Below are 54,102 nucleotides of genomic sequence, written 5' to 3' on the forward strand. Positions count from 1 at the left end.
GGCGGTCCCGACGACGATGTGGTCGTCGTCGACGTCGAGGACGGCTCCCTCCGTGACCGTCGCGACGCCGACGAGCCCCCGGTCGCCGTCGTCGCCGACGCCCCAGGTCTCGACGTCGTCGATGTGCGCGCCCGCCTCCTCGGCCAGGATCGAGAGGACGTCCATCGACTCGGAGAACTCCTCCGGCGTGATGCCGGCGATACCGCCGTCGTCGGTGACACCGACGACGTAGGTCGCCGTGCCGTCGCCGGAGAGCACGCGGTGGCGCAGTTGCGCCGCGAGGCTTTCCAGCCGACCGTCGGCGAGGTGGAGCTCTCGCGAGAGCCGCTCTTTGAACTCGACGCTGCCGCCCTCCTCCTCGCCGCGCTCGAGGGCCGATTCCAGTACGGCCCGGTCAGCGCTCATGGCCGCGGATAGGGAATCACTTGATAAAACCCTTTTCGTGGTGTGAGTTCCCGTGTCACAGTAGCGCTACGGAGACCCGATACTCGGGTTGCAGCGTCACGACGTCGTATCGACCCTACTCTTTGAGCCGTTCGTAGGCGCGGTTGACGCGCTTGAACTGCTCCTCGTCGCCGTCGTCGGTGTCGGGGTGGACGGCCTTCACCCGCTCGCGATAGGCGGCCTTCACCGCCGTCTGGTCCGCGTCGGCGTCCAGGCCCAGCGTTCGATACGCCTCCGCCCGCGTGGGCCGGTCCGAGTCGCGTTGCTGCCGTCGCCGACGATCTCCCCACTGCTGGCTACCGGCCGCTCCGCGGCCGTCCGCACGACGCTCCCACCCGGTGTCCGACCGCCGCTCGCGCCCGGAGCCGGCCGCTCGGCGTCCGGGGCCGAACCCGTCGAAGTCTCCCGGTCCCCGTGAGGCCGCGTTCGCCCGGCGTCGTCGCCGCTCGCGTGCGCTCCCGGCAGTTCTCCTGACTCGCTCGCCGAGGCGGCCGCTCGCGTGGTACCACAGGAGGTACGTCGCGATCGCGAAGATCGTCGCGAAGAGGAACAGCAGCGGCTGATAGACGAAACCGAGGACGGCGAACAGCACCGTCGTCCCGGCGAACACCGCGGCGATGCCGATGACGAGTCCGTCTTCGTCCACGTCCGGGTGGAGGGCGTCGATAACCGTAAGCCTCCCGGCACGTTGGCCGACTGGTCACCCGGGCGTTCGGCGGACAGACCGACCCGACCGCCGGTGGAACCGAGACGACAGAACGATTATCCGCGTGGAGAGATAGCCAGCTGTGATCGCGCTCGAAGACACGTACATCGAGAACCGGGTACTGGTCCAGCCGAACGACACCAACAACAACGACACGGCCCACGGCGGCAACGTCGTCAAGTGGATGGACGAGGTCGGCGCGATGTCGGCGATGCGGTTCGCCGGCGAGACCGTCGTCACCGCCCAGATGGAGGGCGTCGACTTCCACCGGCCGATCCCCCGCGGCAACACCGCGCTCATCGAGTCCTACGTCTACGACGCCGGGACGACGAGCGTGAGCGTCTACCTCCGCGTGTTCAGCGAGGACCCGCTCTCGGGCGAGACCGAACTCACGACCGAATCGCACTTCGTCTACGTCGCCATCGACGAGGACAACGCGCCGACGCCCGTCCCCGACCTCGACGTCTCCTCCGAGCGGGCGATCGAACTCAGAGACGCCGCCAACGGCGACGTCACAGACGAGCGCGTCGACGAGCAGTGAACCGAGCAATCCGTTGGGCGGAACGCCCCGTAACGGACCCCGACGGTCACCGACTCAGATAGCCGCCCTCGACGCCGAGCGCTTCGCCCGTGACGAACGACGCCTCGTCCGAGCAGAGCCAGCAGACCGCGTCGGCGACCTCCTGGGGCGTACCGAGTCGATTCATCGCGTGCAGGCTCTCGATCTGCGAACGCATCTCGGGGTCGGACGTGATGCCGCCCGCTTCCAAGAGCGGCGTCTCGATGAACCCCGGGCAGACGGCGTTGACGCGCACGCCCGTCTCGCCGTTCTCCAGTGCGGCCGTCTTCGTCAACCCCAACAGCCCGTGCTTCGCGGCGACGTATCCCGAGGACGTCTCGAACCCGACCTTCCCGAGGATCGAGGAGTTGTTGACGACCGCGCCCCCGCCGTCTTGGGCCTGCATCTGTTCGATCTCGGGTTGCAGGCAATTGAACACCCCGATCAGGTTCACGTCGATGACGGCGCGCCAGTCCTCGGGATCGTAGTCGGTGACCGGGGTCTGCTCGCCGCCGATTCCGGCGTTGTTGAACGCGTAGTCCAGTCGACCGTACGCGTCGACGGCGACGTCGACCATCGCCCGCGTCGCCGCCGGATCGGTGACGTCGGTCTCGACGAACCGCGCCCGTCCGCCGGCGTCTTCGATCTCCGCGACGGTCTCCTCGCCGCCCGCCACGTCGACGTCGGCGACGACGACGTTCGCCCCTCGATCCGCGAACTCCAAGGCGGTCGTCTGTCCGATACCCGATCCGCCGCCGGTGACCACCGCGACCGCGTCTGTGAACGAACCCATACACGGACTTCACAACGAGCTATCAAAAGCGCAGCGTCGGAACGAGGGGGACGAGATCGTTCAGCGTGGCGTTCTCTGTCTCGAAATCACATAGTTAACTCGAATAATCACAATTTCATTCGGCGTGAATTTGTCCACACGTTAGGATGCTGTGGCACCACGACGACGTATGAGCGAGCAGATTTCTGTGGCGTCTTTCGATTCGCAACTGGAGGCGATATCAGATCCCGAACGTCGGCGACTGCTCCTTGCGCTGCTGGAGACGACGAGAACCGGTGAGATCCCGATCGACGCCGGTGCGATCGAATCCGACGGCGACGAGCGGGCACTCGATATCCGGATGGCCCACGTCCACCTCCCGAAGTTGGAGGCGCTCGGCTACGTCGATTCGTATGTGGAGGACGACTCGAACCGCGGCCGACGTCTCGTGGCTGACGGCCCCCAGTTCGACGGCATCAGGCCGCTCTTGGAACTGCTCGAAGACAACGAGGCGCTGCTGCCGGACGACCTGCGGTGACGAGGGTCCGTTACTCCTCGCGCGGATCGCGACCGGGAAACAGCCCCTGCGACAGCAGTCGCCGCGCGATCACGATGAGCCCGTTCCGGAAGCCGCCGCCGAAGATCGCCTGCTCTTCGAGCGTCCCGGCGACGATCGTGCTCACGAGGATGTTCGACCGGTCCACGAGCAGGAGTCGGCCGATCGACAACTCGTCACCGGACCCCTCCTGGGGGCGGAACCATTCGAGGCCGGAGACGAACGTCGTGGCTCTCGGGAGCGACGCCTGAATCTGTGCTTCCAGTGACTCGCTAACCGCGCCGACGAGCACGTCCACCTCATCGTCGAGACCACCGATTGTGGCGGTCAGCTCGTCGGTCAGTAGCGAATCGTCGCCGAGCACCAGGACGACCTCCTCGGCGGCGTTCGTGAGAAGTTGATTCGCCCGGTTCGCGATCGCCTCGCCCCCGGAGAGGGCCCACATCTCCTGTACCGGGCCCTCGTCTTTGGGTTCCATCTCGCCGGCGGCCCGAAGCGCGTTGCTCAGACGGTCCACGCGCGTCTCGTACTGGTCCCGAAGCGTCTCGGTCGCCTCTTCCAGCGGGACCGCCCGGAACCGCTGTGGGCTCGAGTGCTGGATCTCGACGAGTCCCTGTGCTTCCAGCACCCGAACGGCGTCGTACACGCGCGTCCGTGGAACGTCGGTGATCTCGCTGAGCTGTTTCGCCGTACCCGTCGACAGCCGCGAGAGGCCGACGAAACACTGTGCCTCGTACTCCTTCAGCCCCAGTTGCTGGAGCACCTCCGTTGCCTCCTCCAACGCGTTGTCCGTGCTCATATGTCCCAACTCACAGCCCGGGGTATCCCCAGGTCGTCAGCACATCTCGTCGCTGGACTGATAGGCGTTGTTACTGTGCGAGCGGCCGTGTTTCGTTAGTCAGTTGCCCCCCAGAGAGGGACGTCGTCGGGCGGCTTCAGGTCTTCTCCGCCGCCCCGGGAGGCTGCGAGTGTCGCGATTCTTCCGTTGTTACTGAGAGATTCACGAGCGGTGCAAAATCTTTCCAGTGGAGAGAGACCGGATACTGATCGTCGCTGGTGAGTCACTCGGTTAATCACAAAATGGTTATACGGGAGGGGAGGTACCCTACAGTTGGCGCGCCCAGGATTTGTGTCCCAACCACAACCCGCGCGCCGACTCAGTCATCTCTATGGCTGAGTTTCGAAGCGTCAGAGGCACATACGATGGACACTGATTCGCGCGACATACCTCGGTCTGTAGTGGCGGATCACACCGGGGAGGCTTTCCTCGCGGAAGGTCGGACCGTCCTGAGCGGATGCCCGGGTAATCGTTCGAGAGGCGGGTCCCGACCACCGACCTGATACGGGGAACAGTCGGTACTGATATCTGCACACCGTCGCCCACTCGATCGCACGACGGCATCGGTCGGATGCACAATCCGTTGCGGGCGGTACGTACTATCCCGTCGCAATAGCACTTGAAGGACTGCAACTGCACCGTAACACCAACCAACAGCAATGGATCGAAGCGAAACATCACCGAAGAGGACGAAATGAGCGAAAACCGAAGCGGGGCACCGACTGACTCGGATCCGGATCGTACCGACGAACCGGTCCGCGCCCACTACGAGTGGGAGTCGACGCCGCCGTCGACGGCGGTCGTCGAGACCGTTGCCAAAGCGACCGGCAGCGAGCCGACGTCGCTCGGACCGCTGTACGACTCGCTGGACCCCGACGCGTTGAACGCGCTCGTGGCGTCGATTCCGCCGTCGGCCGTCGGGCGGGACATCTGTATCTCTCTGGCTCTCGACGGACACCGGGTCACGATTTACGGAGACGGCGAGGTCGTCGTTCGCACCGGTGCGACGAGGGTGTGACCGCGCCCCCCAACAGACCCGATTTATATATCGTGAAATGCGGTGTATAACCGGGGATGGGCGACCGAATCAGTATCTTCAACACCAGCGGTGCCGAACCGGTGGGTATGAGCCTCGAACGCGAGTACGAGTGCCCCGAGTGCGGACATAACGGATTCTGGAAGACGGCGTCGATGACACTCCACCTCGGGACGAAGACGAAGTGGAGCTGCAACGAGTGCGGCTACGGCTTCATCGAAATCAACGGCATCAGCACCGCGAAAGCGTAGGCGGCCGACGAATAACTACTCCTCTTCGCCGAGTGCGCGCCAGGAGAGTTGCGGGTTCCGCGCCGCGTCTGCCTGATCGATCCGCCGCGCCGTCGTCTTCGACGGCGCGGCTTCGAGTTCTTCCTCGGAGTCGGCCATCGCGGCGTCGAAGGCGTTCGCGAGGTCGTCCAGCGAGGCTTTGCTCTCGGCTTCAGTCGGCTCTGTGAGCATCGCCTCCGGGACGAACTCGGGCCACTTCGTCGTCGGCGGGTGAACCCCGTAATCAAGCATCCCCTTCGCGACGTCGGCGGCGTCGCGCTCGCCCGCCGTCGCGGCGAACTCGTGGTGGAACGGGCTGTACGGGATGTCGTAGTCGATCCGCTCGGCGAGGTAGTTCGCGTTCAACACGGCCTTCGCCGAGGTGTCTTTCAGTCCCGAATCCCCGAGTCGAGCGATGTAGGCGTACGCTTTCACGAGGACGAGCCAGTTCCCCTGGTAGCCGTGGACCTTTCCGATGCTCCGCTCGGGATCGTACAGTTCGTAGCGGCCGTCGCGCTCGCGGACGTGGGGTCGGGGAAGGAACTCGGCGAGTTCCTCGGTGACGCCGACCGGACCCGCGCCGGGACCGCCGCCGCCGTGCGGCGTCGCGAACGTCTTGTGCACGTTGTAGTGCATCACGTCGAAGCCCATGTCGCCGGGGCGGGCCCGCCCGAGCAACGCGTTGAGATTCGCGCCGTCGTAGTACAGCAGGCCGCCCGCGTCGTGGACGATGTCGGCGATCTCGGCGATGTCGCGCTCGAAGAGCCCGACGGTGTTGGGGTTCGTCAGCATCAGCGCCGCCGTCTCCTCGGAGACGGCCGCTTCGAGGGCGTCGAGGTCGACGCGGCCGTCCTCGCCGGAGGGCAGCTCGACGACGTCGTAGCCGGCCATCGCCGCGCTCGCGAAGTTCGTTCCGTGCGCCGACGCGGGCACGATCACCTCCGATCGGGGATCGCCGCGGGCCTCGTGACACGCCTTCGCGATCATAATCCCGGTGAACTCACCGGCCGCGCCCGCGGGCGGCTGCAGCGTCACCGCGTCCATCCCGCCGATCCGCGCGAGGTAGTCCTGGAGGCCGTAGAGGAGTTCGAGCGTCCCCTGGACGCTCTCCTCGGAGCGGTCGGGGTGGACGCTCCCGTTCGGGTCGGCCGCGACGTCCTCGGTGAACGAGGGGTTGTACTTCATCGTGCACGACCCGAGCGGGTACGGCCCGGTCTCGACGCTCCAGTTCATCTGCGAGAGCCGGGTGTAGTGCCTCGACAGCTCCGGCTCGGAGAGCCCGGGCAGTTCGAGACTGTCTCGGGTCAGATCGTCGGGCAGCGGCGACTTCCCGTCGACCTCGACGGTCGTCGTGTCCTTCTCGGAGAGCAGCGATTCGTACCGGTCGTCGTCGCCGTAGCGTGCCTGATCGTGGTTCATCATAGTGCCTCCTCGAACGCCGCGACGAGCGCGTCCGCCGCCTCGGCGTTCACGTCGGTGACACAGACCTGCAGCCGGTGGTCGCCGACGACGTGGACCGCGAAGCCGTCCGCTTCGAGGTCCCGCGCGATCGCCGGGGCCGGCTGGTCGGTCCGGACGAGGAACTCCCGGAAGTGGTGTCGGTCGTGGACCGGCGCCTTGAGTCCCGGGAGTTCGTTCAACCGCGTCGCGAGCGACGCCGCCTCGCGAACGCACTGGCTCGCGAGGTCGACGAGGCCGTCCGGACCGAGCCAGGCGAGGTGCATCGCGGTCCGCAGCGCCACCCACGCCTGGTTCGTGCAGATGTTCGAGGTGGCGCGCTCCTTGCGGATGTGCTGCTCTCTGGTCTGCAGCGTGAGCGTGTACGCGCGCTTGCCGCCGGCGTCCTCGCCGGCCCCGACGAGCCGTCCGGGGACCTGTCTGAGGAAGTCCTCCCGCGTCGCAAAGAGCCCTAGCCCCATCCCGTAGGCCGTCGGCAGCCCCAGCGCGTCGGCCTCGCCGACGACGACGTCGGCACCGACGCTCGCCGGCTCTTCGAGCAGGCCGAGCGCGACGGTGTCGGTTCCGAGACAGAACAGCGCGCCCGCCTCGTCGGCGACGTCGCCGATGTCGGAGAGGTTGGCTTCGATCGTCCCGTGAACCGTCGGGTTCTCGGCGTAGATCATCGCCGCGTCCCCGTCTGCGAGTTCCGAAAGCGCGTCGACGTCGACGGTCCCGTCGGCCATCGGATACGTCTCGACCGCCAGATCGGTGCCGTCGACGTAGTTTTCGAGCACCGCGCGCTTGTTCTCGTGGAGGATTTCGGGAATCCACACGACGGATCCGGACACCTTCCGGACCCGATCGGCGAGCCTGGCCGCCTCACCCAGCGCCGTCGCGGCGTCGTACATCGAGCAGTTCGCGACCGGGAGCCCGGTCAGCTCGACGACGAGCGACTGGTACTCGAAGAGCGCCTGCAGGAACCCCTGGGCGATCTCCGGCTGGTACTGCGTGTACGAGGTCAGGAACTCGGCTCGCTGAGAGAGGTCGTCGACGACCGACGGGACGTAGTGTGAGTGGTGATCGCGTCCGAGGAACTCGGTCAGGTCGTCGTTCTTCGCGAGCGCCGACGTCAGCTCCGCGCGGAGTTCGCGCTCGCTCCGGGGCTCGATTCCGAGGTCGCCGTCGAACCGAACTTCGGATGGAACGTCGAAGAGATCCGCCTCGCTGTCGACGCCGACCGCCGCGAGCATCTCGGCGGTCTGCTCGGGCGTGTGCGGCGTGTACGGGCTGCCGGCGACCCGCTCGTGACGTCCACCCTCGCTCATCCGTCGCACCTCCCGCTGACCGAGAGGGCAGTTCGCGTCCGCGTCGAACGCACGTTCGGGTGCATCGTGATCACTCGGTCTGCTCGCGGTAGTCGTCCGCGGAGAGCAACTCGTCGAACTCGGCGTCGTCGCCGACCTCGACTTCGAGCATCCAGCCGTCGCCGTAGGGTTCCTCGTTCACCAGTTCGGGGCGGTCGAACAGGTCCTCGTTGACGGCGGTCACGGTCCCCGAGACAGGCGCGTAGAGGTCCGAAACGGCCTTGATCGACTCGACGACGCCGAACTCTTCGCCCTGCGAGATCTCGTCGCCGACAGCCGGCAGTTCGACGAAGACGACGTCGCCCAGTTCGTCTTGAGCGAAGTCGGTGATGCCGACCGTCGCGGTCTCTCCGTCGGTCGTTGCGTACTCGTGCGATTCCTGGTACTTGCGGTCTGTGGGTACTTCGAACATTAGTTGTCCTCGATGAATGGTGTGGTAACGATTTCGGCGCGCTTCTCCTGTCCGCGAACGACGACCGAGAGTTCCGTCCCGGGCTCAGAGAGCGACGTCGGGACGTAGCCGAGCGCGATCGGCTCCCCCAGCGTGGGGCTCATCGTCCCGCTCGTCACGTGGCCGACGACGTCGCCGTCGTCGACGATCTCGTGGCCGTGCCGGGCGATCCCGCGTTCCCGCAGGAGCAGGCCGACGAACGTCTCCTCGACTCCCTCCTCGGCGACGGTGGCAAGCGCGTCGCGACCGACGAAGTCGGTATCGAGCGCGACGGTCCAGCCGATCCCCGCCTCGTAGGGGGTGCGCGGCTCCGAGTCGGGATCGAAGTCCTGCCCCGAGAGGAGAAAGCCCATCTCCGTCCGGAGCGTATCGCGGGAGCCGAGCCCGCAGGGGGTGCAGTCCGCCGCGAAGTCGGACCAGACGGGCTCGACCTCGTCGGTCGGACAGATGATCTCGAACCCGTCCTCGCCGGTGTAGCCCGTCCGCGAGACGAGCGATCCAACGCCGGCGACGTCGGCCCTAATCACGTCACCCCACGATAGCGGGGCGACGTCGGCGTCCGTCGCGTGGTCGACCGCCTCGGCTGCGTCCGGCCCTTGCACCGCCACCATCGCCCACGCGTCGGTCTCGTTTCGGACCTCGCTGTCGAGGTCCCACTCGTCCCTGTGGTCGACCCACCGGCGGTACGCCGCCTCGTCGTGGCCGGCGTTCGGCACGAAGAGGTACCGGTCTTCCGCCTCGGGCAACCGGTAGACGATCGTGTCGTCGACGATGACCCCCGATTCGTCGGTGATCGCCGAGTACTGCGACTCCCCGGGCGAGAGCGCCTCGACGTCGTTCGACGTGAGCCGCTGCATCAGGAGCGTCGCGTCCGGGCCGCTCACGACTATTTCGCCCATATGTGAGACGTCGAAGATCCCGACCGAGTCGCGCACGGCCTCGTGCTCGGCTCGGATCGATTCGAACTCGACGGGCATATCCCACCCGCCGAACCCGGTGAACGTCGCGTCTGTGGCGTAGACGTCGTACAGCGGCGGCTTCCGAAGGGCCATAGTGGACGGAGGGTTCGCGGCAAGAAATGTTTTGGTATGTCGGCCGCCCTCTGCGGGTGGTAAATCGTATACTGCAATAACAAACGTGGGTTTCCGAGGGAGCTCATTCGCGTGGAGCGAGGTACGAAAAGAGCGGAGCGGCTTCGTTATCAAATGGCGACGCCTTCACGAGACGCGGTTTTGAGTAATTCGATGACCCGTCTCCCCGTCCCAAATACGGACCGGCGGTCGTCGCTGTCGGAGCCGACACCTCGAGAACAACGGGGCGACACGACGGAAGGAGTCCGAGCGAGTGCGAAGAAGGCCCCGAAGGAGATGGGGCCCACCGAGAGCGGTTCGGGTGAGTCTACAGAATGAACGTGACAATAGCGAGGACGACGAAGATGATGACGAGCCATTTTGCGATTTCCATACTGATTCCCGCGACCCCCCGAGCACCGAGCACCGCTGCGACGATCGCGAGTATCAAAAAGAGGACTGCAAGCTCGATGAAGCCTCCGCCGAACTGCAACGGCACGGCCTGGACTGAGACAGCACTATCCAGAACTCCGTGTGGGAGTACCATAGCGGACCTACGTTTCCCGAGTATTTCAACCCGCGACGTATTCACTCCGCATCGTATTTTTGAGTAACCGGATAACTCCGTTCGAGTAGCAGTGATCCATCCGGACAATCAGGCCGTTATCCCATTGGGAAATTCGGAGTTGCTATTCACTCCGTCGATTCTCGGTTCCGTCGTTCCGTCCGGTAACGGAATTCTCCCTGACCAATTCTCACCGGACAGTGACCCGTTGCGGGGGGACGTGCTGTCGTTTGCGCCGGCTTCACCCAGTCGATGACTGGTTTTATGCAGCCACCTGTGGACATCTCTCACGACACGCGATGGTGAGCGGCGGACCCGCCGTCCAGGTCGGTCTTCTCGTTGCGACAGTCGCGGGGCTCTGGGTCGGGGCCCGTTTCCTCGTCGATTCCGTGGTCCGACTGGCCCGCCGGCTCGGGGTGTCGGAGCTGACTATCGGCCTCACTATCGTCGCCGCCGGCACCTCCACTCCGGAGCTGGTGGTCACCGCCGACGCGGCACTGGCCGGCCTGGGGGCGATCGCGGTCGGCAACGTCGTCGGGTCGAACATCTACAATCTCGCGTTCATACTCGGCGTCGTCTCGCTGGTTCGGGTCGTTCCGATCGAGCGGTCGCTGATCCACCGCGACGGTGTGGTTCTGGTCGTGAGCACGCTCGTCGGTGCCGCAGTTATGCTCGACCGCACGGTGTTCCGTGTCGAAGGGGCCGTGCTCGTCGTCTCGTTCGTCGCCTACACGGCGTACCTGCTCCGAACCGGAGCGGACCCCTCGACCGCGGATCTCGGTCCCGAAAAAGCGGGGATACCGACGGCACTGACCGAACGTGTGACGTTCCGTGGGCGGGATGCGGTCCTGTTGGTGCTGGGGCTCGCCGTGGTCCTGGTGAGCGGCGACCTGATGGTGGGGGCGGCCACCGCGCTGGCGCGAGGAGCGGGCATCCCCGACTCGGTCATCGGCGGCACCATCGTCGCTGCGGGCACCGCGACCCCGGAGTTCGCCGTCTCACTGGTGGCGATGCGGCAACGACGGCTCGGCGTGTCCGTGGGGAACATCGTCGGAAGCAACGTCTTCAACGTGCTCGGCGTGTTAGGGGTTGCCGCGGTCATCCGACCGCTGTCGTTCGGATCCGTCGCGCTCGAGTCCGTCGCGTGGCTCGTCGTCGTCACCGTGGTCATAGTCGCGGCGCTGTGGACGGGCCGACAGCTCTCGCGGCCGGAGGGAGCGCTGTTCGCTGCCTCGGAGGTCGGACGGTGGATCCTGGGACTGCTGGGGCTGGTCGGCTGAGAGACGCCCGAGACGAGGGCAATAACGGACACCACCCCCGATTGAAACACAGAGGGGGCCAGTTCAAGCGTCGCTCTGTCCGTAGGCGTCGAACCAGCCAGTAACGGTCTGCTCGAGCGCCCCGGTCGTGCTCCCGAGGTTCAGCATCTGGTAGCCGTTCGTCGCTTTTTCGTTGACGTCGTCCATCCCGAACCCGAGACCTGCGACGGGGACACCCGCATCGAGGGCCGTCGATCGGACCGTCTCGACGGCTTCCTGCACGTCCGGATGGTCGATTTCGCCGGGGCAGCCGAGCGACACCGAGAGATCGAGCGGGCCGATGAAGACGAATCCCAACTCCGGGACGGCGAGGATGTCGTCGAGGTTCTCGATGGACGCCTCGGTCTCGATGGTCACACCGACGAGGGTCTCTCTGTCTTCGGTGGCGATGTAATCGTCAGCGAGACCCCAGCGGCGAGCCCGCGGCGACGCCAGTCCGCGGTCACCGGGGCCATCGTCGTAGCGGAACCGGGCGGAGCGAACCGCCTCTCGGACTTCCTCGGCGGTTTCCACGCGGGAGAGGAACACGTTTCTCACACCGAGATCCAGCGCTTTCCGGACGAGCGTTGGATCCGTATCGGGAAGCCGAACGAGTAATTCGATATCCGTCCGTTCGGCGGCGCGGAGCAGGTCTTCTAACCGACTCGCGTCCCACGGGTCCGGTCCGCCGTGTTCGAGATCCAGCCAGACGAAATCCAAGTCGAGCTCACCGTAGAACTCTACGAGCGTCGGACTGTACGTGTTGTCGAGTATCCCGAGCGCGATCTCTCCGTCGTCCAGGGTCGCGGCGAGGTCGTTAGCGGGCTGGGTGGAATTCATAAACAATCTGATGTGGTATTACTCGTCGGGGCGGTTTCGGAGTCTGTCGATCCGGGCTTCGACGTCGTCGATCGCCTCTCGCACGTCCTCGCGGGCCTCACTACCTGCTTCTCTCGACTCGTCGATGACCTCGTCGAACTCCTTGCGCACCTGAGCGATCGCTCTATCAACTCGCTTGAACCGGTCTTTCTCTTGGTTGCTCATCGCAGGTAGAAAGTTCGGGACACTCGAAAGAAAACACGCTGTATTTTCATCATACAAGTATATGTGATTAATCGAGAGACAGGTACCGGTCGGCCGATCGCCGGTGGTTTTTTTGCGGTAATTTCGTGAGGAGCAGACTCGTTAAACACGCGCGAGCGCCGTGGTTATCTGGTTTCGGGGCGAACACCGACTATGGGACGGTTAGTAGAACTCGACGCGACCGCGCCGCTGAAACTCGACGAGTCCGACTTGGACTCCGAAAAGGGAGACGTCGCCGTCTGTCGCTGCGGTCTCTCCGGGGAGTTCCCGTTCTGCGACGGTACCCACCGGAAGACCAGGGCCGAAGACGGCGACACCCTGTACCGGTACGTCGAGGTGGATGAGACCGTTCGTCGCCGCGCGGTCGATCACGTCGCCTACGTCGCCGACGAAACGACGGACGACGACAGCGAATCCACCACCCGTCAGGAGTGACGTCGCGACGGGCGGTTTCGACGCGAAACTGTATTCGGTTTCGTTATTCTTAATTAGATACTTAATATGGTTTCTACTATGTCGACGGGGAGGGGAATTTCGAGACGGGCGTACCTGGCGGCGGTCGGAACCGCTGCCGCCGGTGGATATGCCGGCTGTACCGGAGCGGCCGCCGAATCGGTCTCCGTTCTGTCGGCCGGAAGCCTCGCAACCACCTTCGACGACTACGTCGCACCCGCATTCGAAGCGGAGACGGGGACCGCGGTTCACGGCGAGTACTACGGAACCAACGCCGTGATGCGGATGGTCGAGGATCGAACGAAACACCCCGACGTGATCGTGAGCGCAGACGCGACGCTCCTCCGAGACCGACTCTACGGCGAGTTCACGGACTGGGACGTCGAGTTCGCGACGAACAGCCTGGGTCTCGGCTACCATAAGTCCACGTCGGTCGGGCGGGCCCTCGACGCCGGACGTCCCTGGTACGAGGTGGCGCGCGAGGTCGACGACGGTGAGGTCGCCATCAGCGACCCGGACCTGGACCCGCTCGGCTATCGCGCGCTCCAGGCGTTCGAACTCGCAGAGCGCGAACACGGCCTCGACGGCTTCCGGGAAGAGATGTCCCGACGCGTGTATCTAGAACCGGAAGAACCGCAGCTGATGGCCGGTGTCGAGAGCGGCTCTCGCGCCGCAGCGGTCGTCTATCGGAATATGGCCGTCGATCACGGAATGCCGTTCGTCGAGTTCCCCGACGCGTACAACTTCTCCGACCCGTCACTGTCAGATCACTACTCGACGGCCGCGTATACCACAGAAGAGGGATACACGGCGGAGGGCCGTCCGATCATCTACAACGCCACGACGAAGCAGGGTGCCGACAACCCGGACGCGGGCCGGCGGCTGGTGCAGTTTCTCGCCGATAACCCTGGCCTCCTCGACGAGGCGGGACTGACCGTCACAGCCGATCTGCCGCGCGGTCACGGCGACCTCCCGGAGGACGTCGAGGGATGAACCGCACTGACACCGTCGGTTCCGGGCGATCGTTTCGGGTTCCGGGACGGCTCGTTCCGGCGGTTCTCGGCGGGTTCCTGCTCGTTTACTTCGCGTTTCCGTTTCTGTCGTTTCTCTCGCGCACCGGGACGGCGAACGTCGCCGCCAGGCTGTCGACGCCGGAGGCACAGGCGGCGATCCGTAACTCGCTTCTCACCGCGCCCGTCTCGACGGCGGTCGCGACGGTGTTCGGCGTGCCTCTGGCGTATCTCCTCGCGCGGGCGTCGTTCGTCGGCAAGCGGCTGGTCGAAGGGATCGTGGTGCTGCCGCTGGTCCTCCCGCCGGTGGTCGGGGGGGCGATGCTCCTGACGGCCGTCGGACGGTTCACTCCGGTCGGGCGCGTCGCGGCCGCCGCGGGCGTTCCGCTCACGGGGAGCCTCCTCGGCGTCGTCCTCGCCCAGACGTTCGTCGCCGCGCCGTTCGTCGTCATCACGGCACGCGCGGGCTTCGGCAGCGTCGACGAGCGACTGGAACAGGCCTCTCGGTCCCTCGGATACGGACCGCTCGCGACGTTCTGGAACGTCTCGCTCCCGCTGGCCCGCGGGGCGATCCTCGCCGGAATCACCCTGACGTTCGCCCGGGCGATCGGTGAGTTCGGGGCGACGATGATGGTCGCGTACAACCCTCGGACGATTCCGACGCGGATCTGGATCGACTTTATTTCTGGTGGCATCGACACGGTCGTCCCACTCGCGCTCGCACTGCTCGCTATCACGCTCGCCGTTATCACCGCGGTACAGCGATTCGGCCGGATTCCGACGGTGGTCGACGGATGAGAGTAGGATCGACGGACGAATCTGGATACCGACGAAGGACACTAGTGACCGGCGAATGATGCAGGTGAGTGACGAATGAGACGGGTGAGAGTCGAGTGAGACTGGCAATCGACGCCCTCTCGCACCGCTACGGCGACGAACTCGCCGTCGACGACGTGTCGTTCGGGATCGAGGCGGGCGAACTGGTCGCGCTGGTCGGCCCGAGCGGGTGTGGGAAGACGACCGTCGTCCAGTCGATCGCGGGCCACGTCCGCCCGACGGCCGGCCGGATCGCGCTCCACGGCGAGGACGTGACCGGGGTACCGCCGGAGGATCGAGGGGTGAGCATCGTCTTCCAGCGGTCGACGCTGTATCCGCACATGACCGTCGGCGAGAACGTCGCCTACGGGCTCGACGCCCGGGGCGTCGCCCCCGCTCGCCGGGAGGCGTTAGTGTCGAAACACCTCGAGTTGGTCGCGCTCGACGACCAGCGCGAGGCGCGCCCGACCGAGCTGAGCGGCGGGCAGCGCCGACGGGCGGAACTGGCGCGGGCGCTGGCACCGTCGCCGGACGTGCTGTTGCTCGACGAGCCGCTATCGGCGCTCGATCGGACGCTGCGTATCCGGTTGCGCGAGGAGATCGCGCGAATCCAGCGGGAGACCGGCGTGACGACGCTGTTCGTCACGCACGACCAGGAGGACGCGATGGCGCTGGCCGACCGCCTAGTCGTGATGAACGAGGGCCGAATCGTCGGCAGGGGGCGGCCGCGAGACCTCTATGAATCCCCGCCGACGCCCTTCGTCGCGTCGTTCCTCGGTCGGGCGAACACGTTCTCGGCGACGGTGCTGAAATCGAATCCGCTCACGGTCCGTCGAGGCGACGAAACCGTCGAGATCAGAGGCGTGAAGGCGGATGTCTCAGACGACTCGACGGTCACGTGTCACGTTCACCCCGAGGACCTCTCGGTTCGTCCGGCCGAGAGCCGGGCCACGAACCCGTCCATCCGAGGGACGGTCGCTCACGTCGCCGACGTCGGTCGCCGCTACGACGTGACAGTCCGGATCGGATCGGGCGAGGACCTCGTCGCAGAGCAGGTGTCGTCGCCGCCGGCGGTCGACGACGACGTCGCCGTGGCGTTTCCGGGGGATCGTCTCCACCTGTTCGATCGCGACGAAGGACGTCGGGTGCCGCTGTCGGCGGTTTGAGCGACGGAGATCACGCTGCTCCCGACCGCCCGGCAGATCGAGACGGATGGGCGAGGGTCGGTCGTCTACCACCTGAACAAGATTTCAATTCAGATCTAATTCAAGCTAGGGGCACAGCTGCGGCTTTGACGACTGTTCTCGCGGGAGATGCCGGTTTTTGGCCCCACTGTAGCGCTCGCTACCGGAACAGTTAATTTAGATATTCATCAACTAATTGGTGATGGCACAAGCAACGGAACGGCTCCAGCGCTACCTGGAGGACGAACTCGGAGAGTGTCGCAGCGAGGACGTCGAGCGCCGACTCGACGAGCTCGGGACGCTCGAGGCGGCGCTCGGCCGAGACCAGGTCGAGGCCGAACTGGACGTGGTCTCCGCGCTCGCGAACGAGACGCGCTACACCCTCGTCCGGGTCCTCGTCGCCGCCGGGGAGGAACTGTGCGTCTGTGAGTTGAACGCGGTCGTCGACGTGAGCGAGAGCGGGCTCAGTCACGCGCTCTCGAAACTCGTCGACGCGGGGCTCGCGGAGGGCCGAAAGGACGGGCGCTGGAAGATGTACCGGGCGACCAACCGCGCGGTGGCGCTCGTCACCGTCGTCGAGGGGAGCGTCAGCGGCGGCGCGGCCGGTGGCGCGAACGGCGGCGGGATCGGCAACACGTCGGGAGGCGAGTGACCGCCGATGAGTGAGGCCCACGAGCACGGCCCGAACTGCGAGTGCGAGAGCTGTGGGGATCCGCGGTCGATGGACTTCCTCGATAAGTACCTCACCGTCTGGATCTTCGGCGCGATGGCGGTCGGCGTCGGCCTCGGGTACGTCGCCCCCGCCGTCACCCGGCCGATCCAGAACCTCCACCTCGTCGAGATCGGGCTGATCCTGATGATGTACCCGCCGCTGGCGAAGGCCGACTACTCGCGGCTCCCGACGGTCTTCAGCAACTGGCGGGTTCTCGGGCTGAGTCTCGTGCAGAACTGGCTGATCGGCCCGACGCTGATGTTCGGACTCGCGGTCGTCTTCTTCAGCGGACTCGTCCCCGGGCTTCCCGCGCGCCCGGAGTACTTCCTCGGGCTCGTGTTCATCGGGATGGCCCGGTGCATCGCGATGGTGCTCGTCTGGAACGAACTCGCCGAGGGATCGACGGAGTACGTGACCGGCCTCGTGGCGTTCAACAGCCTCTTTCAGATCGTCACCTACGGCGTGTACGTCTGGTTCTTCGCGCTGTTTCTGCCTCCATTGCTCGGGATGGAGTCGCTGGTCGCGGGCATCTCGACGTTCGATATCACGCCGATGCAGGTGTTCGAGGCGATCGTCGTGTTCCTCGGGATCCCGTTCGCCGGCGGCTTTCTCACGCGGTACGTCGGGACCCGCCTCAAGAGCCGAGCGTGGTACGACGACGTGTTCGTTCCGAAGATCGACCCGCTGACGCTCGTCGCGCTGCTGTTCACCGTGATCGTGATGTTCGCGACGCAGGGCGGCGCGATCGTCGCCTCGCCGGGCGACGTCCTGCTCATCGCCGTTCCGCTGACGATTTACTTCGTCGTGATGTTCCTCGTCAGCTTCGGGATGGGACGCGGGATCGGCGCGGACTACTCGACGACGACGGCGATCGGCTTCACCGCGGCCTCGAACAACTTCGAACTGGCCATCGCGGTCGCCGTCGCGGTCTTCGGCGTCGGCTCCGGGGTCGCGTTCGCGACCGTCGTCGGCCCGCTCATCGAGGTTCCCGTGTTGCTGGCGCTCGTCAACGTCGCGCTGTCCTTCCAGCGGAAGTTCGACTGGGGCGGCTACACGACCGGAAGCCTCGACGGACCGACCGGCGAAGTCGCGGCCGACGCGGCCGACTCGACGACCGACGACGACTGATACTGTCCGACAGCGACGAGGGCTCGACTCGGCTTTTCCGACTACGCGTACGCCGCGAACTCCTCACCGAAGAGGAGGAAGTAGCCCGTTCCGACGACGCCGACGGCGGCCGCGACCGTGAACGCCACCTCGGGGCTCACGAACTCCCAGAGGTAGCCGCCGAGGGCCGCACTCGGGATCACGACCGTGTTCCGCAGCAGGTAATAGGTCCCGGTGACGCGCCCGCCGGCACCCCGCTGTGCGGGGCCGACGATCAGCGCCTTGTGCGAGGGGAGCCCGGCGAAGCGGAGCCCCGAGAACGCGAAGACGAGAACCATCGCCACCGAGGTCGCCGGCGCGTAGATCAGGACGACCGGGAAGGCGGCGTAGACGGCGAACCCGAGCGCGACGACGGGCTTCAGCCCGACGCGCTCGGCCGCCTTCGCGGCGGGAGCCATCACGAGCAGCGCGATCAGCATCTCCACGCCGAGCAGGTAGCCGAAGAACGCGGCCGGCGAGAGGTCGATCGCGTAGGAGACGCCCGGGAGCGAGACAGTCGTCTCCAGGCCGACCTCGTAGATCCGCGTGACCACGAGCACGAAGAAGACGTAGACCATCCCGTTGGCGAAGCGGACGAGCGTGTCGCCGACGAGCAGGGGTCGCAGCTCGCTCGGCATCTCCCGAAGATCGCGTCTGACCGCTGCGACGCCGGCGAAGGAACCGCCGATCGTGTCCTCGCTCGCGTCGTACAGCAGGTGCTGGACGACGGTGCCGACGACGCCGAAGGCGACCGCCACGGCGAGAACGTACCGGAAACTCACCGTGAACGCCGGATGGAGGCCGATGAGCACGGCCGCGAGCACGGGGCCGACGAGGAACGCGGTCCGCCGGAACGTCTCGGTGCTGGCGAAGCCCGCGGCGAGTCGGGAGGGATCGGTCGCCTGCTTGACGACCGCGAAGGTCGCTCCGAGTCCGAAGGACTTCCACGCCTGTGCGAGCAGCAGACCGACGAAGATCCAGACCCACGGCTCGACGGTCAGTCCCGCGAGCGAGAGCGGGCCGATCCCGGGGGCGACGAGCCAGAAGCCGAACCCGACCGTCGACACCAGGCCGAACAGCGTGAGCGCGTACCGCGAGCCGATCCGGTCCGAGATCGCGCCGCCGGGGTACGGATAGACGGCCGAGACGACGTTACCGACCGTCCCGAACAGGCCGACGACGAACCCGCTCGCGCCGAGGGCGACGAGGTACTCCGGGAGGAACCGGTTCGTCATCTGGAAGCCGAGGCTGAACGCGAACATCGCCAGCGACAGCACCAAGACGTCGCGTTCGAGCGCGAAGAACCGACGGAAGGTCTCAAGCGGTCCCGACGCGTCGGTCTCGGGTTCTGGGGTGTCGTCGACCATCTACCACCGGGACGGTCGCGTCGAATCGTAAAGTAACCCCGGTCGTGGGTGGGAGCCTCCACGACAGCCGCGTCCGAGCGGGTCGAATCAGGCGTCGGAGACGGCGCTCTCGTCCGACTGTTCCTCCCGATACCGCGACGCGTGCTCGTCGAGGAGGGCCTGCCGCTTGCGCTGGGCCGCTTCGGACATCAGCTCCTCGCTCCACTCGAACCCGTGGTCGGTTTCGAGTTCGACCGACTCGACGCCGTCGAGGTCGCCGACCTCGCCTTCGACCTCCTCGATGAAGTACGGGACCATATGGCACATCGGCGAGGTGAGCCGCATCTCGACGTCGACGTGACCGTCCTCGACCTCGACCGACTTCACGAGCCCCATCTCGACGATGTTCAGGTTCGAGCCGGTGGCGGCGCTGCAGGGATCGACGATCTCGCGCAGGCGCTCGTAGACGCGGGCGGCGGGGACGCTCCCGTCGGCGTCGATCCGATCGATGGTGTCGGGGGCGACCGCGGATCCGGCGTCGCCGGGGTTCTCGGATTCGGCGCTCATCGAGCCACCTCGAAGCCCGTGGACTGCCACTCGTCGGTCAGGTCGACGTCGCTGTACTCGTCGTCCGCGATGTCCGATCGGATCTCGTCGATGTCGAAGCCGTGCGCCTCCGCCCAGTTCTCGCCGAGGATCTTCTCTTTGTCCTCCTGGGTGATCTCGAACGTTCCGGAGAAGCTCTGCATCTCCGGGAAGTCGTACTCCCAGAAGCGTTCGAGCAGGAGGCCGGGGTGGAAGTGCGGCGCGCCGGTGCCCCAGAGGATCTTCTCGAGCGCCTGCTCGCCGCCGCCGTAGAGGAGGTCTTCGAGCGTCTCCGCGAACGACTCGGGCGCGGTGATGAGTTCGGCCAACGTGAGTTCGAGGTTGACGTAGACGTTCGGGTGGCGGGCGATCTGCCACCCCGTCTCCTCGGCGAAGGACAGCCCGCCGTGGACGATCTCGAAGGTGAGATCCGGGAACGACGCCGCCGCCTCCTCGACGTCGCCGACCTTGTACGAGTCCATCGGGACCGCGCCGAACGGGAGCGCCTTGTGGACGGCGACGACGTCGAGGCCGAGGTCGGCGGCGCGTTCCCACAGCGGGAACGCGACCTCCGGATCGTCCATCTTGAACCCGTGGTGCGTCCCGTCGGCCTCCCAGTAGGATGGGTACACCTTCACGCCGTGGGGGTCGAACGCCTCGACCTGCCGGGTGAGTTCCGCCTGCGGGTCGTCCATCCCGACGGCGTCGATGCTGGCCAGCGCCGCGGTCCGCGTCGGGTTGCGCTCGACGAACTGCTCGGCCTTCGCCTCGGCGGTGAGCCCGTCGTAGAACACCGTGATAGATTGCGGATGGATGACGGCGAAGTCGGTTCGGCTCTCCCGAAAGAGCGAGTTCTCGGTCTCCTCGATCGGCCAGTCGCTGAGGAACGACTCGCGGGTCCGCCGGTACCCCTCGGGCATCTTGCTCTCTAACCCGACGCCGATCTCGGCGACCTGCTGTGCGTACCGTGGCACCCTGAAGTTCGATTCGGCCTGGTTGTACGCGTGTACGACCGCGTCCGCGACGAACACGTCGTCCAGTTCTCTCATAGGTAGTGAATGATAGACCGTGATGATATTTGTTGGGGGCCGGACGCGTAGCGCCGTGAGCCGATCGAGACGGCGAGCGATCAGGGGGCGAGCAATCGAGGCGGCGACGTACGTCCGACAGTTTCAGCTCCCGGCGGACCCGGTCTCCGCGACGTCGACGGGGGGACGGGACGCGGCGTCGTCGGCCCGCCAGACGTTCCCGCGGCGGCCGACACGCGAGAGGTCGAGGCGAACGGACTCCCCGGCCGACAGCGACGATAGCGCCTCGCGAGTGGTCTCGTCGGCGAAGTCGACCAGGTGGTAGGTCGCGTGTGTCGCGGTCGAGCGCACCGTCACCGCGTCGTGGCTGTTCATCTCGGATACGATTATGAACGAATCAGACCCGTTCCCGGGATTTGAACTCATTCTATTCAGTTAGTGGGAGAATTAGTTGATAAAGTTGTTCTATAAAGTGTATAAGGTGTATGTACGCCACAGTCGGATAACGAGTGGCAGTCATCGCGCGAATCGGGACCGCGAGAAGCAGCCACCGACACCCGGATGGCGGATTCGGGGAGCGGCGATCGCCCCCGACGGCCGAGAAACGGTTATCTCACAGAGACGCCACGGGTCGGTATGATCGAACCGCTGCTCCGCCTCTTCGAGGGGCTCTCCGCGACCGAGGCGACGCTGGCGGTGCTTCTCGTCTCCGTCGCGGCCGCCGTCGCGATGGAGTTCGTCGTCCTCCGATTGGCCAAACGGTACGTCTCCTACACCGACACGGAGTACGACAACATCGTCTTCTCCACCCTCCGCGCGCCGATGGTCGTCACCGCGGCCCTGGTCGGCGTGTACGTGCTCACGCAGGTCCCCTCGGTGCGATCGTCGGTGCTGCTCGATCCGGGGACCATCGACGACCTGTTCGGGCGGCCCGCGCTCTCGATCCTCGTCCTCGTGTGGGCGTACGCCGCCAACGAGGTGGTGAACCGACTCGTCGCCGCCGTCAACGAGGAGGGCGGCCGGTTCGATTTCGCGCCCGTCTTCTCGAACATCTGGACGCTTTCGGTCCTCGTCGGCGGCGCGGGGACGCTGCTGTGGCTCTGGGGCATCGAGATCACGCCGCTTCTCGGGGCCGCGGGCGTCGCGGGGATCGCCGTCGGCTTCGCCGCGAAGGACACCGTCGCGAACTTCTTCGGTGGGATCGCCCTGTACTTCGACGACACCTACAAGCTCGGCGACTACATCGTCCTCGACGACGACACCGCCGGGACGGTCATCAAGGTCGGGGTCCGCTCGACGACGCTTCTCACCCGCGACGAGGTGATGGTCACCGTGCCCAACGCCGCGCTCAACGCCGCGAAGGTGACCAACGAGTCGGCTCCGCAGCGTCGCCGTCGCATCCGGGTGCCCATCGGGGTCGCCTACGGGACCGACATCGACGCGTTCGAGGAACTCCTCGTCGAGGTCGCGGCGGCGGAGTCGCTGGTCCGCGACTCGCCGAAGCCCCGGGCGCGGTTCCGGTCGTTCGGCGATTCGGCGCTGCAGTACGAACTCCTCTGCTGGGTCAACGGCCCCACGCGACGGCGGCGAGCGCAGCACGAACTCAACCGCTCGCTGTACAAGGCGCTGAACGCGGCCGGGATCGAGATCCCGTACCCGAAGCGCGACGTGACGGTCACCGAGGCGGTCTCCGACATCGCGGCTGACGCCGACGCGGGGACGGCGGCGATCCGCGCCAGGGAGGACCGAGCCGCTGACGGGCGCGAGAGAGACGGTCCGGCGTAAGGGCGGCGGTCTGGACGGTCCGAGAGGTCCGTCCCCGAGCCGCCGTCGTCGAGATCTGCGACATCGTCGTCGTTATGTTCCTGCCCGCGAATGCTGCGGTATGGACCTCCTGGGACGGTTGTACGCGGAGAATTCCGACGGCGACGGCCCCGAGGAACCGCGGGTCGCGCTCTTCGTCGACGGGCCGAACGTCCTCCGCGACGAGTTCGACGTCGACCTCGACGACGTCCGCGAAGCGGCCGCGGCGGCCGGACAGTTGACGGCGATGCGCCTCTACCTCGACGAGCACGCGACGCCGGGGCTGATCCAGGCCGCCGAGGCGCGCGGGTTCGAGGTCGTCGTCACGAGCGGCGACGTCGACGTCCGTCTCGCGGTCGACGTGACCCGCTTCGCCGTCGAAGACCGCGCCGACGTGATCGCCATCGCCTCCCGGGACACGGATTTCAAGCCCGCCATCGAGACGGCGAACGCTTACGGCTGTCGGACCTTCGCCATCGCGCCGGGGGAGTTCGGCCGGTCGGACGCCCTCCGGAACGCCGCGACCGAGCGCGTCACGATCGAGGAAGAGAGCGAGGACGACGGCCCCACGCTCGTCGGTTACGACGGATAGCCGCCAGAGAACGTCTGGCCGCTCGCCGGCACGAACACTTCTCCCGTCGGTCCTCTGACGCACACTGGAAAGCGGACGAACTTTTGAGTCCGAGTGCGGAGAGGAGGTATGGAAGAACTCGGGACGCCGGTACTCGACAACCACCTCCACCTCGATCCGGAACACGGCCGCGGTCTCGACGCCGTCCGCGACTTCGCCCGCCTCGGCGGCACGCACCTGCTCGTTGTGAACAAGCCGTCGTGGCTCCTCGGCGTCGACCCCGACGCGGGCGAGGACTTCCGACCGGTCTTCGAGACGACGCTCGACGTCGTCGAACGGGCCAGCGAGATCCTGCCGGGGAAAGCGTGGCCCGTCCTCGGCGTCCACCCCGGACTCGTCTCGAAACTCGTCGACGACCGCGGCTTCTCGCCCGAAGAAGCCGGCGGCCTGATGCGCGCCGGCCTCGATCAGGCGGCCGAGTTCGTCCGCGACGGCGACGCGCTCGCGCTGAAGTCCGGCCGGCCCCACTACGACGTCTCCGAGGCGGTGTTGGCGGCCTCGAACGAGGTGATGCGCCACGCGTTCGCGCTGGGCGCGGACCTCGACTGCGCAGTCCAGTTGCACACGGAGGCCTCGGAGGATCTGACCGAGGTAGCCGAGTGGGCCGAGGAACGGGGGCTCCCGGCGCATCGGGTCGTGAAGCACTACGCGGGCGGGACGCTGGCGGGGCCGACGCCGAGCGTGATGAGCGAGAAAGATCGATTGAAGATCGCCGCCGAGTCGGGCGAATCGTTCCTGATGGAGACGGACTTCGTCGACGATCCCGACCGTCCGGGGATGGTTCTCGGCCCGAAGACCGTCCCGCGTCGCGTGCGGTGGTTGCTCGACGAGGGGCACAGTGCGGCCGTCGAACGCGCCCACGCGGAGACGCCGCAGCGAGTTTACGGGATCGACACGCGCGCGTCGCTGAAACGGTGAGTGATTCCGGACCAGAGGGCGGGTCAGACCCCCACCGCGCTGGACCGTGTGCCGGTCCGCGTCGGAACTTCGAGAAATAACCTGATCAATACTTATATTCGTAACCGGACTACTTTCGAATATGCCCCACGGCCAAGACCGGGAAGGCGCGAACAGCCCCGACTCCGAATCGACGTACGAGTGTCTCCAGTGCGGCGAGATCGTCTCGGCAAAATCGCACCCCGGTGGCTGCGAGTGCGGCGGCGAGTTCCAGAACCGGGGCAAATCACTCGAGTGATCGTCGATCCGCTCGATGTGAGAACCGACGAGAGCGTGCGGCCGGATGCCCACTGGGTTCCAAACGCGACGATAGTCGCAAATGCCGCTGTCGTTAGTACCACGGACCCCCCGAAAATCGGGCCTCGACAAGAAAGGCATTTGAATCCCGGCGGAAATGGTGGAGTATGACCGAGGCCGAGGAGACTTACTACACCGAAGAACGCTGGCAGAACTGGCTCTCCCGCGTCGAAGAGGAAGAGCTCGATCCCGAGAACGAAGACTCCGCGCGACTGCTCTTGAACCTCCAGGACGACGCCGCCATCGCGGTGGCGAAGATCGTCTCCGCGTACGAGGAGGACCGCCTGGACGACGAGGAAGCGATCGAGGAACTCGAACGCGTCCGGACGATCGTGCTCTCGGAGCCCGAACTGGACATCGACGACGACGCCGCGCGCGAGGACAAGGAGATGCTCGTCGACGGCGTCCAGACGAGCCTCGTCTGCGTCTTCTACGCCGCAGAGGAGTACATCGTCGCCGGTGCGGCCGAGGAAGCGCCGATGGGCGAGTACGTCGAGGCCGCCGCGGCCGCCGAGCGGGACGACGATATGGACGCCGCGCTGGGCTACCTCGTGCAGGCCGGCACGCGCATCATCGTCGGCGACGAACTGGATATGGCCGTGGTCGACGACCTGGAGTACGGCCTCGTCTCCGAGTGGGTCAACGGCCTCGACAGCCTCCAGAGCGCGATGAGCGACCCGGAAGTCGTCGAAGAAGAAGAGGACTGACCCCGAAGCGGAACCGACGTCACGCCTTCTGGCCTCGGTCCGTCTCGTAGCGGCGGCACGTTTTTATCCGGTAGCCGCTGAATCGGAACTATGTCTCTTCGAGACGACGACAGGGCCGTGACCGTCCAGATCGGCGCGGTCCTGCTTTTGGGCTTTCTCGTCGTCTCGCTGTCGCTGTATCAGGCGACGGTCGTCCCGAACGAGAACCGCCAGGTCGAGTTCCAGCACAACCAGCGCGTGCAGGCGGATATGCAGGAGGTCAGGAACGCGATCCTCGGGACGGCGTCGTCCGGATCCGCCGCTCCCGTCGGCGTCGAATTGGGAACGCAGTACCCCTCCCGCGCCGTCGCGGTGAACCCCGGTCCACCGAGCGGTACGCTCTCGACGGCGGAGCTCGGGACGGTCCGGATTTCGAACGCCAGGGCCGACGATCAGGCGACAGCCGATCCCGACTACCCAGAGACGGCGGACTTCTGGGACGGCGAGGACCACACCTACCCGACGAAGTCGCTCGTCTACCGGCCGGACTACGCGAACTACGACGCCGCCCCGACGACGGTCTACGAGAACGGCGTCGTGTACAACCGATTCGACTCGGGGAACCTCACGCGTACCGGCCAGCCGATCGTCGCCGGCACGCGCATCTCGCTCGTCGCGCTCGACGGTAACCTCTCTCGCGGCGGTGCGAGCACACTCTCACTGGACCCACAGGCGGTGAGCGTCTCGACGCGCACGATCAGCGTCTCGAACGTCTCCGCGGGGGAGAACGTCTCGATCTTCGTTCCCTCCCGGCTGAACGCCCAGACGTGGACGGACCTACTGAACGAGACTGGGGAGTACGACCCCGCCGCCGACCCCGATAACGACGCGCGCGTCTACCGGGTCGAAAACGTAGAGAGCGACGGACGAGACGGCGTCGAACTGTACTTCGAGCCCGGGACGACCTACCAGTTGAAACTCTCGAAAATCGGCGTCGGGAGCGGCGTCGACGACACCGATCCCGCGTACCTGACGAGCATCGAAGACCTCGAGGAGAACCCCTTCGAGGGCCGCACCTATCCCTTCGTGGTCGAGTCGCGCGACAAGTACAACAATCCGGTTCCGACGACCGTCGGGGCCGGCAGCGAAGAGACGACGGTTCCGGACGGCGTGGTTCTCGAACCGGGCCGCTACCGCTATCAGTACACCGCGCCCGATAGTTCGACAGCGAGTTCGGATTCGATCGGGGTGTCGTATCGAGCTGAGTCCGACGACGGTCCGTACGACGTCAGTAGTCCCAATTTCGAGGGTGAGCGCGTCGAGAACGTGGAGTACGACGTGAACGTACAAGCCGGAGGTGGCAGCGGCGGAGGTAACAACGGCGGTGGGACAACTACGCCCGGGGGAGACGATGCCTTCGGAAGTGTTGTGCAACAGTCTTTCAGAGGCGGCCCGGACCGGGGGTACGTGAAGTTTACAGTGACAAATCAAGAGTCTTCGTCTCTCACGATCGAATCCATTGAAGTCACCTCGAACGGGGCGAACAGAATATACGAATCACAGGGCGGAAGTAGCGAAGGTAATACGGAGTTCTTCCTTTCTTCAGGCGGATCAGATGCGATCTACGAATCGGGAGACAGTGGGTCGTTTTACAGCTTGGGCGATACCCAGCAACTAGATAGTTCAATCACAGTAAACGCCGGTTCAGATCTCTCCGTGACGTTGTCACAGTTCCGAAACGGGAACTCGATCGCGAATATGGAAAATGACGAGGTCTCAGTCACATTTTATTACTCGGATACAAGCGCGGATCCGACGACCGTGACCTTCCAAGTCCAGCCATAATCCGTCGGGAACGTTTCAAAACTTGGCTTTCATTGAAATAATCATTTTTGATTTTTCCATACGAAAGTTCACTTAGGTCCACAATTAAGTACGCCCAATGAGTGCGTTTCCCGCCAACCGCGCCCAAGCAGAATCCCTCGGGAGCCTGCTCCTCGTCGCGGTAGTCGTCATCAGCGCGACGACCTTCGGCGCGTACTACGTCGCCTCGACGAGCGGCGGGGGCGCGGGCGGGTCGGCGGGCAGCGCCGGCGGAGCGGCAGGGTCGACGGCGGACGTGACGCTCGCTGCGACCGAGGAGACGCTCCGACTCTCGCACAACGGCGGACCGTCGGTCCCGATCGAGGACCTTCGGGTGACCGTCGAAAACGGCTCCGGAGAGTACTCCTACGCCTTCTCTGACGGCCGGATCCGAAACGACGGCGGGGAGAACGGGCAGTTCGACCCCGGAGAGACGTGGCGGCTCGGATGGACACAGTCGCCCGGTACGTCGGTCACTATCGCGCTCGTGAACACCGACTCCGAGACGCTGGTGCTTCGAGAGACGACGACAGTCGGGTCGGACGCCGCGGGCGAAACGAGGGGGAACGCCGAGGGGACCGACACGAACGAGGCCGTCGTCGACGTCGACGCCGGGCCACAGCGGACCGTCTCGGGCGAGGCGGGGTCCTCTGTCGTCCTTGACGGGACCGTGAACAGTGCGGCGAGTGACTTGGACTACGAGTGGGAGATCACCGACGACGACGACGTAGCTGAAGGAGCGATCGAACTTACCGAGGACACGACGACCGAGCCGACGTTCGAGATCCGCGAGAACGTCACCGACAGGGACCACACGGTCGAGGTCGAGTTTACAGCCAGCAACGACACCGCGTCGGGGGCGGATCAAACGGCAGTCCTGATCGAGCGGTTCAATCGTCCGCCGGTCGCCGACGCGGGTGAGGATCGGGAGTGGAGTGGCGGCGATGACAGCGACGACGACGATGACGACGATGACGGTGATGACGGTGATGACGACGAAGACGATGCCGATGCACTCGCAAAGCCCGTCACCGTAACGGGGGCGGCGGTTATCTACCCGCCGAACCTCGATTCGGGGCTCGTGAGCGATACGGATGACGACACGGAACTCGACGATTCGTTCGTCGAACTCGACGGGACGGGGAGCTACGACCCTGATGGCGACGAACTGCAGTACGAGTGGCGGGTCGTCGACCAGGGCGACTTCGAAGACAGTGACCTCAACCTCGTCGACAGCGAAAGTGCGACGCCCAAACTTTCCCTCCTGACGGTTCCCGACGACGAGCGCCGGAACATCACAGTTGAGCTAACGGTGACCGACACCTCGGGAGTAACCGACGCAGATCGCGTGAATGTGACTGTAGTCCCGAGCGTCGAGGACGACGATGACGACGGCTGGTGGGACGATGATGACGACGGCTGGTGGGACGACTGGTGGGACGGATGGGGTAGCTGGTGGAACGATCGTGGACGGTGAAAAACGAGCGCAAGCAGCACCCCTTCGCTGCACACTTAGACGATCGTCGACAGTGCTATCGACAAAACAATAAGCGGTACGCGAGATAGGCGAGGTATGACTGCCGTCGGCATCGACGCCATCGAACTCTGGACGGGCAAACTGCGACTCGATCTGCCGAACACCTTCGCGCCGGTGAAGGGCGAAGACCCCGGCAAGTACACGAAGGGGATCGGAATCGAGTACTCCTCGCTGCCCGACGTCTACGAGGACATCGTGACGATGGGCGCGAACGCGGCGAAGCGCCTGATGGACCGACGAGGGCTCTCTCCCGACGACATCGGTCGGATCGACGTCGCGACCGAGTCCGCCTTCGACAACTCCAAGCCGGTCTCGACGTACGTCGCCGGCTGCTTAGAGCAGGTCTACGACGGCGACTTCCACCACGCGAACAAGGGCGAGCGGAAGTTCGCCTGCCTGTCGGGAACGCAGGTCATCGACGACGCGTACAACTGGATCCGCGCGGGCCGCAACCGCGGGCGCGCGGCGCTCGTGATCGCGACGGACACGGCGCTGTACGAGCGCGGCGATCCGGGCGAGGCCACCCAGGGAGCCGGCGCGGTGGCGATGCTCATCGACGAAGACCCCGACGTCGTCGCGCTCTCGACCGAGCAGGGCTACGGCAGCGCCGACGAGACCGACTTCCTGAAACCCAACCAGCAGTTCCCGAGCGTCGACGGCAAGCGCTCGATCCAGGTGTACCTCGCGCGGATGCGCGAGGCCCTCGAAGACTACGAGTCAGTCGCCGGCGACACCCACCCCGACGACTTCGTCTACTTCCCGTTCCACACACCCTACCCGGGAATGGTCCGGAAGGCCGCGCTGCTCGGGTATCGCCACATCACCCGCGACACCGACATCGAAGACGCCCTCGCCGACGACATCGGGATGCAGCCGCGCGAGGCCGACTTCGCGGCGTGGGACGACTACGAGGAGGCGATCCGGGCGTACATGGACGAACTGAAGGAGACCCGTCGGTACCGCGAGTGGTACGAGCGGGCGATCGAGCCGACGATTCAGATATCCGGGCAGGTCGGCAACTGGTACACCGGCTCGGTCCACATCGCGCGCCTGTCGGCGCTCCGGGCGGCCGCCGAAGAGGACGCCGACCTCGCGGGCGAGAAGTTGCTCGTCGGTTCCTACGGCTCCGGCGCACAGGCGGAGATCCACGCCGAAACGGTGCAGGACGGCTGGCGCGAAGGCGTCGAGGCCGTCGAGGTCGAATCGCGCCTCGACGACCGTTACGACCTCTCCTACGAGGAGTACGAACTCGTCCACGACGTCCACAACCACGAGAAGGAGGTCGAGGTCGACGAGTTCACCCAACCCTCCGGCGAGTTCGTCTTCACCGGTTGGGGTCGGATGAACGAGCGGCGCTACGAGTACGTCGAGTGAGGGAGCCCCATACGCTGCACCGCCTACGGCAACCGGCGCAGGTCGTCGAGCATTTCCTCTAAGTCGCGATTAGAGATGGCAAGCGAGAAGCCGTCGATTGTCGCGAGCGCCGGCGCGTGCTCCCAGAGGTCATCTTCGGTGAGGCCGTGGAGGATGACGGCGTTCGGCGTCGGGTTGACGACGCGCATCGCCACGAGCGGCGACTCCCCGCGGGTGACGCCCGTGAACACCAGCGCGCGCGACGTCGACTGGCCGTAGAGCCGATAGAACTCCTCCGAGGAGAGCCGGGTGATCGCCTCGATGCTGTTGATGACCGTGTGCCCGCTGATCCGATCCTGGTCGCCGCGGACGAGTTCGGTCGCGTCCATCGCGTCGTAGAGGGTTTCGAGCGGGATCGACGTCGGGTACTCTCGGAGGTCCTGAACGATGTCGCTCTCGAAGCCCGCCGAGATGACGCGGGCGTACTGGCGGATCCGGCCGCCGCCGCGGGACTCGTCGATGTCGAGCAGCGCCTCGACGATCCGGCGGACGACGCCGATGCCGGGGCTCTCGCGGCGGCCGCTCTCGTAGTCGGAGATAACAGACGAGGAGACGTCCAACTGCTCGGCCAGGGCGGTCTGGGAGACGTCGAAGTCCGTCCGCCACTTCCGGAGGGTCGCCCCCGGATCGTCACTCAACGTAATCTCGCCGGCGATGCGACGCGCGAGGTCCTCTCTGGGTACCGTCGTCACGACCGGCAACCCCCAGAGAGCGGGTTCTCTCGGCACATACTGGTGGGACGTGGGGGAGGCGGCCGCAAAAGCGTATCGAAGGTGGGGTTCGACGAACGCCGATATTGTTCGGCCAGACGCGGGCGCGAGAGCGCCGATCCCCGCACGAACGTTCAAGTCCGATCGCGGCGCAGATACCGCCGTGCCGTCGACACTGGTTCACGTCTCGCTCGCGTTGCTGCTCGCCGCCGGACTGCTCGGCGAGGAGTTCGACGCCCGGAGCGCGCTCGTCGTCGCGGCGGCGACCGTGATCCCGGATCTCGACGTCGCGCTCGAACCCCTGCTGTCGGGGGCGCATCGATCGGTCGGTCACACGTTCCTGCTCCCGGCGATCCTGTTCGCGGTGCTGCTGTGGGATTCCCGTCGCGGGGCCGCCTCTGCGATCCGTCGCCGGTACGGGGACCGAGGCGTCCGCGTGACGTTCGTCTCCGTCTTCTGCATCTTCGGGGCGGCGATCGTTCCGGACCTCGTCGTCGGCGGCGTGAACGCGCTCTACCCGCTGCACGACGCGTTCTACACGGTCGACGGGCGGCTGTTCTACTCGACGGACCGCGGGTGGGTGCAGACCTTCGTCGACCTCGCGCCCGACGAACCGACGGAACGACGGACGACGGGCAACTTCGACTTCCGGACGGTGCTCGACGCCGAGCCCACGCTTGGAGTCGAACAGCCCGATTCGGACGAGTCGGGAGCGGGCGGTGGCGGTTCCCCCCCGCAGCGCGTCGAGCGCCTCTTCCCGGTCGCGATGACGGGCTTCCGGGCCTGGCTGCTCCCCTTGTCGGCGTTCGTCACGGCGACACGGCTGTGGCGAGCGCGCCGGACGTCCGACCTCGACGACGGAGATGACGTGTGAACCGGCGCGTATCGAACCACAGCGGCGGATGGCAGTGCTCTTGTTTCTTCCCCCGAGAAGGAACACCAATGAGCGAACAGGCAGAGGTCGACGTCCACGTCCGTCCCTACGACCCCGAATCCGACCGCGAGGCGCTCTGGGAGTTGAAGCGCGGCTTCGAGCTGGGAATCGGCGAGGGGACCGGCGGCGACGAGAAGGGCGCGGTCTACGAGGAGAAGTTGACAGCGGCGTATCGCGAGCGGTGGCTCGCGTGGGTGGACCGCTGCGTCGGAGAGGAGTCGAAATGCGTCGTCGTCGCCGAGACCGGAACGGACCCGTCGACGGGGGGCGCCGGCGCGTCAGATACCTCGACCGCCGCAGGCGGTGACACCGGCGTCGTCGGCTACGCGTTCGTCCTCCCGGAGTCGCTGTCGTTCGTCTGGGACGCCGCCGTCCTCAACGAGATCTTCGTCGCCCCCGACGAGCGGGGAACGGGCGTCGCCGACGCGCTGATGGACGCCGCCGTCGGGTGCGCCCGGTCGCAGGACCTCCCACTGGATCGGATGGTGCTCGACGTGGACCGCGAGAACGATAGGGCACGGGCGTTCTACGAGCGCTACGGGTTCGAACACTGGGGCGAGATGGTCGCCAGAGAGCTGTAGTCGGGAGTCGCCGGCGAACGCCAGTTACGTTCCAGTTCCGGACGCCAGCGCGCCGACGGCACCGCCGATCGCACCGAAGACCAGCGGGTAGACGATCCCCGCGAGGAGGATCGCCGTCACGAGTGTCGGGCCGGCCGTCGAGTCGCCGACGGAGATTGAAAAGAGAAACGCGCCGGCGATCGCCAGCGGGAGGTAGCCGAGCGTGACCGACGCGCCGCCGACCGCGCCGGCGAGCGGCGTCTCCGTGCGGCCGACAGCCGCGACGAGGCCGCCGGCGACGACGAGCACCAGCGGTGGAAGGAGAAACAGCGCCGTCGGGAAGGCGTCGCCTTCTCCGACGAGGTTCACCGCCGTCGACCCGAACAGTCCGGGGATCTCGCTCGTGACGTAGTGGGCACTGTAGAAGATCCAGCCGACGAGCTTCCACGTGCCTGGGTCACCGGTCGCGATCTCCAGCACCCTGGACGCCAGGGAGTTCGCGATCCGCTGGCCGGTCACCGCGTAGGTGATCGCGTACGCGACGAGATACGAGAGGACGCCGCCGACGGCTGCGGCGCCGAGCGTCCGTCCGTCCGGAGCGATTCCAGCGCGCGACGTCGAGGACGATTCGGGGCGAGGCATCGTGTCTACGAGGCCGGGGAGACGTAGGTATCTTCTGGTCGCTACCGATCGTCACTGGTCGCTACCGATCGTCACCGGACGCCACGCGTCGGCAGCGGCGAATCGCCTCGTTAGCCGTCACTCGATCCCGACCGGCGGCTTCTCCCGCCGGCCGGTGATCTCCTCGGGACGGAGCCGGTAGAGTTGATACTCCAGTTCCCGCGGGGCCTCCTCGTATATCGTGAAGAACGGAATGTCGATCGATCGGATCGCTTCCACCACGGTGCCGTCGATGTTCGCCTCCGGAATCTCCGAGAGCGGGCCGCGGACGACGACCGACTCCCAGCCGTGGTCGCCCTCCGCGGTGACGACGAGCGCGGCCCGGTCGGAACGCTTCAGGTAGCGTCGCTTTTCGGACTCCTCGCCGAATCCGAGGCGGAGATACAGTTCACCGGCGTCGGCGTCGTAGCCGTACGAGACGGGGATCGCGTAGGGATCGCTCTCCTCGGCGAGCGCCAGCACGCCGACGCCGCCCGTCCCCAGTAGTTCGTCGATCGCCTCGCGGTCCAGCACGACCGCACTCTCCTCGTCGGTCATATCTAACTGTTCGGCCTGTTGACTCATAAACTATCGCCCGCTGTAGGAATCGCCTGCCAACCGCCGCGATCGGCTCCCGACCCGCAGAAGCTAAACGGGTCTCGCCCCTTCGCCCGACAATGACCGACTGGACCGAACGGTACCGTCCGTCGACCCTCTCGGAGGTCCGCGGCAACAACAAGGCCCGCGACGCCCTGAAAGAGTGGGCCGAGACGTGGTCCGAGCACCGCGAGCCGGTGGTCCTCCACGGCGCGCCCGGCGTGGGAAAGACCTCCGCGGCCCACGCGCTGGCGAACGATATGGGCTGGGAGGTCGTCGAGCTCAACGCCTCCGACGAGCGAACTGCCGACGCCATCGAGCGGTTCGCGGGGCGGGCCTCGCGCAATTCGACGCTCGCCGGATCGGTCGGCGACGGCAGCGGCGGCCGGCAGCTCGTCGTGATGGACGAGGCCGACAACATCCACTACCAGTACGACCGCGGCGGCAAGCAAGCGGTCACGAGTCTCCTGAAGGGGGCGAACCAGCCGATCGTCCTCATCGCCAACGAGTACTACGATATGTCGAACGGGCTGCGCAACGCCGCCCGCGAGATCGAGTTCCGCGACGTCTCCGCGCGTTCGATCGTGCCCGTTCTCCGCGACATCCTGCGGAAGGAGGGGATCGAGTTCGACGAGGAGGCGCTCGAACGGATCGCCGAGGAGAACAGCGGCGACCTCCGCGCCGCGGTGAAGGACCTCCAGGCGACCGCAGACGGGAAGCCGAAAGTGGCCCTCGAAGACGTGACGACGGGATCGAGAAACCGCGCTGTCGGGCTCTTCGAGTTCCTCGACGCGGTGTTGAAAGAGAAGCCCGCCGAGGAGGCGCTCCGGACGGCTTACGACGTCGACGAGACGCCCGACGACCTCCTCCAGTGGGTCGAGGACAAGGTGTCGCTGGTCTACGAGGGAGAGGAGCTCGCCCGCGCCTACGAGTTCCTCTCGAACGCCGACGTCTGGACCAGCCGGGTGTACACGACCGACTTCGACTACAGCTGGTGGCGCTACGCGACCGACAACCTCGCCGGGGGCGTCGCGGCCGCGCGCGACCGAACTCGCGGCGGGTGGACGCAGTACGGCGGCGCCCCCTACCGATCGACGCGGGATTCGACCCGCGACGAGGTCGTCCGGTCGATCGCCGAGTCCGGGGGCTTCTCGATGACGACCGCCCGCTTGGACGTGCTGCCGTTCCTCGCGGCGATGACGCACCACTGCAAGCCCCGGGAGCTGACGGTCGCGATGGCCGCGTGGTACGACCTCGACGAGGCGGCCGTCTCCTACGTCACGGGCAGCGGCGAGACGACGAACAAGGTCCAGTCGATCGTCGCGGACGCGGGCGAACTGCGGTCGGAAGCGGTCGAAGACCACGCCGGCGACGCGTTCGTCGAGCGCGCCTCAGAGGAGCGCGAGGACGACTCGGACGGGGAGGCCGACGACGGCGACGACCAGCAGACGCTCGGTTCGGACGTGCTGGACCGCGACGAAGCCGGCGCAGACGCAGACGACGCGACGGCGGACGCCGAGGCCGCCGAAGACGACGGCCAGGCCGGCCTCTCGGACTTTATGTGATCGGACCGATCGCCGGCAGTCGTCGGCTGGTCTCGGAGCCGCCAGATACGAAACGGCCCATCAGCTACGTGGCCGAGAGGCGCTCGCCGATTACGTGGCCGAGACGGACCGGTTGAACCGGGAGACAGCCACTTCGAGGAGAACGCTTCCGATCGCGGCCGGTCCCGCCAGGAGTGCACCGAGCGCCGCGCCCTCGACGGACCCGGTGAGCGAGATGCCCGCGACAGCGCCGCCGACCCCGCCGAGAGCGTAGCCGGCGGTCGCATAATTGAGCGCCGACTCCCGCGGGACGCTACGGGTCACGAAGATCAGCGTCGCGCCCACCGCGATGGGAATCCCCTCGGCGACGGCCGCGAGGAGGAGCCCCCCGGCGACCGCCACGGCGGCGAACCGGAGCAGTCCGACGAACGCGCCGGGCGTGATCGCATCCAGTCCGCTCGCGGGGCTGAACGCGGCGACCGCGACGGCGACGAGGATGGCGGCCGCGTGGACGGCGGGCAGCGTCACTTCGATGCGCGTGCCAGTCAGGCGGGCGGCGAGCAGGCTCACCCCCGCGAGCAGCGGGAGGACGACGAGCGTCGCGATGGCCGCGAGGAGGACGAGGAACCCGGCACCGGGGACGTTGGTCACGAGCGCCGCTACGCGAACGGGCGGTAAGTGCTTTGTCGGCGGAGGGGATCGAGTACAGCGCGAATTCGCACCGGTGAGTGTTCGAAAGAGCTCTCAGAGCAGTTTCGAGAGGAACTGCTCGCCGCGTTCGGTCTCGGGGTTCTCGAAGAACGATTCCGGAGCGCCGGTCTCGACGATGCGGCCCTCGTCCATCAGCACGACGCGGTCGGCCACCTCGCGGGCGAAGCCCATCTCGTGGGTGACGACCATCATCGTCATCCCCTCGTCGGCGAGGCCGCGCATCACTTCGAGCACTTCCCCCACGAGTTCGGGGTCGAGCGCGCTCGTCACCTCGTCGAACAGCATCACGCGCGGGTCCATCGCGAGCGCGCGGGCGATCGCGACGCGCTGCTGTTGTCCGCCGGAGAGCTGGTTCGGATACGAGTCCGCCTGGTCGCTCAAGCCGACCTCCGCGAGGAGTTCCTCCGCGCGCTGTCTGGCGGCCGCCTCGCCGGTCCCGCGGACTTTCCGGGGCGCGAGCGTGAGGTTCTCGATCGCCGTCTTGTGCGGGAACAGGTTGAACGACTGGAACACCATCCCGATGCGCTGTCGGAGGCGGTTGATGTCCGCGTCGGGGTCGGAGATCGAGCGGCCGTCGAGTCGGATCTCGCCGTTCTGGATCTCTTCTAAGCGGTTGGCACACCGGAGCAGCGTCGACTTGCCGGACCCCGAGGGGCCGATGACGACGCACACCTCGCCGTCCTCGACGTCCAGTGAGATGTCCTTGAGGACGTGGGTGTCGCCGAAGTACTTGTCGACGTGTTCGAACTCGAGGAGCGCGTGGTCTCCGGGGCCGCCGGCGCTGTCGCGGTCGCTGTCACTCACTGGGACTCACCTCCCCAGTCCGAGCGCTCTTCGAGGTACTCCACGAGCCGACCCATCGGGATCGTGATCGACAGATAGGCGATGGCGACGAGCACCAGCGGCGTCCACGGGTCGAACGTCGCGCTGTTGACGCTGCGGAACTGCTGGATGAGTTCGGGGACGGCGATGACGGTCAGAAGCGAGGTGTCCTTCACGAGGATGATCTGGTCGTTGCCGACCGCCGCGAGCGCGTTTCGCCACGCCTGCGGGATCACGACCTCGCGCATCGCCTGCACGTAGCCCATCCCCAGCGAGCGGGCCGCCTCCATCTGTCCGTCGTGGACCGCGCCGATGCCGCCGCGGACCGCCTCGCCGACGTACGCCGCGTGGTTCAGCGTCAGCGCGATGATCGCCGTCGGAATCCCCCAGTCCTGAACCGGGAAGGTCCCCGGCCACAGCGTCGGGATGCCGAAGTAGACGACGAAGATCTGGAACAGGAGCGGCGTCCCGCGGAAGAACTGCACGTAGATCGCCGCGAGACCGCTCGTGATCCTCGTCTTCGAGACGCGGGCGAGACCGACGAAGATCCCGGCCGAGACCGAGAGGACGCTGCCGGTGACCACGATACCGAGGACCAGTCCGTACGCTCTGAGGAACTGTGGAAGGATCGTCGGTATCAGCCCGTAATCCACCTGTGTCGCCAGAATGTACAGGAGAAGCAGGCCGACGCCGAGCGCGAAGAGACTCGACAGCCCGACGCCGAGATACTTCAACGTCTGATCGTCGAAGAACCCGTCGGCGACGGCGTTGGCGTCGGCGGAGGCGTCCGCGTATGAATCTGCCATAGTTGAGGCGAAGTGATGCGGCTCCGTGAGGGGTTATCCGGAGAAGTACTCCGAGTAGATCTCGTCGTACGTGCCGTCCTCTCTGATCGCCGCGAGCGCCTCGTTGACGCGCTCGCGGAACTCGTCGTCGTCCTGGCGGAAGGCGATGCCGTAGTTCTCGACGGTGAGCGTGAGATACGGCGGCGCGTCACCGTCGCCCTCGGCGGCGGCACCCTCGCCCTCGAGGAACACCACGTCGTCGTTGTCGTTCGCGAACTCCGCGTTGACCGTGTTGTCGTTGATGACCGCGTCGACCTGCCCGTTGTTCAGCGCCTGGAACGCGCCGGGGATCTGATCGTAGCTCTTGATGTCGAGTTCGCCGTCGAACTCCTCTTGGAGTTCCTCGGCTGCACCCGCGCCCGTCGTGCCCTTCTGGACGCCGACGGCGCGACCGCGGAGGTCCTCCTTCGAGGTGATCTCGCCGTCGTCGCGGACGATGACCGTCTGGTAGGCCGTGAAGTACGGGTCCGAGAAGTCCACCTGCTCGGCCCGCTCGTCGTTGATCGTCATCGCGGACATGATGATCCGGAAGTTGTTGTTGTTGAGCGAGGGGATGATCGAGTCGAAGCTGGTCGATTTGAACTCGTAACTGACGCCGAGTTGCTCCTCGAAGACCGCTTCGGCGATGTCGACGTCGAACCCCGTCAGTTCTCCGGAAGTCGTCTCGTACTCGAACGGGCGGTACGGGATGTCCGAACCGATGACGACGTTCGAGGGGACGATCGATTCGGTCGTCGCCGCCTCGGTCGCCGTCTCCGTCGAGTCCGATCCGGAGTCGCTGTCGCCGTCCGCTTCAGTGCTCTGATCGCCGGATCCGCCGCCGGTACACCCGGCGAACAGACCGCCGGCCAGCACGCCGGCTCCGGTCTTCACGTACGTCCGTCTGTCCATAACATCGGTTCGTTGTAGAGAGCAATATAACAACGTGTCGCTTCTGTATACGTCCGTTCACGCATCTCACGGGTTTTCGACCGCGCGTTCGGATGCTGGAGCGGACAGCGGACGACACCGGACGGGAACTGGACTGCCTGGCGACCGGACGGCTTGGACAGAATCGAAGGCGGTCGACGGAGCTGAACGGGAGCGACGGAACCGACCGAACGCGGTCAGTCGCCGCCGGGAACCCCGCGGGACCCCGCGGAGCCGACGTCGCGACGGAGCGCGTACCACGCGGCGACGACCAGCGCGAGTGCGGTGAGGCCGCCGGCGAGAGAGACGTACTGGAGCGTCCCGCCGTACACCAGCCGCCCGGTGACGAGGAGCGAGATCACGACGGCGGCGGCCACCGCGCTCAATAGACGGACACGGCGAGAGGGTCCTCCAGAGACGGCCGACGGCGACGCCCACACCGCGGCCGAGAGCAGCGCCGCGTAGGCCCCCAGACCGAGAAGGTAATACGCCGCCTGGATCGGCGGCCCGAACGTGACGAACGCGTGCGGCGTCAACGCGAGCAGGACCGGGATGAGCCCGGCCGCGACGGCGAGCACTCGTTTGACGTCTTCGGAGGAGCTCTGGCTCTGAGACGGACCGTACGCCCACGCCGCCGCGAGCGCGACGCCCGTGAAGATGATCGACGCCGTCCCGAAGTGCGCCAGCAGGATCGCCCACTCGTAGGTCGTCACCGTGAGCGCGCCGAGGATGATCTGCGAGGGCAGGAGGATCGTCGCGCCGGCGAGCGCGAGTCGAATCCGGCGGTCTGCGCCCTCCCGCCACGCGAGGATCGTCGTCCCGAGGACGACGAACCCGGTGACCATCGCGACGAGTCGGTGGAACCACTCGACGAAACTGCTCCAGTTCGCCGGGAAGAGGCCCAGAAAGCCGTCGCAAAAGGGCCATCGGCCGGCACAGGTCAATCCCGCTCCCGTCGCCGCGGTGTACACCCCGAGCACCATCAGGATACCCGTCAACGCGGCGGAGACGCCGACGAAACGGCGGAGGCGCGCGTCCATACGTCGACCTCGGGGTCGGAGATACTTGAATCGCTCTTTCGTCGAGCGGTCGAATCGGCCGCTCGCTTGCCCCCGCCGGGACGGATTCGACACGTTTCAAAAGTCACCGGTGGAATGCGGAGGTATGACCGACGGCACGCCGACCGGAGAGAGAGCGAGAGAACGCGAGAACGAGGGCGTCAACGAAGTCGACGGCGTCGTCGACCGGACGGACGAACACCTCGAACACCGTCGCGAGCGACTCGCCGCCGTCCTCGACGAAGGGGGGTTCGACGCGGTCTGGTTCGGCCGGCCCAACTCCTTCGCGTGGCTGACGGGCGGGAGCAACGTCGTCGATCGCGACGCCGACGTCGGGGTCGCCGCCGCCGGCTACACCCGCGCCGACGGCTTCGTCGTCGTCACGAACAACATCGAAGCCGAGCGGCTCGCGGCCGAGGAGGTCCCCGAAGACTTCGACGTCACGTCGGTGCCGTGGTACGAATCCTCGCTCGCGGCGGCCGTCGCCGACGCGACTGGGGGCACGGGTGCCGCCGACTTCGACGTGCCCGGGTTCGAGACGCTCGACGCGAGTCGGCTCCGCCGACCACTCGCACAGAGCGACATCGAGCGCTACCGCACGCTGGGACGCGACGTCGCCGACGCGCTCGAACGGGTCGCCCGCGAACTGCACGCCGACGACACCGAACACGAGGTCGCCGCCGGCCTGCGCGTCTCGCTCGCGACGCGCGGGATCGAAGCGCCCGTGGTGCTCGTCGGGGGCAGCGAACGCGCGCAGCGGTACCGCCACTACACGCCGACGCGGAGCGAACTCGGCGACTACGCGCTGCTGTCCGTGACCGCCGAGCGCGGCGGCCTCTACGCGAGCGCGACGCGGACGGTCGCCTTCGAGGGCGCTCCCGAGTGGCTCACGGAGCGGCACGGGAAGGCGATGCGTGTGGAGGCGACGGCGCTCGGCGCGACCCTGCGCGCCGCAGACAGCGGGGAAACGGCCGGAGACGTCTTCGACGAGATCGTCGCGGCGTACGACGCGGTCGGGGAGCCGGGCGAGTGGCGAAAGCACCACCAGGGCGGAGCCGCCGGGTTCGCGGGCCGCGAGTGGATCGCGACGCCCGAGGGCGACGAGTCGGTCGAGACCCCGCTGGCGTACGCGTACAACCCGACGGTCCGGGGAGCGAAATCCGAGGACACCGTCCTCCTCACCGACGACGGCGCGGAAGTGCTGACGAGGACGGGCGAGTGGCCCACGCGGACGGTCGCTTCCTGCGGCGACGGCGGGTTCGAGATCGAGCGTCATACGGTCCGCTCGCTCGGCGGCGAGTGAACGGCCGCGTGGCGGCCGAGTGATAACCGGGACGACGCTCCCGACCTGGATCGGCGACGCTCCCGACCCGGACCGAGCGACGCTCGCGCCGCAGGACTACTCGTCCCCGAGTAGTCCTTCGTCGTCTGTCGAAGCAGCGTTCGACAGATAGCTTTTTTTGTACCGCTATCGTCGCCGCCGCTATGGGACTCGACGACGACGCGAGGGAGTATCACCGCGAGGAACCGCCCGGCAAGATCGAGATATCGACGACGAAGCCGACGAACACCCAGCGGGACCTCTCGCTGGCGTACTCGCCCGGCGTCGCCGCGCCGTGTCGCGACATCGACGCGGATCCGACGCGCGCCTACGAGTACACCGCGAAGGGGAACCTCGTCGGCGTGGTCTCCAACGGCAGCGCCGTCCTCGGCCTCGGCGACATCGGCGCGCAGGCGTCGAAGCCCGTGATGGAGGGGAAGGGCGTCCTGTTCAAGCGCTTCGCCGACATCGACGTCTTCGACATCGAACTCGACCTCGAAGACCCCGACGAGATCGTCGACACCGTGCGGGCGATGGAGCCGACGTTCGGCGGCATCAACCTCGAGGACATCAAGGCCCCCGAGTGCTTCGAGATCGAGTCCCGCCTCCGCGAGGAGGTCGACATCCCCGTCTTCCACGACGACCAACACGGCACGGCGATCATCTCCGGCGCGGCGCTCGTGAACGCCGTCGACATCGTCGATAAGGAGTTCGAGGATCTGAAAGTGGTCTTCTCGGGCGCTGGCGCGGCCGCGATCGCGACGGCGCGGTTCTACACCACACTCGGCGTGCGCAAGGAGAACATCGTGATGTGCGATTCCTCGGGCGTGATCGGGACCGACCGCGAGGACCTCAACCAGTTCAAATCGGAGTTCGCGTCCGACGTCGAGGCCGACACGCTCGCGGAGGCGATGGAGGGTGCCGACGTCTTCGTCGGTCTCTCGGTCGGCGGGATCGTCTCCCAGGAGATGGTCGCGTCGATGGCCGAGAACCCCGCCGTCTTCGCGATGGCGAACCCGACTCCCGAAATCGACTACGAGGAGGCGAAGGACGCCCGCGACGACACGGTCATCATGGCGACGGGGCGCTCGGACTACCCGAATCAGGTGAACAACGTCCTCGGGTTCCCGTTCATCTTCCGCGGCGCGCTCGACGTGCGCGCGACGGAGATCAACGAGGAGATGAAGCGCGCGGCCGCGGAGGCGCTCGCGGACCTGGCGCGACAGGACGTCCCCGACGCCGTCGTCAAGGCCTACGGCGACCAACCGCTGCAGTTCGGCCCCGATTACGTGATCCCGAAACCGCTCGATCCTCGCGTGCTCTTCGAGGTGGCCCCCGCCATCGCGAGAGCGGCGATGGACTCCGGCTGTGCCCGGACCGAGGTCGACCTCGACGCCTACGAGGAACGGCTGGAGGCGCGTCTCGGCAAGTCCCGCGAGATGATGCGCGTCGTCCTCAACAAGGCGAAGTCCGACCCCAAGCGGGTCGCGCTCGCGGAGGGCGGCGACGAGAAGATGATCCGCGCGGCCTACCAGATGCGGGAGCAGGGGATCGCCCACCCGGTCCTCGTCGGCGACGCCGACGAGATCGCCGGCACGGCTGCAGAGCTCGGCCTGGAGTTCGAGCCCGAGATCGTCGACCCCCGGAGCGGCGACTGGGACCGCTACGCCGACCGCCTGTACGAACTGCGGCAGCGCGAGGGCGTCACCAAGCGCGAGGCGCACGAACTCATCCGCGGCGACAGCAACTACTTCGCCAGCGTGATGGTCGAGGAGGGCGACGCCGACGCGATGCTGACGGGGCTGACCCACCACTACCCCTCGGCGCTGCGGCCGCCGCTGTCGATCATCGGCACCGCGCCGGACGCCGAGTACGCGGCCGGAGTCTATCTGCTGACGTTCAAGAACCGGGTCATCTTCGCCGCCGACACGACGGTCAACCTCGATCCCGACTCGGACGTGCTCGCGGAGATCACGAAACACACCGCGGAACTGGCCCGGCGGTTCAACGTCGAACCCCGCGCGGCGATGCTGTCGTACTCGAACTTCGGGAGCGTCGACAACGCGGGCACGCGGAAGATCCGCGACGCCGTCTCCGACCTCCACGCCGACGAGGAGGTCGACTTCCCGATCGACGGGGAGATGCAGGCCGACACCGCCGTCGTCGAGGACATCCTCGCGGGGACCTACGAGTTCTCCGACCTCGATCAGCCCGCGAACGTCCTCGTCTTCCCGAACCTCGAATCGGGCAACATCGGCTACAAGCTCCTGCAGCGCCTCGGCGGCGCGGAGGCCATCGGCCCGATGCTCGTCGGGATGGACAAGCCCGTCCACGTCCTCCAGCGCGGCGACGAGGTGAAGGACATCGTCAACCTCGCCGGCGTCGCCGTCGTCGACGCCCAGGAGTAACGGCCGGAGTCCCGGCCGTCGATCCGGGGCCGGCGCACCGACTCAGTCGCTCGCCCGGCCCTCGAACCGCGACGGCGGCGGGTACTGCGGATCGGCGTTGTCGGTTCCCTCCTCCGGAACCGCGGCGGCTCCGGCCTCGCCGGCGTCGATCGGGTCCGGGACCACGCAGCGGTCCGGTCGGCGGTTGACGTGCGCGTAGTCGCCGGGGGCGTTCGCGAGGGGGTGGGCGGGGTTCTCCCGGCCGTCGATCCGGGCCGCCCGGAGCTCCTCGAACCCGGCGATCCGCGCGCAGATCCCCCGCCAGTGAGATTCGCTGCCGGACGGGATCCGCTCGCGGCCGGTCGGTCGCCACTCGGCGTCGCCGGCGGACCCGGCCAGCACCTCGCCGTTCACCGCGGCCGCGAGGTGGTCGTGATCGACGAGGACGCCGACGCGTGCGTCCGAGGGCGTTCGGGCGGCGAGGACGTCCAGGCCGAGGTGCAGCGCGCGATACTCCGCGACGTTGTTGTTCGGGGCGGTGTCGGGCAGGGAGACCCGCGCGACGCGGGTGCCGTCCCGCGCCTCGATCACCGCGCCCAGGCCGCCGCCGTCGCGGCGATACGACCCGTCGGTCGCGACGTAGAAGTGTCGGTGGTGGGTGCGCGGCGGGTGCGCGATGTGTGGCGTCGGCGAGTCGTCGAACAGGTCACGGAGCGTCGGACGGCCGTGAGCGGCCATACCTCCGCTAGTTCGTGCGCGTTCTTAAAGATATCTCAGCGAACGGGGTCGACAGACTCGCCGCAATAGTTAGACGGCGGGGAGACGAACCGTCGTGTATGGCCCGAATCCAGTCCCTGACGGCGCGCGAGTTGATGACGACGGACGTCGAGACCGTCTCGCCCGACGACGACGTGAGCGAGGTGCTCGGGCGACTCGCTCGCGCTGACTTCAACGGCTTCCCCGTGGTCGACGAGGGCGCGGTCGTCGGCATCGTCACCCAGCACGACCTCGTCGACCTGTTTCAGACGAAGGACCGGACGCTGTGGATCCCCGTCGGCTTCCCCCCGTTCCTGGAGACGCTCACCTACGCGGTCGACGTCTCCTGGGACGACTTAGACCTGGGGATCGACCTCCTGCGGAACACGAACAAGCCCATCCGGGAGGTGATGACCGAAGACGTGGTGACCGTCGCCCCCGAGGCGTCGCTCGACGAGATCCTGGACCTCATCGCGGACGAGGAGCGCGACATCAACCGACTGCCGGTCGTCGAAGACGGCGCGCTCGTCGGGATCGTCGCTCGACAGGACGTTATCCGGGCGATCCGGGACGAGCGGCGGGCGGAAAGCGAGAACGCCTGAACCGCCTCCCGAACGATCGACTCAGAGCACTTCTTCGCCGCGCTTCTCGTTGAGCGCGTCGCTCACGAGGAACGCGCCCTGGTCGCCGAAGCCGTAGGTGGTGGCGTTCGCGCCGCCGTCGACGACGACGGCCAGTCGGCCGCGGTAGGAGTCATCGCCGGCCTCGTATCCGTCGACGACGATCACGGGAAAGTCGTCGAGGGAAAACCGATCGCCGAAGCTGTAGTAGTCGTTGAACGCGTTCTCCACCTGGTCGAGTTCCTCGTCGGTCGGTGGCCGATAACTCGAACCGTCCATACCGCGGTCATCGACGCACCAATACATAAAACGTCGCCGGCGAACGAAACGTTGAGAACACCCGGGACCCCACTGTCCCTGTGACCCGGTACCGCAACCTGCTCTTATTCGTCCTCCTGGCCGCCGCGTGGGGGTCGGCGTTCATGGCGATCAAGGCCGGCCTCGCGTACATCCCGCCGGTCCTCTTCGCGGCGCTCCGGTACGACATCGCCGGGGTGCTGATGCTCGCGTACGCCCTTTACGCCACCGACGACCCGCTCCCGCGGACGCGGGGACAGTGGACGCTCGTCGGCATCGGGGCGACGCTCCTCATCGCCGGCTACCACACGCTGCTCTTCATCGGCGAGACCGATCCGGCCGTCACGTCGGCCGCGGCGGCCGTCATCGTGAGTCTCAGCCCCGTCCTGACGACCGGCTTCGCCCGACTGTTCCTCCCCAAGGAGCGACTCACGGCCGTCGGAATCGCGGGCCTGCTTCTCGGCCTCGTCGGCGTCGTGATCCTGTCGAACCCCGATCCCCAGAACCTCCTGGCCGGCGGCGCCGTCGCGAAACTCCTGATCTTCGGGGCCGCCGCGGCGTTCGCGCTCGGGTCGGTGCTGACCCGTCGGGTCGAGGCCGAACTCCCGATCGAGACGATGGAGGCGTGGTCGATGGTGGGCGGCGCGCTCATCATGCACGTGGTGAGCCTCGGGATGGGCGAGTCCCTGGGGGACGTCGCCTGGACCGCCGAGTCGCTGGCGGCGCTCGCGTACCTCTCGGTCGTCGCGAGCGCGCTCGGCTTCCTCATCTACTTCGACCTGCTGGAGCGGCTCGGGGCGATCGAGATCAACCTCGTCTCCTACGTCGCGCCGGTCTCCGCCGCGCTCGCGGGATGGGCGGTCCTCGATGAGGTCCCGACCGTCTACACCGTCGTCGGCTTCTTCGTCATCTTCGTCGGATTCCTGCTCCTGAAGCGACGGGCGATCCGCGCGGAGGTGCCGCGGCTCCGGAAGATGGTGTCGCGGTCGTAGTCTCGGGGAAAGTCGGTCGAGCGGCCGGGCTGGGTCGAATAACTGCGGTCGAATGCTGAACGACGGTTACAGGTCGACGTCTTCGGTCGCGAACGCGCCCTCGTCGACCTCGGGGTCGTACTCCTCCACCGCCGTGAGGACCATCTCCAGGGTGGCTTTCGGACTCCAGCGCGCGGTGTTGACCGAGAGGTCGTAGAAGGACTGATCGGAGATGTCGATGTCGTAGTAGGACTTGTACCGACCGGCCTCGCTGACCTCGCGGACGCGCATCTCCGCCTCCATCTCTTCGCGATCGCGCGTCCTGTCGACGCGGACCTCGTCCGGGGCGTCGAGCCAGATGCGGAGGTCCGCGCGGTTGCCGGCGATCCACCCGGCGAGCCGCGATTCGAGGATGAACGGCTTGCTCGACGCGCCCCACTTCTCGGCGATCGTCCGGAGACGACGGTCCAGCGCGCGGTCGATCTCGTCGGTCTCGTCGGTCTTCGCGATGAGTTGCGAGAGCGACATATCCCGCTCCTCGGCGAGGTCGCGGAAGATGTCCCCGCCGGAGACGTACCCGCAGTCGAGCGCGGCCGAGAGCCCCTCACAGAGCGTCGTCGCACCGCACCCGGGCGGCCCCGAGACGGTGATGAAGAGGTTGCTGTCGACCGACCGCGCCGTCGGGACGTCGTCGTCTGTCATAGACGTTGAGGACTTACCACCGAACCACAAAAAGCCGCGGGACCTCGCGCCGCTTCGATGGATGAGAGCACGTCACGGACGACCGCGTCGCTGGCGTATGATCGAATCGGAACGACGCCTGCGAGCATCGATAACCGCCGTCGCCGGCGGCTCGGAACCGTCAGACGTTACGGCGCGGCGCGCGTGCGTCCGGTATGACCGACGACGAAGACGAGACGATCGAAGAAAACGCCGCGACCGACGAGGACTACGTTTCGGAACTCCGGCGGAACCGCGCGGAGAAGGACGACTTCTTCGGCTCCCATCCACAGTCGCCGATTCCGCCGGAACACCGCGACGGTTTCGACGGCCTGGATTACTTCGCGCCCGCACCGGAGCACCGCGTCGACGCGACCGTGGAGACGCACGCGGACCCGGAGCCGGTCCCGATGGAGACGACCGCGGACAACGAGGTTCGGTACGTCCGCGTCGTCACCTTCGAGTTCGGTCTCGCCGGCGGGACCCACCGGCTTCACGGCTACAAACAGCGCCCGGAAGACGAGGAGGAGCCCATCTTCGTCCCGTTCCGCGATAAGACCACCGGGCAGGAGACCTACCGCGGCGGCCGCTACCTCGAACTCCACCCGGCTGGAGAGCTCGACGACGGCGAGACGGTCACTCTCGACTTCAACCTCGCGTACACGCCGTTCTGCGCGTTCAGCGAGACGTTCGAGTGCCCGCTGCCGCCGGAAGAGAACTGGTTAGAGGCGGCCGTCCGCGCCGGCGAGAAAAGCTGGCGGCCCTGAGCTCGGAACCGGCGTGAGAGGACCGCCGGCAGTGACCCGTGTTACCGAAAGTTCATAACAACGCTTCGACTACTTTCGGTAGATCCTCGATGGCCAACGAGTCCTCCTCCGACCGGGACGACCCGGTCTCCGAAGTCGAGTTCACCCTGCGTGGCTCGAAGTATCCGTTCGTCGCCCTCTCGGACGCCGAAAACTGCACGGTGGAACTCGTCGGGATGCTTCCCCGCGAGGGGGACCGGTACGCGGAGTTCTTCAACGTGAACGGCGCGGATCCCCAGCGCGTCCTCGCGCTCACCGAGGAGTACGAGACCGTCGAGTCATCGCTTCTCAGCTCCTACGACGACGTGTCGCTCTTCGAGTTCCTCGTCGCCGACGGCTGCCCGGCGCAGCGTCTCGGTGCCCTCGGCGGACTCCCGCGGACGGCCAGAGCGGCGGACGGCGAGGGCCGTCTCGTCGCGGAGGTCCCGGCGCAGTACGACACCAGGGCGGTCATCGAGGGGTTTCTCGACGCGTATCCCGACGCCGAACTGACCGGAATACGCGAAAAGGAGACCATCGAGCCGATGTTCAGCGGGGGGACGTATCAGCAGCTGCTGTCGACGCAGCTGACCGAAAAGCAGCGGGAGGTCATTCAGACCGCCTTCGAGGCGGGGTACTACGACTGGCCACGGGAGGCGACCGGCGAGGACGTCGCGGCGGAGCTCGAAATCGCCTCAGCGACGTTCTCCGAACAGATCCACGCCGCCGAGCGCAAGCTCCTCTCGGCGCTGTTCGCGGACGCCGAGTGAGGAACCGTCACCGCGGGGCGGACCGCGACACGACCGTCCGACCGTCCCCGTAAACGGCCACGTCGCACCCCTCGTACCGGAAAGTGACCGAGAGCCCGTCGGGTGCACGAGGACGCTCGGAGTCGCCCGTGATCAGGGCGTCGAGGGCGTCGGTGTCGACTACCTCGTACAGCGGTCGGAGTCGCGTCGGGTCCGTGTGGGTCGCTTCGGCGACCGCCTCGACGACGGTGTGAGAGGGAGATTCGCCGTCTGAATGCGTATAGACGACTTTGGGGCTGTCCCCCGCGCCGTCGACGCCGGAGCCGGTGCCCGCATCGTCGAGCGGCCGTGGGTCAGAGTGATTAGTCATAATGATCTAGACACCTCGTCCTTAGGACGGGAAGGATATAGGAAACGTCCCTACACATCGAGGGACCGGGAGCGATGGTCGGCCTATCTGGGGGACAGATGCCGGGCGAAAGGCGTTTGGTCCGGACGGACGACCTTCGGGTATGGACCCGCGAATCCGCGAGCACGCACGGACCGTCGCCGACCACTCCACGGGTATCGAATCCGGCGACCGCGTGGTGATCAGCGCGCCGGCGGCGGCCGAAGACCTGGTGGTCGCACTCCACGAGGAGTGCGCCGAGCGCGGGGCACACCCCGTCTCGATCAACAGCGACTCCCGGGCGACCCGGGCGTTCCTCCGGAACCACGACGGCGACTTCGAGACGCCGGAGCACCTGCTCGCGATGTACGAGGAGATGGACGTCTACGTCGCCGTCCGCGGGGACGTCAACGCCACCGAGACGTCGGACGTCGACCCCGAGCGCAACGCCGCCTACCGCCGCGCGATGAAGCCCGTCCTTCAGGAGCGACTCTCGAAGACGTGGAGCCTCACGCAGTACCCCACGTCGGGTAACGCGCAACTCGCGGGAATGAGCACGGAAGGCTACGAGGACTTCGTGTGGGACGCCGTCAGCCTCGATTGGGAGAAACAGCGCGAGCACCAAGAACAGATGGTCGAGATCCTCGACGACGCCGACGAGGTTCGAATCCGGTCGGGCGAGGAGACCGACGTCACGATGAGCCTCGCGGGCAACGAGACGCTCAACGACTTCGGCGAGGCGAACCTCCCGGGCGGCGAGGTGTTCACCGCGCCCGTCAGAGACGAGGTCGACGGCGAGGTCCACTTCGATATGCCGCTGTATCGCCAGGGTCGAGAGATCGAAGACGTGCGCGTCCGCTTCGAGGACGGCCGCGTCGAGTCCTACAGCGCCGGCCGCAACGAGGACGTGCTCGACGGCATCTTCGAGACCGACGAGGGCGCGCGCTACCTCGGCGAACTCGGCATCGGGATGAACCGCGCGATCGATCGGTTCACGTACAACATGCTCTTCGACGAGAAGATGGGCGACACCGTCCACATGGCCGTCGGCTCGGCGTACCCGGACACCGTCGGCGAGGAGAACGAGCGCAACGAGAGCGCCGAACACGTCGATATGATCGTCGATATGAGCGAGGACTCGGTGATCGAGGTCGACGGCGAGGTCGTCCAGCGCGACGGGACGTTCGTCTTCGAGGACGGCTTCGACGAGGCCTGAGCCGGCTTCGGCCTTCCGTTTCGCCTCCTACTCCCACGACAGTCCGGTCGTATTCTCCGGCGCGGCGAGCGGGCTCGTCGGCAGCCCCGGAGCCACCTCGGGGTCGTTGTAGCCGCCGGGGGCGACGTCGTTCGGCCCGTCGGGATAGCACAGCGACGCGAGCAGTTGGACGTGGTCGCGGCCGACGCCGAGTTCGAACTGCCCGCCGCCGTAGAGCGACACGCCACGGGCCTCGGCCCACTCGATCGTCTCGAACAGCGACTCGGCCGTGCCGAACCGCGAGGGTTTGATATTCAGCCACTCGGGCTCGAAGGGCAGCTCTTCGACGGATTCGACGCCCGTGATCGGATAGTCCCACGAGACTCGGTCCTCCTCACCGTCGAAGAGCGGGCGCGTCTCGTCGGTCAGTCCCGGATCTTCGATGACGGCGTCGGGGAACGCCGAGAGCAGCCGCTCGTAGAGGTCCGGATCCGGATCGGCGTCGACCTCGGTGCCCTCGTAGAGCCCCTTCAGGTCCAGAATGCGGACCGCCTCGGTCGCCGCGACGGCGTCGACGACGTCCGCGTCCCAGTCGGGCGTCGGGTCCAGTTTGAACTCGGTGCCGGGGTAGGCGTCCAGGACCGCGTCGAGCCGATCGGTCGTCGGCGGGTCGCCGAGTCGCATCGAGGCGACGAAGCGGACCGGCTCGGCGTCGCGGTCGACAACCGCCGAGAGCGACAGGCCGTTCTGCCGGAGCGCGAGATCCAGCGCCGCCGACTCGACCGCCCAGCGGCGATAGTGCCGCGCCGTCTCGCGCTCGGGAGCCTTCGTCGGGAACAGGTCGATCTCGTCGAGGCGGGACGAAAACTCGGCGAACGTGTACTCGCCGGCGAAATCGAACGCCGGCGCGTCCGCGAGGGCGTCGTGATCTTCGGTGTCGTAGGTGACGTCCTCGCCGCGGCCGGTGTGAACTGATCCACTCGTTCCGGCGTCCGCCGACGCCGGCCCGGAGAGATGAAACGTGGTCGTCGTCCGGACGAACCCGCTGGAGGTGTCGCGCTCGCGTCGGGTCCGCTCGGCCGATTCGATCGAGAGGGGGAGGTCGGCGACGGCGTCGAAGAGGTCGCTCATCGGAAAACCGGTTCGCGCGTCACGGGGAAAAACGTGTGCGTCGACGTCCAGGACGGCAGTCGTCGGGTTCGGAATCTCGGGCATCAGTCGTCGACGCCGAGGGCGACGGGCCGTCAGTCTCGACTGCCGTCGACCCGCAGCTCCAACTTCTTCACGCGCGTCGCGAGCGCGAAGAACGTCGCGACGAACGTGAGCACGACCGCGCCGGCGGCCGCGAGCTGAAGCACCGTCGTCCCGCCGCCGATCCCGACGACCGTCGCGTCCGCGAGCGGCAGCGAGGTGTGGTGCGGATCGCCGACGATCGGGACGAAGTAGTCGACGACGTCGTTGAGGCCGTACCACGCGAGCGCGACGGCGACGGCGCGGACCGGGAACTCGGAGATCCTGTGGAGGACGAACGCCTGAACGACCATCGCGAGGTGGCTCACGAACAGGAAGACGTAGAGCGGTAGCCACGTCGTCTGCAGGAAGGCCTCCGAAAACACCGTGAGGACGTACGGCGTCCACAGCCCGAGCTTCCAGCAGCCGAAGAAGGCCAACGCCGCGAGGTACTCGTTCGTCCGACCGAGCTTCCAACTGGCGAAGGCCAGGGCGATGAAGAGCGTCGCCATCGGGCTGTCGGGGACGAACGGCCACATCGCGACCGGTTCCGCGGCGAACTGCCAGGTGATGAGCGGATCCGACAGCGGCAGGGGGTGAAAGCCGTAGTACCAGAAGCCGAACGCGGTCCCGAGGAGGTTGATCGCGACGACGAGCCAGGCGAAGCGGAGGCCGACGTTTTCGAGCCACGTCGGCAGCGGTGCGAGCCACCGCGGGAGGTCGTCGGCGGTCGGGAGCCCGTCGCCCGAGACGAGGTCGTGGAGTACCGAAGACGACGCGCGGGACGGTTCCATACCCGACGCTCGAATCCAGGCGAAAAAGCGGTGGCGGTTCCGGTAGCGAAGGGGGAGACCCCTGACCGGGACGGACTCCCGTCGACCGCCGCGACCGAGACCCGTCTCTGGCGAATCCATCGGCGGCTCGCGACCGCCGAACGCCACGCCGACGGCGTGACTCAACGGTTTAAGTACGTTCGACCGTAATCGAGAGATATGCCCGAGGAGACCGATCTGACCGAACTCCGACGCGGGACCGACCTCGTCAAGCGCGGGTTCGCGCAGATGCAGAAGGGCGGCGTCATCATGGACGTCGTCGACGCCGAACAAGCGAGAATCGCCGAGGAAGCCGGCGCGGTCGCGGTGATGGCGCTCGAAGCCGTCCCCGCGGACATCCGAAAGCGCGGCGGCGTCGCGCGGATGGCCGATCCCGCGGACGTCAAGGAGATCGTCGAATCGGTCTCGATCCCGGTGATGGGGAAGTCCCGCATCGGTCACACGAAGGAGGCGCAGATCCTCCAGTCGGTCGGCGTCGATATGATCGACGAGAGCGAGGTGCTCACGCCCGCCGACGAGCGCTACCACATCGACAAGCGCGACTTCACCGCGCCGTTCGTCTGCGGCGCGCGCAACCTTGGCGAGGCGCTCCGTCGGATCGACGAGGGCGCGGCGATGATCCGGACGAAAGGCGAGGCCGGAACCGGCGACGTGAACCAGGCCGTCCACCACCAGCGCAACATCAAGGGCGCGATCCGCGAACTCGAAGGGAAGACCCACGAGGAGCGCGAGAAGTGGGCTCGAGAGAACGAGGCCCCCGCCGAACTCGTCCACGAGACCGCCGAGATGGGCCGTCTCCCCGTCGTGAACTTCGCCGCCGGCGGCATCGCGACGCCCGCCGACGCGGCGCTGATGATGCACCACGAGTGCGACGGTATCTTCGTCGGCTCCGGTATCTTCGGCGCGGAGAACCCGCCGGAGATGGGCGAGGCCATCGTCGAGGCCGTCAACAACTGGGACGACCCCGACGAACTCGCCGAGATCGCCTCGAACCTCGGCAAGGGGATGAAAGGCGAATCCAACACGGACCTCCCCGAAGAGGAGAAACTGCAGGGCCGCGGCGTCTAGGCCGGCGAATCCACCGTTTTTACTGAATTCCGCGGGTCCGTATCACGCGATAGCCAGACGTAGCGCGTCGGCTGAGAGACCGAAGCGGGAGGCGGAACGAAAGAAAACGCGGAGATCGACCAACCGGACGGGAACCGATCAGTACAGCGTCGCGCCCTGACTCACGCGTGTCTGGTACGCCCGGGACTCGACGCCGGCGTCCGCGAAGGCGTCGACCATCGCCGCGGCCACGTGTCGGCGGTTCGAGTCTCGACACGGCGCGATGACGGCCGGGCCGGCCCCGGAGACGGTGACGCCCGCCGCGCCCGCCTCGAGCGCCGCCTCGCGGACGGCGTCGTAGCCGGTGATGAGTTCCGCGCGGGCGGGCGTGACGACGCGCTCGTCCATCCCGAGCCCCACCAGTTCGGGATCGTCGCGGCACATCCCGACCGCGAGCGTCGCCGCCGAGCCGACGGTGTGGACGACGTCCTCCATCGACGCCGAGGTGGGGACGACGCCGCGGGCGTCGCGGGTCGAGACGGCGATCTCCGGGAGACAGGCCACCAGCGGGATCGAGGCGTCGACGGCGGTGACCGCGTCGCCGCGGGCGACGGTGAATCCGCCGAGCAGCGCCGGGGCCACGTTGTCGGCGTGGGCCTCGCCGGAGACGACCGCCTCGCCCTCGGCGGCGACCGGGACGAGTTCCTCCCTGGAGAGGCCCCGGTCGTAGAGGGCGTTCAACGCGACGGCCGCCCCGGCCGAGCTGGCCGCGGAGGAGCCGAGTCCAGACGAGGGGCGAACCCCCTTGTCGATCTTGATGTGTGCGGGGGCGTCGAGCGCCTCCGCGACGGCACCGACGACGTTCTTCTCGGGGTCTTCGGGGATGTACTGGCTCCCGACGCCGGTCATCTCGATGGTCGTCCGATCGGCCTTCTCGACGCGGACGACGTCGGTGGGGCGGTCGAGGGCGACGCCGAAGACGTCGAATCCGCTTCCGAGATTCGCGCTCGTCGCCGGGGCCCTGACCGTCTGCATACGCGTCAGGTTGCCCAACGAGGGTAAAAAGGTAGCGAACGACGGTACCGTGGAACTCGTTCGAGCGAGTCGGGAGCGTCGGAACGGAAAGCACTTTCCGGCCAGTCGAGTAGGGGGCGTATGATCGGCGTCGTCGGCGGCGGGATCGCGGGACTCGCGGCCGCCTATCGGTTGCAACGGCACGGCCACGACGTGCGAGTCTTCGAGGCCGCAGACCAGTTGGGCGGCCTCGCGGCCACGTACGAGACCCGCGGTGACGACATCGAGAAGTTCTATCACCACCTCTCGAAATCGGAGGAGACGATCGTCGAACTCGCCGAAGAGCTGGGGCTCGGTGATCGGATCGAGTGGCGCGTCGGGACCAACGGCTACTACGTCGACGGCGTCGTCCACCCGCTCGATACCCCGTGGGAGATCCTCGCGTACCCGCACATGAGCCTCTACGACAAGTTCAGGCTGGGGATGCTCACCCAGGGGATCGACGTGCGCGGGCTCGTCCC

The 54,102-nt window shown here is 66.8% G+C and carries 61 protein-coding genes (2 of these 61 cut by a window edge); 31 read left to right on the forward strand and 30 right to left on the reverse strand.

From position 1 onward, the window contains the following. Both NO876_RS15990 and NO876_RS15995 read right to left on the reverse strand, forming a co-directional pair. Nucleotides 1-405: the 5' portion of a GTPBP1 family GTP-binding protein gene (locus NO876_RS15990; protein WP_256422666.1), read on the reverse strand. 1,218 nt of this gene lie to the left of the window's left edge; only the first 405 of its 1,623 coding nucleotides appear in the window; the start codon lies at nt 403-405; its stop codon lies beyond the left edge, outside the window. A 115-nt stretch (nt 406-520) separates the two neighbouring features. Continuing rightward, nucleotides 521-1,090 carry a J domain-containing protein gene (locus NO876_RS15995; protein ID WP_256422667.1) on the reverse strand — a complete coding sequence of 190 codons (570 nt, stop codon included), beginning with the start codon at nt 1,088-1,090 and terminating at the stop codon, nt 521-523. Nucleotides 1,091-1,232: 142 nt separating this feature from the next. On the opposite strand from NO876_RS15995, the gene NO876_RS16000 reads away from it, so the two are divergent. After that, entirely contained in the window at nt 1,233-1,691 is a 459-nt protein-coding gene (locus tag NO876_RS16000; RefSeq protein ID WP_256422668.1) for an acyl-CoA thioesterase, read from the forward strand. A 46-nt stretch (nt 1,692-1,737) separates the two neighbouring features. Here the strand turns inward: NO876_RS16000 and NO876_RS16005 are convergent, their stop codons facing one another. Further along, on the reverse strand, nt 1,738-2,502 hold the full coding sequence (locus NO876_RS16005) for an SDR family NAD(P)-dependent oxidoreductase (RefSeq protein WP_256422669.1): 765 nt from the start codon (nt 2,500-2,502) through the stop codon (nt 1,738-1,740). 169 nt (nt 2,503-2,671) lie between these two features. Here NO876_RS16005 and NO876_RS16010 point away from each other — a divergent pair, with 169 nt between their 5' ends. Continuing rightward, nucleotides 2,672-3,019, forward strand: coding sequence for a hypothetical protein (locus NO876_RS16010; RefSeq protein WP_256422670.1), 348 nt, complete (start codon nt 2,672-2,674; stop codon nt 3,017-3,019). 10 nt (nt 3,020-3,029) lie between these two features. On the opposite strand, the gene NO876_RS16015 is transcribed toward NO876_RS16010, so the two are convergent. Further along, nucleotides 3,030-3,836 (reverse strand): TrmB family transcriptional regulator, encoded by an 807-nt coding sequence (locus NO876_RS16015; protein ID WP_256422671.1) that lies wholly within the window; start codon nt 3,834-3,836, stop codon nt 3,030-3,032. A gap of 733 nt (nt 3,837-4,569) precedes the next feature. Between NO876_RS16015 and NO876_RS16020 the strand changes: the two genes are divergently transcribed. Further along, nucleotides 4,570-4,893, forward strand: a complete 324-nt coding sequence (locus tag NO876_RS16020; protein WP_256422672.1) for a HalOD1 output domain-containing protein — start codon at nt 4,570-4,572, stop codon at nt 4,891-4,893. Nucleotides 4,894-5,000: 107 nt separating this feature from the next. Further along, nucleotides 5,001-5,162, forward strand: coding sequence for a DUF7838 family putative zinc beta-ribbon protein (locus NO876_RS16025; RefSeq protein ID WP_256422673.1), 162 nt, complete (start codon nt 5,001-5,003; stop codon nt 5,160-5,162). Nucleotides 5,163-5,177: 15 nt separating this feature from the next. Here NO876_RS16025 and gcvPB read toward each other — a convergent pair whose 3' ends face one another. The 5 genes from gcvPB to NO876_RS16050 all read right to left on the reverse strand — a co-directional run bounded on the left by gcvPB (nt 5,178) and on the right by NO876_RS16050 (nt 10,052). Next, on the reverse strand, nt 5,178-6,599 hold the full coding sequence (gene gcvPB / locus NO876_RS16030) for an aminomethyl-transferring glycine dehydrogenase subunit GcvPB (RefSeq protein WP_256422674.1): 1,422 nt from the start codon (nt 6,597-6,599) through the stop codon (nt 5,178-5,180). Next, on the reverse strand, nt 6,599-7,945 hold the full coding sequence (gcvPA, locus tag NO876_RS16035) for an aminomethyl-transferring glycine dehydrogenase subunit GcvPA (protein ID WP_256422675.1): 1,347 nt from the start codon (nt 7,943-7,945) through the stop codon (nt 6,599-6,601). Before gcvPA ends, gcvPB begins: the two co-directional genes overlap by 1 nt. Before the next feature lie 70 nt (nt 7,946-8,015). Next, a complete protein-coding gene (gcvH, locus tag NO876_RS16040) occupies nt 8,016-8,396 on the reverse strand; it encodes a glycine cleavage system protein GcvH (protein ID WP_256422676.1) in 381 nt (126 codons plus the stop codon). Beyond that, nucleotides 8,396-9,487, reverse strand: a complete 1,092-nt coding sequence (gcvT, locus tag NO876_RS16045; RefSeq protein WP_256422677.1) for a glycine cleavage system aminomethyltransferase GcvT — start codon at nt 9,485-9,487, stop codon at nt 8,396-8,398. Before gcvT ends, gcvH begins: the two co-directional genes overlap by 1 nt. Nucleotides 9,488-9,833: 346 nt before the next feature. Continuing rightward, entirely contained in the window at nt 9,834-10,052 is a 219-nt protein-coding gene (locus tag NO876_RS16050; RefSeq protein WP_256422678.1) for a DUF1328 domain-containing protein, read from the reverse strand. 317 nt (nt 10,053-10,369) lie between these two features. Here NO876_RS16050 and NO876_RS16055 point away from each other — a divergent pair, with 317 nt between their 5' ends. After that, the gene (locus NO876_RS16055; RefSeq protein WP_256422679.1) at nt 10,370-11,350 is read left to right on the forward strand and encodes a calcium/sodium antiporter; all 981 of its coding nucleotides are present in this window, start codon (nt 10,370-10,372) and stop codon (nt 11,348-11,350) included. A 63-nt stretch (nt 11,351-11,413) separates the two neighbouring features. On the opposite strand, the gene NO876_RS16060 is transcribed toward NO876_RS16055, so the two are convergent. Continuing rightward, complete coding sequence (locus NO876_RS16060; protein WP_256422680.1) at nt 11,414-12,208, reverse strand: HpcH/HpaI aldolase family protein; 795 nt, start codon at nt 12,206-12,208, stop codon at nt 11,414-11,416. An 18-nt stretch (nt 12,209-12,226) separates the two neighbouring features. Beyond that, the gene (locus NO876_RS16065; RefSeq protein WP_256422681.1) at nt 12,227-12,412 is read right to left on the reverse strand and encodes a hypothetical protein; all 186 of its coding nucleotides are present in this window, start codon (nt 12,410-12,412) and stop codon (nt 12,227-12,229) included. 192 nt (nt 12,413-12,604) lie between these two features. Here NO876_RS16065 and NO876_RS16070 point away from each other — a divergent pair, with 192 nt between their 5' ends. The 6 genes from NO876_RS16070 (at nt 12,605) to arsB (ending at nt 17,754) form a co-directional block, all read left to right on the forward strand. After that, entirely contained in the window at nt 12,605-12,886 is a 282-nt protein-coding gene (locus tag NO876_RS16070) for a CDGSH iron-sulfur domain-containing protein (protein ID WP_256422682.1), read from the forward strand. A gap of 78 nt (nt 12,887-12,964) precedes the next feature. Further along, nucleotides 12,965-13,897 carry an extracellular solute-binding protein gene (locus NO876_RS16075; protein ID WP_256422683.1) on the forward strand — a complete coding sequence of 311 codons (933 nt, stop codon included), beginning with the start codon at nt 12,965-12,967 and terminating at the stop codon, nt 13,895-13,897. Further along, nucleotides 13,894-14,712, forward strand: coding sequence for an ABC transporter permease (locus NO876_RS16080; protein WP_256422684.1), 819 nt, complete (start codon nt 13,894-13,896; stop codon nt 14,710-14,712). The genes NO876_RS16075 and NO876_RS16080 overlap by 4 nt, the downstream gene beginning before the upstream one ends. 95 nt (nt 14,713-14,807) lie before the next feature. Further along, a complete protein-coding gene (locus NO876_RS16085; RefSeq protein WP_256422685.1) occupies nt 14,808-15,896 on the forward strand; it encodes an ABC transporter ATP-binding protein in 1,089 nt (362 codons plus the stop codon). Between the two features lie 220 nt (nt 15,897-16,116). Continuing rightward, nucleotides 16,117-16,566 carry an ArsR/SmtB family transcription factor gene (locus NO876_RS16090; protein ID WP_256422686.1) on the forward strand — a complete coding sequence of 150 codons (450 nt, stop codon included), beginning with the start codon at nt 16,117-16,119 and terminating at the stop codon, nt 16,564-16,566. 6 nt (nt 16,567-16,572) lie between these two features. Next, the gene (arsB, locus tag NO876_RS16095) at nt 16,573-17,754 is read left to right on the forward strand and encodes an ACR3 family arsenite efflux transporter (protein WP_305883006.1); all 1,182 of its coding nucleotides are present in this window, start codon (nt 16,573-16,575) and stop codon (nt 17,752-17,754) included. A 41-nt stretch (nt 17,755-17,795) separates the two neighbouring features. Here the strand turns inward: arsB and NO876_RS16100 are convergent, their stop codons facing one another. The 4 genes from NO876_RS16100 to NO876_RS16115 all read right to left on the reverse strand — a co-directional run bounded on the left by NO876_RS16100 (nt 17,796) and on the right by NO876_RS16115 (nt 21,157). Beyond that, a complete protein-coding gene (locus NO876_RS16100) occupies nt 17,796-19,139 on the reverse strand; it encodes an MFS transporter (protein WP_256422687.1) in 1,344 nt (447 codons plus the stop codon). Between the two features lie 87 nt (nt 19,140-19,226). Further along, nucleotides 19,227-19,685, reverse strand: coding sequence for a metal-sulfur cluster assembly factor (locus NO876_RS16105; RefSeq protein WP_256422688.1), 459 nt, complete (start codon nt 19,683-19,685; stop codon nt 19,227-19,229). After that, nucleotides 19,682-20,752, reverse strand: coding sequence for an amidohydrolase family protein (locus tag NO876_RS16110; protein WP_256422689.1), 1,071 nt, complete (start codon nt 20,750-20,752; stop codon nt 19,682-19,684). Before NO876_RS16110 ends, NO876_RS16105 begins: the two co-directional genes overlap by 4 nt. Nucleotides 20,753-20,875: 123 nt before the next feature. Next, on the reverse strand, nt 20,876-21,157 hold the full coding sequence (locus NO876_RS16115; protein WP_256422690.1) for a DUF7999 family protein: 282 nt from the start codon (nt 21,155-21,157) through the stop codon (nt 20,876-20,878). Nucleotides 21,158-21,367: 210 nt separating this feature from the next. Between NO876_RS16115 and NO876_RS16120 the strand changes: the two genes are divergently transcribed. The 8 genes from NO876_RS16120 (at nt 21,368) to hmgB (ending at nt 29,879) form a co-directional block, all read left to right on the forward strand. Next, on the forward strand, nt 21,368-22,516 hold the full coding sequence (locus tag NO876_RS16120) for a mechanosensitive ion channel family protein (RefSeq protein WP_256422691.1): 1,149 nt from the start codon (nt 21,368-21,370) through the stop codon (nt 22,514-22,516). Nucleotides 22,517-22,616: 100 nt separating this feature from the next. Next, complete coding sequence (locus NO876_RS16125) at nt 22,617-23,126, forward strand: NYN domain-containing protein (protein ID WP_256422692.1); 510 nt, start codon at nt 22,617-22,619, stop codon at nt 23,124-23,126. Between the two features lie 108 nt (nt 23,127-23,234). Next, complete coding sequence (locus NO876_RS16130) at nt 23,235-24,083, forward strand: TatD family hydrolase (RefSeq protein WP_256422693.1); 849 nt, start codon at nt 23,235-23,237, stop codon at nt 24,081-24,083. A gap of 121 nt (nt 24,084-24,204) precedes the next feature. Beyond that, on the forward strand, nt 24,205-24,360 hold the full coding sequence (locus NO876_RS16135; protein WP_256422694.1) for a rubrerythrin-like domain-containing protein: 156 nt from the start codon (nt 24,205-24,207) through the stop codon (nt 24,358-24,360). A 166-nt stretch (nt 24,361-24,526) separates the two neighbouring features. Continuing rightward, nucleotides 24,527-25,126, forward strand: coding sequence for a DUF2150 family protein (locus NO876_RS16140; protein WP_256422695.1), 600 nt, complete (start codon nt 24,527-24,529; stop codon nt 25,124-25,126). A gap of 90 nt (nt 25,127-25,216) precedes the next feature. Beyond that, entirely contained in the window at nt 25,217-26,950 is a 1,734-nt protein-coding gene (locus tag NO876_RS16145) for a hypothetical protein (protein WP_256422696.1), read from the forward strand. 97 nt (nt 26,951-27,047) lie between these two features. After that, entirely contained in the window at nt 27,048-28,445 is a 1,398-nt protein-coding gene (locus NO876_RS16150; protein WP_256422697.1) for a PKD domain-containing protein, read from the forward strand. 96 nt (nt 28,446-28,541) lie between these two features. Further along, entirely contained in the window at nt 28,542-29,879 is a 1,338-nt protein-coding gene (gene hmgB / locus NO876_RS16155; protein WP_256422698.1) for a hydroxymethylglutaryl-CoA synthase, read from the forward strand. A gap of 23 nt (nt 29,880-29,902) precedes the next feature. Here hmgB and NO876_RS16160 read toward each other — a convergent pair whose 3' ends face one another. Next, entirely contained in the window at nt 29,903-30,610 is a 708-nt protein-coding gene (locus NO876_RS16160; RefSeq protein WP_256422774.1) for a helix-turn-helix domain-containing protein, read from the reverse strand. Between the two features lie 181 nt (nt 30,611-30,791). Here NO876_RS16160 and NO876_RS16165 point away from each other — a divergent pair, with 181 nt between their 5' ends. Further along, nucleotides 30,792-31,502, forward strand: coding sequence for a metal-dependent hydrolase (locus NO876_RS16165; RefSeq protein WP_256422699.1), 711 nt, complete (start codon nt 30,792-30,794; stop codon nt 31,500-31,502). A 68-nt stretch (nt 31,503-31,570) separates the two neighbouring features. Then, nucleotides 31,571-32,143 carry a GNAT family N-acetyltransferase gene (locus tag NO876_RS16170; RefSeq protein ID WP_256422700.1) on the forward strand — a complete coding sequence of 191 codons (573 nt, stop codon included), beginning with the start codon at nt 31,571-31,573 and terminating at the stop codon, nt 32,141-32,143. Nucleotides 32,144-32,167: 24 nt separating this feature from the next. Here the strand turns inward: NO876_RS16170 and NO876_RS16175 are convergent, their stop codons facing one another. Both NO876_RS16175 and NO876_RS16180 read right to left on the reverse strand, forming a co-directional pair. Then, nucleotides 32,168-32,764 (reverse strand): DUF7978 family protein, encoded by a 597-nt coding sequence (locus tag NO876_RS16175; protein WP_256422701.1) that lies wholly within the window; start codon nt 32,762-32,764, stop codon nt 32,168-32,170. A gap of 117 nt (nt 32,765-32,881) precedes the next feature. After that, nucleotides 32,882-33,340, reverse strand: coding sequence for a pyridoxamine 5'-phosphate oxidase family protein (locus NO876_RS16180; protein WP_256422702.1), 459 nt, complete (start codon nt 33,338-33,340; stop codon nt 32,882-32,884). Between the two features lie 119 nt (nt 33,341-33,459). On the opposite strand from NO876_RS16180, the gene NO876_RS16185 reads away from it, so the two are divergent. Next, on the forward strand, nt 33,460-34,944 hold the full coding sequence (locus NO876_RS16185; protein WP_256422703.1) for a replication factor C large subunit: 1,485 nt from the start codon (nt 33,460-33,462) through the stop codon (nt 34,942-34,944). A gap of 90 nt (nt 34,945-35,034) precedes the next feature. Here the strand turns inward: NO876_RS16185 and NO876_RS16190 are convergent, their stop codons facing one another. The 5 genes from NO876_RS16190 to NO876_RS16210 form a co-directional block, all read right to left on the reverse strand. After that, nucleotides 35,035-35,574 carry a hypothetical protein gene (locus tag NO876_RS16190; protein WP_256422704.1) on the reverse strand — a complete coding sequence of 180 codons (540 nt, stop codon included), beginning with the start codon at nt 35,572-35,574 and terminating at the stop codon, nt 35,035-35,037. Nucleotides 35,575-35,667: 93 nt separating this feature from the next. After that, on the reverse strand, nt 35,668-36,438 hold the full coding sequence (locus tag NO876_RS16195; RefSeq protein WP_256422705.1) for an amino acid ABC transporter ATP-binding protein: 771 nt from the start codon (nt 36,436-36,438) through the stop codon (nt 35,668-35,670). After that, nucleotides 36,435-37,262 carry an amino acid ABC transporter permease gene (locus NO876_RS16200; protein WP_256422706.1) on the reverse strand — a complete coding sequence of 276 codons (828 nt, stop codon included), beginning with the start codon at nt 37,260-37,262 and terminating at the stop codon, nt 36,435-36,437. The genes NO876_RS16195 and NO876_RS16200 overlap by 4 nt, the downstream gene beginning before the upstream one ends. A 33-nt stretch (nt 37,263-37,295) precedes the next feature. Next, nucleotides 37,296-38,192 carry a basic amino acid ABC transporter substrate-binding protein gene (locus tag NO876_RS16205; RefSeq protein WP_256422707.1) on the reverse strand — a complete coding sequence of 299 codons (897 nt, stop codon included), beginning with the start codon at nt 38,190-38,192 and terminating at the stop codon, nt 37,296-37,298. Nucleotides 38,193-38,407: 215 nt separating this feature from the next. Continuing rightward, nucleotides 38,408-39,250: a COX15/CtaA family protein gene (locus NO876_RS16210; protein ID WP_256422708.1), complete on the reverse strand. Its 843-nt coding sequence runs from the start codon at nt 39,248-39,250 to the stop codon at nt 38,408-38,410. A 124-nt stretch (nt 39,251-39,374) separates the two neighbouring features. Between NO876_RS16210 and NO876_RS16215 the strand changes: the two genes are divergently transcribed. Then, nucleotides 39,375-40,571, forward strand: coding sequence for a M24 family metallopeptidase (locus NO876_RS16215; protein ID WP_256422709.1), 1,197 nt, complete (start codon nt 39,375-39,377; stop codon nt 40,569-40,571). 182 nt (nt 40,572-40,753) lie between these two features. Then, on the forward strand, nt 40,754-42,997 hold the full coding sequence (locus NO876_RS16220) for an NADP-dependent malic enzyme (RefSeq protein WP_256422710.1): 2,244 nt from the start codon (nt 40,754-40,756) through the stop codon (nt 42,995-42,997). Between the two features lie 42 nt (nt 42,998-43,039). On the opposite strand, the gene NO876_RS16225 is transcribed toward NO876_RS16220, so the two are convergent. Further along, complete coding sequence (locus NO876_RS16225) at nt 43,040-43,714, reverse strand: ribonuclease H family protein (protein WP_256422711.1); 675 nt, start codon at nt 43,712-43,714, stop codon at nt 43,040-43,042. Between the two features lie 98 nt (nt 43,715-43,812). Between NO876_RS16225 and NO876_RS16230 the strand changes: the two genes are divergently transcribed. Beyond that, nucleotides 43,813-44,334 carry a CBS domain-containing protein gene (locus NO876_RS16230; RefSeq protein WP_256422712.1) on the forward strand — a complete coding sequence of 174 codons (522 nt, stop codon included), beginning with the start codon at nt 43,813-43,815 and terminating at the stop codon, nt 44,332-44,334. 21 nt (nt 44,335-44,355) lie between these two features. Here NO876_RS16230 and NO876_RS16235 read toward each other — a convergent pair whose 3' ends face one another. Continuing rightward, on the reverse strand, nt 44,356-44,631 hold the full coding sequence (locus tag NO876_RS16235; RefSeq protein WP_256422713.1) for a hypothetical protein: 276 nt from the start codon (nt 44,629-44,631) through the stop codon (nt 44,356-44,358). 80 nt (nt 44,632-44,711) lie between these two features. Between NO876_RS16235 and NO876_RS16240 the strand changes: the two genes are divergently transcribed. After that, a complete protein-coding gene (locus NO876_RS16240; protein WP_256422714.1) occupies nt 44,712-45,641 on the forward strand; it encodes a DMT family transporter in 930 nt (309 codons plus the stop codon). Between the two features lie 66 nt (nt 45,642-45,707). On the opposite strand, the gene cmk is transcribed toward NO876_RS16240, so the two are convergent. Then, complete coding sequence (cmk, locus tag NO876_RS16245) at nt 45,708-46,322, reverse strand: (d)CMP kinase (RefSeq protein ID WP_256422715.1); 615 nt, start codon at nt 46,320-46,322, stop codon at nt 45,708-45,710. 194 nt (nt 46,323-46,516) lie between these two features. On the opposite strand from cmk, the gene NO876_RS16250 reads away from it, so the two are divergent. After that, a complete protein-coding gene (locus NO876_RS16250) occupies nt 46,517-47,107 on the forward strand; it encodes a DUF1684 domain-containing protein (protein ID WP_256422716.1) in 591 nt (196 codons plus the stop codon). 89 nt (nt 47,108-47,196) lie between these two features. Then, nucleotides 47,197-47,895, forward strand: a complete 699-nt coding sequence (locus NO876_RS16255; protein ID WP_256422717.1) for a helix-turn-helix domain-containing protein — start codon at nt 47,197-47,199, stop codon at nt 47,893-47,895. Between the two features lie 7 nt (nt 47,896-47,902). Here NO876_RS16255 and ddfA read toward each other — a convergent pair whose 3' ends face one another. Next, nucleotides 47,903-48,244, reverse strand: coding sequence for a DdfA family disk-determining factor (ddfA, locus tag NO876_RS16260; protein WP_256422718.1), 342 nt, complete (start codon nt 48,242-48,244; stop codon nt 47,903-47,905). A 142-nt stretch (nt 48,245-48,386) separates the two neighbouring features. Here ddfA and NO876_RS16265 point away from each other — a divergent pair, with 142 nt between their 5' ends. Next, nucleotides 48,387-49,478 carry an aminopeptidase gene (locus NO876_RS16265; RefSeq protein ID WP_256422719.1) on the forward strand — a complete coding sequence of 364 codons (1,092 nt, stop codon included), beginning with the start codon at nt 48,387-48,389 and terminating at the stop codon, nt 49,476-49,478. Between the two features lie 27 nt (nt 49,479-49,505). On the opposite strand, the gene NO876_RS16270 is transcribed toward NO876_RS16265, so the two are convergent. Together NO876_RS16270 and NO876_RS16275 are read right to left on the reverse strand one after the other, a co-directional pair. After that, complete coding sequence (locus NO876_RS16270) at nt 49,506-50,588, reverse strand: hypothetical protein (RefSeq protein WP_256422720.1); 1,083 nt, start codon at nt 50,586-50,588, stop codon at nt 49,506-49,508. A gap of 113 nt (nt 50,589-50,701) precedes the next feature. Continuing rightward, nucleotides 50,702-51,481: a DUF1405 domain-containing protein gene (locus NO876_RS16275; RefSeq protein WP_256422721.1), complete on the reverse strand. Its 780-nt coding sequence runs from the start codon at nt 51,479-51,481 to the stop codon at nt 50,702-50,704. A 198-nt stretch (nt 51,482-51,679) separates the two neighbouring features. On the opposite strand from NO876_RS16275, the gene pdxS reads away from it, so the two are divergent. Further along, nucleotides 51,680-52,588 carry a pyridoxal 5'-phosphate synthase lyase subunit PdxS gene (gene pdxS / locus NO876_RS16280; RefSeq protein ID WP_256422722.1) on the forward strand — a complete coding sequence of 303 codons (909 nt, stop codon included), beginning with the start codon at nt 51,680-51,682 and terminating at the stop codon, nt 52,586-52,588. 138 nt (nt 52,589-52,726) lie between these two features. On the opposite strand, the gene NO876_RS16285 is transcribed toward pdxS, so the two are convergent. Beyond that, a complete protein-coding gene (locus tag NO876_RS16285) occupies nt 52,727-53,602 on the reverse strand; it encodes a homoserine kinase (protein WP_256422723.1) in 876 nt (291 codons plus the stop codon). Nucleotides 53,603-53,722: 120 nt separating this feature from the next. On the opposite strand from NO876_RS16285, the gene NO876_RS16290 reads away from it, so the two are divergent. Continuing rightward, nucleotides 53,723-54,102, forward strand: the start of a protein-coding gene (locus NO876_RS16290; protein WP_256422724.1) for an NAD(P)/FAD-dependent oxidoreductase. The gene runs 988 nt beyond the window's last position; the window shows 380 of its 1,368 coding nt (coding positions 1-380); its start codon is at nt 53,723-53,725; its stop codon lies beyond the right edge, outside the window.

It is taken from the genome of Halobellus rarus, assembly GCF_024494595.1.
Classification (GTDB): domain Archaea; phylum Halobacteriota; class Halobacteria; order Halobacteriales; family Haloferacaceae; genus Haloquadratum; species Haloquadratum rarum.

Excerpts from the sequence above, each read along its gene's own strand:
- NO876_RS16005 (WP_256422669.1), bottom strand. The coding sequence starts at position 2,502 with ATGGGTTCGTTCACAGACGCGGTCGCGGTGGTCACCGGCGGCGGATCG.
- NO876_RS16010 (WP_256422670.1), top strand. The coding sequence starts at position 2,672 with ATGAGCGAGCAGATTTCTGTGGCGTCTTTCGATTCGCAACTGGAGGCG.
- NO876_RS16015 (WP_256422671.1), bottom strand. The coding sequence starts at position 3,836 with ATGAGCACGGACAACGCGTTGGAGGAGGCAACGGAGGTGCTCCAGCAA.
- NO876_RS16020 (WP_256422672.1), top strand. The coding sequence starts at position 4,570 with ATGAGCGAAAACCGAAGCGGGGCACCGACTGACTCGGATCCGGATCGT.
- NO876_RS16025 (WP_256422673.1), top strand. The coding sequence starts at position 5,001 with ATGAGCCTCGAACGCGAGTACGAGTGCCCCGAGTGCGGACATAACGGA.
- gcvPB (WP_256422674.1), bottom strand. The coding sequence starts at position 6,599 with ATGAACCACGATCAGGCACGCTACGGCGACGACGACCGGTACGAATCG.
- gcvPA (WP_256422675.1), bottom strand. The coding sequence starts at position 7,945 with ATGAGCGAGGGTGGACGTCACGAGCGGGTCGCCGGCAGCCCGTACACG.
- gcvH (WP_256422676.1), bottom strand. The coding sequence starts at position 8,396 with ATGTTCGAAGTACCCACAGACCGCAAGTACCAGGAATCGCACGAGTAC.
- gcvT (WP_256422677.1), bottom strand. The coding sequence starts at position 9,487 with ATGGCCCTTCGGAAGCCGCCGCTGTACGACGTCTACGCCACAGACGCG.
- NO876_RS16050 (WP_256422678.1), bottom strand. The coding sequence starts at position 10,052 with ATGGTACTCCCACACGGAGTTCTGGATAGTGCTGTCTCAGTCCAGGCC.
- NO876_RS16055 (WP_256422679.1), top strand. The coding sequence starts at position 10,370 with ATGGTGAGCGGCGGACCCGCCGTCCAGGTCGGTCTTCTCGTTGCGACA.
- NO876_RS16060 (WP_256422680.1), bottom strand. The coding sequence starts at position 12,208 with ATGAATTCCACCCAGCCCGCTAACGACCTCGCCGCGACCCTGGACGAC.
- NO876_RS16065 (WP_256422681.1), bottom strand. The coding sequence starts at position 12,412 with ATGAGCAACCAAGAGAAAGACCGGTTCAAGCGAGTTGATAGAGCGATC.
- NO876_RS16070 (WP_256422682.1), top strand. The coding sequence starts at position 12,605 with ATGGGACGGTTAGTAGAACTCGACGCGACCGCGCCGCTGAAACTCGAC.
- NO876_RS16075 (WP_256422683.1), top strand. The coding sequence starts at position 12,965 with ATGTCGACGGGGAGGGGAATTTCGAGACGGGCGTACCTGGCGGCGGTC.
- NO876_RS16080 (WP_256422684.1), top strand. The coding sequence starts at position 13,894 with ATGAACCGCACTGACACCGTCGGTTCCGGGCGATCGTTTCGGGTTCCG.
- NO876_RS16090 (WP_256422686.1), top strand. The coding sequence starts at position 16,117 with ATGGCACAAGCAACGGAACGGCTCCAGCGCTACCTGGAGGACGAACTC.
- arsB (WP_305883006.1), top strand. The coding sequence starts at position 16,573 with ATGAGTGAGGCCCACGAGCACGGCCCGAACTGCGAGTGCGAGAGCTGT.
- NO876_RS16100 (WP_256422687.1), bottom strand. The coding sequence starts at position 19,139 with ATGGTCGACGACACCCCAGAACCCGAGACCGACGCGTCGGGACCGCTT.
- NO876_RS16105 (WP_256422688.1), bottom strand. The coding sequence starts at position 19,685 with ATGAGCGCCGAATCCGAGAACCCCGGCGACGCCGGATCCGCGGTCGCC.
- NO876_RS16110 (WP_256422689.1), bottom strand. The coding sequence starts at position 20,752 with ATGAGAGAACTGGACGACGTGTTCGTCGCGGACGCGGTCGTACACGCG.
- NO876_RS16115 (WP_256422690.1), bottom strand. The coding sequence starts at position 21,157 with ATGAGTTCAAATCCCGGGAACGGGTCTGATTCGTTCATAATCGTATCC.
- NO876_RS16120 (WP_256422691.1), top strand. The coding sequence starts at position 21,368 with ATGATCGAACCGCTGCTCCGCCTCTTCGAGGGGCTCTCCGCGACCGAG.
- NO876_RS16125 (WP_256422692.1), top strand. The coding sequence starts at position 22,617 with ATGGACCTCCTGGGACGGTTGTACGCGGAGAATTCCGACGGCGACGGC.
- NO876_RS16130 (WP_256422693.1), top strand. The coding sequence starts at position 23,235 with ATGGAAGAACTCGGGACGCCGGTACTCGACAACCACCTCCACCTCGAT.
- NO876_RS16135 (WP_256422694.1), top strand. The coding sequence starts at position 24,205 with ATGCCCCACGGCCAAGACCGGGAAGGCGCGAACAGCCCCGACTCCGAA.
- NO876_RS16140 (WP_256422695.1), top strand. The coding sequence starts at position 24,527 with ATGACCGAGGCCGAGGAGACTTACTACACCGAAGAACGCTGGCAGAAC.
- NO876_RS16145 (WP_256422696.1), top strand. The coding sequence starts at position 25,217 with ATGTCTCTTCGAGACGACGACAGGGCCGTGACCGTCCAGATCGGCGCG.
- NO876_RS16150 (WP_256422697.1), top strand. The coding sequence starts at position 27,048 with ATGAGTGCGTTTCCCGCCAACCGCGCCCAAGCAGAATCCCTCGGGAGC.
- hmgB (WP_256422698.1), top strand. The coding sequence starts at position 28,542 with ATGACTGCCGTCGGCATCGACGCCATCGAACTCTGGACGGGCAAACTG.
- NO876_RS16170 (WP_256422700.1), top strand. The coding sequence starts at position 31,571 with ATGAGCGAACAGGCAGAGGTCGACGTCCACGTCCGTCCCTACGACCCC.
- NO876_RS16175 (WP_256422701.1), bottom strand. The coding sequence starts at position 32,764 with ATGCCTCGCCCCGAATCGTCCTCGACGTCGCGCGCTGGAATCGCTCCG.
- NO876_RS16180 (WP_256422702.1), bottom strand. The coding sequence starts at position 33,340 with ATGACCGACGAGGAGAGTGCGGTCGTGCTGGACCGCGAGGCGATCGAC.
- NO876_RS16185 (WP_256422703.1), top strand. The coding sequence starts at position 33,460 with ATGACCGACTGGACCGAACGGTACCGTCCGTCGACCCTCTCGGAGGTC.
- NO876_RS16200 (WP_256422706.1), bottom strand. The coding sequence starts at position 37,262 with ATGGCAGATTCATACGCGGACGCCTCCGCCGACGCCAACGCCGTCGCC.
- NO876_RS16205 (WP_256422707.1), bottom strand. The coding sequence starts at position 38,192 with ATGGACAGACGGACGTACGTGAAGACCGGAGCCGGCGTGCTGGCCGGC.
- NO876_RS16210 (WP_256422708.1), bottom strand. The coding sequence starts at position 39,250 with ATGGACGCGCGCCTCCGCCGTTTCGTCGGCGTCTCCGCCGCGTTGACG.
- NO876_RS16215 (WP_256422709.1), top strand. The coding sequence starts at position 39,375 with ATGACCGACGGCACGCCGACCGGAGAGAGAGCGAGAGAACGCGAGAAC.
- NO876_RS16220 (WP_256422710.1), top strand. The coding sequence starts at position 40,754 with ATGGGACTCGACGACGACGCGAGGGAGTATCACCGCGAGGAACCGCCC.
- NO876_RS16225 (WP_256422711.1), bottom strand. The coding sequence starts at position 43,714 with ATGGCCGCTCACGGCCGTCCGACGCTCCGTGACCTGTTCGACGACTCG.
- NO876_RS16230 (WP_256422712.1), top strand. The coding sequence starts at position 43,813 with ATGGCCCGAATCCAGTCCCTGACGGCGCGCGAGTTGATGACGACGGAC.
- NO876_RS16235 (WP_256422713.1), bottom strand. The coding sequence starts at position 44,631 with ATGGACGGTTCGAGTTATCGGCCACCGACCGACGAGGAACTCGACCAG.
- cmk (WP_256422715.1), bottom strand. The coding sequence starts at position 46,322 with ATGACAGACGACGACGTCCCGACGGCGCGGTCGGTCGACAGCAACCTC.
- NO876_RS16250 (WP_256422716.1), top strand. The coding sequence starts at position 46,517 with ATGACCGACGACGAAGACGAGACGATCGAAGAAAACGCCGCGACCGAC.
- NO876_RS16255 (WP_256422717.1), top strand. The coding sequence starts at position 47,197 with ATGGCCAACGAGTCCTCCTCCGACCGGGACGACCCGGTCTCCGAAGTC.
- ddfA (WP_256422718.1), bottom strand. The coding sequence starts at position 48,244 with ATGACTAATCACTCTGACCCACGGCCGCTCGACGATGCGGGCACCGGC.
- NO876_RS16265 (WP_256422719.1), top strand. The coding sequence starts at position 48,387 with ATGGACCCGCGAATCCGCGAGCACGCACGGACCGTCGCCGACCACTCC.
- NO876_RS16270 (WP_256422720.1), bottom strand. The coding sequence starts at position 50,588 with ATGAGCGACCTCTTCGACGCCGTCGCCGACCTCCCCCTCTCGATCGAA.
- NO876_RS16275 (WP_256422721.1), bottom strand. The coding sequence starts at position 51,481 with ATGGAACCGTCCCGCGCGTCGTCTTCGGTACTCCACGACCTCGTCTCG.
- pdxS (WP_256422722.1), top strand. The coding sequence starts at position 51,680 with ATGCCCGAGGAGACCGATCTGACCGAACTCCGACGCGGGACCGACCTC.
- NO876_RS16285 (WP_256422723.1), bottom strand. The coding sequence starts at position 53,602 with ATGCAGACGGTCAGGGCCCCGGCGACGAGCGCGAATCTCGGAAGCGGA.